Source organism: Microbacterium sp. (assembly GCF_036277215.1).
GTDB lineage: Bacteria > Actinomycetota > Actinomycetes > Actinomycetales > Microbacteriaceae > Microbacterium.
In genome coordinates, this window is the sequence record NZ_DASUNI010000166.1 from 1 (window position 1) to 53,905 (window position 53,905).

Here is a 53,905-nt window from a genome sequence, read left to right on the forward strand (position 1 = left end):
TCTCCGCGCGCAGCTGACGTCGCTTGTCACGCAGCTGTACGGTCCACGCGCCGACGAGGTGCTCGGCGGGCTCCTGGATCTGGCGGAGCGCTGGGCACCGGAGCTCGACCGTACCGAGCGGGAGCGCCCCGACGAGGGCACGGCGTATCTCATCGCCTACGGCGACGCGTTCCGCCGTGCCGGTGAGGCGCCGCTGCACACGCTCGCCTCGGTGCTGCGCGAGCACGTCCGCGACGCCGTCACCGATGTGCACCTGCTGCCGATCTACCCGTGGACCAGCGACGACGGCTTCGGCGTGGTCGACCATCGCGAGGTCAATCCGGAGCTCGGCTCGTGGGACGATGTCGCCGAGCTGCGCGCCGACCACGCCCTCGCGCTGGACTTCGTCGCGAACCACGTGTCCAGCTCCAGCCCCTGGTTCCGCGGCTGGCTGGCGCGCGACCCCGCGTTCGACGGCTACTTCCTGGAGCCCGGCGCCGATTTCGACGTCTCGCACGTGGTGCGGCCTCGCACGACTCCGCTCGTGCACGAGTACCTGCGTCCGGACGGCACGACGGCGCGCGCGTGGACGACCTTCGGACCCGACCAGGTCGACATCGACCCGAGCACGCCCGCCGTTCTGCTCGACCTCACCGATGTGCTCCTCGGCTACCTGGCCCGCGGTGCCACGACGGTGCGCCTGGATGCGATCGGCTATCTGTGGAAGGAGTCCGGCAGCACCTGCATCCATCTCCCCCAGACGCACGCGATCATCCGGATCTGGCGGGTGCTCGTGGACGCGCTCGCGCCCGGAACGCTGCTGCTGACCGAGACCAATGTCCCGCACGCCGACAACATCACGTATTTCGGCGACGGCTCGAACGAGGCGCACATGGTGTACCAGTTCGCGCTGCCGCCCCTCGTGCTCCACGCGTTCGTCACCGGGCGGGCGACCTCGCTGGCCGCATGGGCGTCGGGTATCGGCCCGGTCAGCCCGACCGCCACCTGGTTCAATTTCCTCGCGAGCCATGACGGCATCGGCATCCGGCCGACCGAAGGCCTTCTCACCGACGACGACCGCGCGCTTCTCGTCGAGCGCACGCTGGCGCGCGGCGGGCGGGTGTCGATGGCCCGTCGGCCCGACGGCTCCGAGGGGGTGTACGAGCTGAACACGAACTTCCTCGACGCACTCGTGGACCCCGACGACCCCGATCCCGATGCGGCGGCGGTGGCCCGCGGACTGGCAGCGCACGCGATCCTCCTCTCGGTGGTGGGCGTGCCCGCGATCTACTATCACTCGCTGCTCGGCTCGGGACAGGACCACGTGGGGATGGAAGAGACCGACATCGCGCGCCGCATCAACCGAGAGGTGTTGGATGCCGATCAGCTGGCGGCGGAGCTCGTCTCGTCGCCGCGCCGATCGGGTCTGCTGGAGGGTCTGCGGCGCCTCTTGGAGGTCAGGCGCACCCTTCCGGGCTTCTCACCCTTCGCCGATCAGTCGGTCGTCCCGGTGGACGACCGTGTCCTCGTCATCCGCCGCGCGGCGGGCACCGCCGACGAGATCACCGCCGTGATCAACGTGAGCGGCGAGGACGTCGAGCTGCCGACCCTGAGCGGAACGGATGCCGTCACCGGCAGTGTGCATCGAGGGCTGAAGCTGGGGCCGTACGGGTACGCCTGGCTGACCTGAGGCTCATCAGGGTGATGACGCCGGGCGGATCACGCGTCCGCCGCTTCGTCCTCCTCGGGCTCGAAGGTCGACTGCTCGCCGGTGTGCCCCGCGGCCACGCCGTCGGGGGCGGGGGGAATCGTGCCGTCCTGGCCGAGTCCGCCGGGCTTTGGCGTGCCCTCGGAGTCGTTCTCTTCGAGGCCGCCGCCGGTGGGCAGCTCCACGTCGGGCCCCTCGAGGGACCCGTCGTCGGTGTTGCCGCCGGCTGGGTTGTCCGCTCCGGTCATGGGGTGCTCCTTCGCTCACTGGTGAACCGAACCCTACGCCCCTGCCCTCCGGCGCAGCCAGGGTGGACGCAGACGCGCGCCGGGTGTACGGTCGCGCGGACCGCGCGGGGGCGGTGGACCCCCGCTCAGCCGGAATCCGGGTCGAAGGTGATGATCTGGCGAAGCTCCGAACCCGTGGCGAGCCGGTCCATCGCCTCTTCGATCTCGCCGAGTCGGACGCGCGACGAGACGAGCTTCTCGAGGGGCAGTCGACCCGCACGCCACATCTCGACGTAGCGCGGGATGTCGCGGCTCGGCACCGCAGAGCCGAGATAGCTGCCGACGATCGTCCGCGCTTCGGCGGTCAGCAGCAGCGGCGACACCGCCGCGCGGGCATCCGGCGCAGCCAGACCGACGGTGACCGTCGTCCCGCCCGGCTCCGTCAGCGCCAGCGCGGTCTCGAACGCTCGGGCTGAGCCGGCGGCCTCGATCACGACGGGGCTCCGGACGCCGAGGTCGATCGCGTCCGCAGGCAGGTGCGCGGCCGCGGCTCCCAGCGACCGTGCGAGCTCGAGCTTGGCAGGGAGGGCGTCGACTCCGACGACCTCGAGCCCGAGCGCGAGCGCGACCAGCAGCGCCGCCATCCCGACTCCGCCGAGACCGACGATGACCACCGTCGAACCTTCCGCGGGGCGTGCGGCGTTGATGACCGCACCGCCCCCGGTGAGCACGGCGCACCCGAGCAGCGCCGCGATCTCGGCGGGCACATCGGGGTCGACGGGGACGATCGAGCTCCTGCTGACCACCGCGTGCGTCGCGAAGCCGCTGACGCCCAGGTGGTGGTGGACGGCGACGCCGTCGCGGGAAAGCCGCCGGCCGCCGCCGACCAGCGTGCCCGCCGCGTTCGCCGCGGAGCCGACCGAGCACGGAAGCCGGCCATCGGTGCCGCAGGCCTCGCATCGGCCGCAGCGGGGCAGGAACGTCATGACGACCCGCTCGCCGGTCGCGACATCCGTGACCCCGGAGCCGACCTCCTCGACGATGCCGGCCGCCTCGTGACCGAGCAGCATCGGCAGCGGCCGAGGGCGGTTGCCGTCGACGACGCTGAGATCGGAGTGGCACACCCCCGCCGCCTCGATGCGGACGAGCAGCTCCCCGTGCGCGGGCCCGTCGAGCTCGAGCGCTCCCACCCGGAAGGGTCGGGACTCGGCGTACGGCGGCTCAGCGCCAGACCGTTCCAGCACAGCACCGGTGATGAGCATCCGACCACCTCATTCGCGACGCGACACCGCGTCTTCGGCCCGTATCACCGGGCGGGAGGCTCAGCGTAATCGCATCCTGACCGCGCTGCGCCCTGCTCACGGAATGGCTACGCCACCTGCCGGGCGGCCAGCACGGCGCCGGTCGTCTGCCGGACGGCTGCGGCCAGGGGTGTCTCGAGCCGTGCGCCGCTGGAGATATCGAACGCGCCCCGCTCGTAGGTGACACGATCGTCGACACTGGTGCAGAGGGTGTCCCAGTCGAATGAGCCGAGCAGGCTCCACGTGGTGACCGCACGCACATCCGCGCCGCGGTGCATCGACTCCGTGGCCGCAGCGACGGCGTGAGACCACCACGCGATGCGTTGCGCGGACTCGGCGTGGATGTGCACTTCGGTCAGTGCGACCGGTATCCGGTAGCGGTGCCAGGCCTCTTCGATGAGTGACGAGAGCGTCGGCGAGGCTGCGAACGGGAAGTCGCACGTCGCGACGTCGGCGTATTGCACCGTGGTGTTACCGCCCCTGGTCGAGACGTCGTAGAGTCCTACTCGGTGATCGAGCCAGCGGTTGCTGCGCGGGTAGTGGTTGATGCCGAGTACGTCCGGAGGGCAGCTGTTGCTCGTGAACCACTCCAGTTCGCGCGCCTCTGCACCGCCGAGCCCGGTCAGGTAGTCGTACAGGTGGTGTCCCGGCACGACGGAGCCGCACAGCAGGTCGAACGAAAGCCAGCGCCGTGCGTTCTCGAACTCGACCTGCTCGAGCACACGTCGGGTTCCGCTCGCGCGGCCCAGGTCCTCGGTCTGGATCAGTCGGGCCGCAGGATTGATGTCACGGATCGCCCTCATGGCGAGCACCGTTGCCCGCGTCTGCGTGAGCAGCATCCGCACGAATGAACGGTCGTCGAGCGCATGCGGGTACCAGTGGCCGTAAAGCCCGGAGAAGCGTGCGGTCGTCAACGGCTCGTTGATCGGCGTGTAGTCGCTGACCCAGGGGTGACGGCGGGCGACGGATGCAGCGAATCCGGCGAACCGTTCGGGCATCGCAGGATCGGCCAGCGACGTCGACAGCGGTCCGCTGCCGTGGTGGAGCAGTCCGACGATGGGCCGCATCGCCTCACCACGGAACCAGCTCATGGCGCGGTCCGCGTAGGCGAAATCGAGACCGCCTGGCTGCTCGACCTGGTCCCACAGAACCGGGTATCGCAGCGCCGACAGACCCAGCGACGCGATCTGGTCGAGGTCGCTCTCGATGCGATCCAGGTGGCCGCTCGACGCGAGCTGGCTGTGGTGCCGGTCGCCGACACGGTTCAGTGTGCACTCGATCCCGCCCCAGATCTCCGGGGCGGTGCGAGCGTCATGTATCAACGAGCGTCCGCGGCGTGCTGGACCTCGCCCGCCGCCGCCGCCAGCGTCGCGGCTCGTTCCAGGGCGGCCATCCGCGTCCAGATGGAGTCCCACGACAGCTGATCGAGTGCCGCATCGGCGGCCACCTGCCGGGCAGGGTCGTCGCGGGTCGCCAGGGCGGCGTCGATCGCGTCCGCGAAAGCGCCGACGTCGTCCGCGATGCCCACGAGCCCCGCGTCGCCGTACTGCCGGACGACGTCCCGGATGCTGGTGGAGATGACCGGCAGCCCGGCTGCGAGATACTCGGGCGTCTTCGTCGGGCTGATGTAGCGCGTCGCCGCGTTCTTCGCGAACGGCATCATCGCGGCATCCCACTCGGCCATGATCTCGGGCAGCTGGTCGTACGGACGCATGCCGAGGTAGTGGATGTTGTCGCGACGAGGCAGGGTCTCGGGATCGATCTTGACCACCGGTCCGACCATCACGAACTGGAAATCCGGGCGGGTCTGCGCGAGAGCGGCGAGCAATGCCACATCCAGGCGCTCGTCGATGACACCGGCGAAGCCGATCCGCGTTCCGGCAGGCATGTCGGGCAACCCGCCGGCGCAGGCGTCGCCGTGCCGGTGGCCGCGGGCCCGGGCGAAGTGGGATGTGTCGATTCCACTGGGGAAGCAGTGCACGTTGGTGTGCTTGGACTGCTTGGCCTCGTACAGCGCGCGACCGCCGGTGAAGACCAGGTCGGCGCGCGTCAGAAGCTGCTTCTCGTTGAAGATCAGCGAGGGAGGAGCTCCGTCGAACGCGCTCAGCTCGTCCATGCAGTCGTACACGACGACGCCCGCGAGCTCGGTCGGCGCAACGGGCAGGGCCGTCGGCGTCTGGAACCAGAAGGTCGGCGAGGCGCTGGTGGTCCGGTCGATGTGATCGGTCAGCATCGCACGCTGCAGCGCGATGGACTCGCGCGCGTCGGTGCCGTCCGCCAGCACCGGAACGACCACCTCGACGCCGCCGTCCCTGCCGGAGATCCGCAGGTGCGGTTGCGCCGCCGGCTCGAACACCGGCTCCTCGACGAACACCACTCGCCTGACCTCCGCGAACCGACTCATCAGATGTTGAGGCCGCTGATAGACGAAGTCCCACCGAAGGTGCGAGAAGCACACGAGGTCGGGCAGCTGAGCGGGTGGCGTGTCCATCGACTCAGTGTGCGGGGGCGGCGTATTCGCCCAGGTGCCCTTGACGGAACGGGTCGCGTGGGATATCCGCGCGAGCCGCGGCCGAACACGGATGCATGCGACGTGTACCTCACGCTCGTCGATAAAGAAAGACCCGGGTGCGGCGGATTTCGAGACGGTATAGATGACGTATGGACAGGATTCACTACGCGGGGAATTCGATCGTCACCGGCACGGCGATCGCGCGTGCGCTCCTGGACTACGCGCAGGCGCTCGCCCAGGTGGGATCGTCCTCCACGGTCGACGTGCCGATCCTCAATGAGGACGGCTCGCGCGGTCGCGCAGAAGTGCTGATCGGACCGGCGAGCCAGCTGATCTCGAACGAGGAGAAATCGGATTTCGACGAGGTGGCCGATGAGCGACTCGTCACATTCATGCGTGAGGAGGCGGATCGTCTGCGGCACTTCGGTTCGCCGTCGCCGACCGCCGAGATCGCGAAAACCGAGACACCACCGGACTGGGACGACTACGAGATGTGATGATCACCGGCGGGCACGTGCCGTGCTTCGCCGCTCGCCGGTTCACTCGCGCCGCGCGGCATCCTCTCGTCTCATCCGCTCGCGGACGCCGCCCTCGACGGTCGTGCCCTCATCGATCGGCGCGTGGATCGCCCCGGTCGTCGGCGGAACGGGTGATCCCTTCTGCGACTCCGCGTCGGCGGTCTTCGCCGAGAGCCGCTCGGTGAGGTGGGGGAAGAGGCGATGCGAGATGTCGGCGATGTGGGCTTTCACGCCGATGCGGTGCTCCTCCTTCGGCGACGTGCACGCCTGCACGATCGCGTCGATGGTCGCCGCGGGGTCGTCCATCGGCGCCATGCGCGGCGCCTGACCGGTGTAGTTCGCGGCGTGCGTCCACCACGGCGTGTCCACCGCCCACGGCATGATCGTGCCGACCTTGATGGTGTGCTGCTCGCCGGTGAGCCGGAGCTCTTCGTTCAGCCCTCTGCTGAGGCTCAGCACGGCGGCCTTGGACGCCGCGTAGGAGGACTGGTAGACGAGTGGGACCTCGCTTTCGACAGATCCGACATTCACGAGGATCCCCTCGCCCTGCGCCCGGAACTGTCGCAGCGCCGCGTGCGCGCCGTAGAGGAGACCCTTCAGGTTGACGTCGATGACGCGCGCGTGGTCTTCGATCGGCACCTCCCAGAACGCTCCGAGCGCTCCGATGCCGACGTTGTTGATCCACACGTCGATGCGCCCGAATCGGTCCAGGGCCGCAGCGGCGAGTCGGGCGATGTCGTCGGGTTCGCTGACGTCGGCCTCGACGGCGAGCGCGACGCCGCCCGCCGCTCGGATCTGTTCCGCCAGCTCGTCGAGAACGCGCCCTCGGCGCGCGGCGATCACGACGTTGGCGCCCTCGCCGGCGAGCTTCTCCGCGGCACCGCGGCCGAGACCGCTCGACGCGCCGGTGATGACGATGGTCTTGCCCCGCAGATCGGACTTTTCGCTCATGCCCTCATCCTGTGCCACGGGTCAGGGGGGCGCAGGGCCTTGCGGTCCTCAGTCGTCGGCGCTACCAGGAGCGGAGAGGTGAGCGCTCCTGTCGCGATCCCGCACTCCCTGCGTGCGCTGTCAAGCCCCTCATGCGGGCTCGACGGCCGCCGTACCGTCGATTCAGGCGAGTCCACCGACCAGCCCGCGCTCGACCGAGGAGGACGGAACATGAACGACAGTCGCCCGCAGACCCGAGCCAAGCATCCTCGGTCACCGCTCGCGGGGCCGTACGGGCACCCGTTCCATCCGATCATGGTCACCATCCCGATCGGCACATGGACGGCCAGCGTGATCTTCGACATCCTCGGCCTGTTCGCCGAGGACCCGACGCCATACGCGATCGGCGCGCAGATTCTGATCGCGATCGGCATCATCGGTGCCGTCGTCGCTGCGGTCTTCGGGCTCCTGGACCTCACGAGGCTTGCGTCCGGGACTCCGGCTCGCCGCACCGCACTGACTCACATGACCCTCAACCTGGCCGCGGTCGTCGTTTTCGCGATCGGCTGGGCCGTACGCGCCGCGCAGGGTCACGAGGAGATCAGCGTGGTGGGCCTGGTGCTCAGCGTGGTCGGCCTGCTTCTGGTCGGGATCTCGGGCTGGCTCGGCGGCAAGCTCGCGTACCGCTACGGCGTCCGGGTTGCGGATGAGCAGACGCAGGCTGAGGGCTTCCGCTGACGGCCGGCTCCGACCATCACGCGCCGGCGAACAGTACGTCGAGTACGCGCCGGGCGAATTCCGCCTGACGGGGCGGCTTATTGGTCAGCATGATCAGGGCCTTCCACAGCGCCCAGCCGCGGCCGCGGGCCCACGTCGCCTCGTCGACGGCGAGCTCCCGGCGGAAGATCTCCCGCGCGCGACCACGGAAGTACGTCCACAGGATGACCGTGTCGCACGCGGCGTCGCCGACTCCGGAGCATCCGAAGTCGATGACTGCGCTGAGGGCGCCGTTGCGCACGAGCAGATTGCCCGTGGCTACGTCGCCATGGAACCAGGTAGGCGGTCCGCCGAATGGCGCGGCGAGGGCGTCTCGCCAGATTCCGATCGCGGCGTCGCGCTCGCGGCCCTGCACGCGATGCAGGATGTCGCTCATCTCCGCATCCCAGTGCGCCACCGGACCGCCGCGGAATGCGCTGTGCAGACCGGGGCCGGGGGCGCCGGACGTGTCGACCGACCGCAGAGCGCGCAGGAAGCCGGCGAGATCCGCCGCGAACCGCGACGGGTCGTCGACCGAAGCGGCCGATGCCGGCTCTCCCGCCACCCACTCGTATATCGACCACGGTGCGGGAAATGCGGCGGAGGGTCGCCCGATGCCCCGGACCTGCGGAACGGGCAGGGGCAGCAGCGGCGCGAGGCGGGGCAGCCAGGTCTGCTCCTTGTCGACCTGCGGCACGTAGCCGGGGGCGCTGGGGAGGCGCACGACGAGGTCATGGCCGAGCCGGAACATCCGGTGGTCGTTTCCGCCCCGCTCGACGGATCGCACCGGCAGCCCGTCCCACTGCGGGAACTGCTCGCGGAGCAGGGCCTTCACCAGCGCGTCGTCGATGAGCGCCGCATCGATGAGATCCGAGGTCACGCGCCCACGCTATCCAGCTGCGCTTCGGCTCACCATCCGAGTTCCGGCGGGGTTCTCGACGCGCTCGGGGCCTCGTGCTCAGCCAGCCGGATGCACCCCGGAGACCCCTCGTCTGACCGTCACGCGCGCGCTATTCTGACCCTGGGAGGTGGTCGACGATGCACGCCACAGTGGGTGATCGCGTCCGTATCCACGGACGAATCGTCGGCGCCGCCGAGCGCGTGGGCGAGGTCATCGAGGTGCGCGGCAGCGAGGAGAACCCGCTGCTCGTCGTCCGGTATGACGACGGCCATCAGGCCATCCTCGCGCCCGGAGGCGACTGCGAGATCCTGCACGCAGGTTGAGGGCCGGGGCGGCCGATCGTGCCGCCGCCGGAGAAGAAGAACACGGCGCCGTGCGCCGCCCGCTCCGTGTCTCACGTCGGGCAAAATCGATCCTTGCGTCTGCACGACGGTCCCCCTACATTGGACGCAGTTGCCCCAGACCCCGGTGGACTCCACTGGTCAACCACGTGTAGAGCGCGGGACTGGGCAGAGGTAGCGGACCGTTCGGGTGCGGCATACCCGGCGAGTCGGCGCAGCTCATCCGTGCACTCCGACGCAACCCAACAGGAGGATCTCATGGCCACGTACACGATCGAATTCCCCGTCGGCTCCGTCGATTCCGTCGAACCCGCGTACGCCTCGTCCGTCGGCGCCGAGACGGCCGTTCCCGGACCTGTCGGCGACATCGTCGAAGCAGCCCGAAGTGCGTCCACGGATGCCGTCGCCCGGGTCCGCGCCGCGTACGACCACAATCCCGCCCGGACCTTCCTTCTCGTCGTCGTCTCACTGGCCGGGCTGGTCGCGATCATCACCAGCCTCTCGCGCCACGGCTGACGGAGGCTAGTCGCTCGCCTTCCGCCACTCGTGGCCGGTGATGTGGGAGCCGGCCTGCGGTCCCATCTGCAGCATCCCGCCGTCCACCGCCCAGGAGGCGCCGGTCACGTACGACGCCGCCGGCGAGGCCAGGAAGGCGACCACAGCGGCGATCTCGTCCGGATCGCCCGGCCGCCCGAGCGGGACGCCCGGCCGATCTACGGCGCGCGGGTCGACATCCTCCTGATCGGTCATCGGCGTGGCTATCTCGCCCGGAGCGACCGAGTTCGCGGTGATGCCGTGCTGGCCCAGCTCCAGCGCGATCGTCTTGATCAACCCGCCGAGTCCGTGCTTCGCCGCGTCGTACGCAGCGGAGCCCACGCGCGGCTGGTGCTCGTGCACGCTGGTGATCGCGATGAGTCGCCCCCCGCGCCCGGCTGCCACCATGTGCCGCGCCGCGCGCTGGAGGAGGACGAACGGCCCCTCGAGATCGACCGCCACGGTGTGGCGCCACTGCTCCAGGGTCAGCTCGACGAACGGCGCGGTGTCGCCGGTTCCGGCGTTGTTGACGAACACGTCGCATCCGCCGAGTTCGTCGATGAGCGCGTCGAGCACCGAACCCGCGCCGGCGGTCTCGGCCGCATCCAGCCGGGAGACGACGGCCCGCCCGCCGCGGCCGCGGACCATCCGGGCTGTCTCGGCTGCACCCTGCTCGTCGGTGTGCCAGGTGATGCCGACGTCCAATCCGGCATCGGCGAGCGCCACAGCGGTGGCGCGGCCGATGCCCGAGTCGGATCCCGTGACGATCGCGTGCCTGGGCTCGAATGTCATCCGCCCACCTCCCCTGTGGCGCTCGGCGCTGTCAGAGCCTGCCGAAGGTCGCGTCGATGTCGGCCATCTCCATCGCCGCGGTGGCTTCGATCAGCGCGATCAGGTCCTTGTCGGTGCCGGGTGAGAACTCCTCGAACCGTTCGGGCGAGATCACGGACGGGACACCCTCCGGAGCCTGCTCGCTCGCATCCAGCGTGGTTCCGTCCTTCGACGGCGACATGCCCTGGAAGATCTTGCCCGCCTCGGACTCCGCGGTCAGGTCGAACGAGAACTGCTTGCTCTGCAGCCCGAGGTCGAGCAGTCGCTTCACCTCGGGGAAGCTCTCCGCATTCGTCTTCGGGATCGGAAGCGTGTTCTTCCAGTTGACGCCGAGGGTCTCCAGAGCCTTTGCGAATGCGTTCTCGTGAGCCTGGTCGCGCACGATCAGGTAGGCGATCGTCGAGCGGGCCGTCTTGTTGGCCGTCATCTCGTAGAGGCGGCACTTCTGCAGCCGGCCGGTGGACTCCAGCATGAGGTTGTAGAGCAGGTCCAGAACGAGGTTGCCGGAGTTGTAGACGTAGGAGCCGAGCCACGGGTTGCCCGCGGCATCCACCGGCAGCGCACCCTGTGCGCCCACGAGGTAGTGGTGGATGTTCCCGGTGTCCAGCGCGATGTTCAGCGGAACGGCGCCGCCCGCGGCCGGCTTGTCGAGCGGGTCGGTCTTCTTGCCCTGGTACTGAGGCGACCCGTCGAGCAGACGCGAGATCGTCGTGCCGATGAGCTCGACGTGGCTGATCTCCTCGGTGCCGATGCCCTGGATCAGGTCGCGATAGGGCTTGGCGGCGGGACCGCGGAAGTTGATGCTCTGGAACAGGTACTGCATCATCGTCCGCATCTCGCCGAACTGGCCGCCGAGCCCTTCCTGGAGGGCGTTCGCCGCGGCCGGATCCGGCTCGTCCTGCTCGATGTCGTTGATCAGGCGCTGCACGTGGAAATACATGAATCCTCCTGGGAATCCGGATGGGGTGCTCCCACTCTTCGCCTCCCGCCACCGGAGGAGCCGGGGCTGGACATCGACGGGAGCGCGGCGTACGATCGCGCGTTCGAGGCGCGGCGGCCGTTCCGGCTATCACACCTGCTCACTTCGTCAAGCCCACCTCACGCGCACCGCTGGGGTGAGATCGTTCACTGGGGCGTGAACCCGCCGCCCCTCCCGGCCTGAGACGCACGAGGAGTATCGATGACGATCGCCGACACCGCGGGGGCACCGCGCGGCCGCGCCGCCGAGCGCGGACCGGTCAGCCGTCTGCTCCTCAGCACGCTGGATCACGCCGATCCCGCCGCGCCGGTGCCCACCGCTCTGCTGCGCGCGACGCACCAGGCGATCGCTGCCACGGACGACATCGCGACCGATGAGGATCTGCAGCTGTCGCTCTTCCTGCTGTACGCGTGCGCCTACGGCTCGCTCGACTGGATCGACCCGGAATGGGAGTGGCATCCTGCGCTGCTGCAGACCAGGGCGGCTCTCGAGAGCGGCTTCGAGGATGCGCTTCGGCGCGACACACCGATTCCTGCGCTCCCCCGAGCGGATGCCGCAGACATCGCTGCAGCCCTGTTCGAACTGACGGCGCCGACGCCGGGGCCGTCCCTCGCGCGGTATGTCGCCAAGCACGCCAGCCTCGAGCAGGCTCGTGAGTTCGTCATCCAGCGCAGCATCTACACCCTGCGCGAAGCCGACCCGCACTCGTGGGCGATTCCGCGACTGACCGGGCGAGCCAAGGTCGCGCTGGTCGAGATCCAATCCGACGAGTACGGGGCCGGGGATCCCCACCGCATGCACGCCGAGATCTTCGCCCGCACGATGCGCGGCGTCGGGCTCGATTCGTCGTACGGTGCGTACCTGGACCTGGTGCCGGCGATCGTGCTGGCCTCGCAGAACGTCATGTCGATGTTCGGCATCAACCTTCGACTGCTCGGCGCGGTCGTCGGACACCTCGCCGCGTTCGAGATGACCTCGTCGCTGCCCAACCGCATGTACGGCGACGGATTCCGCCGCCTCGGGTTCGGCGCCGAGGTGACCGCGTACTTCGACGAGCACGTCGAGGCCGACGCGGTGCACGAGCAGATCGCCGCCCACGACCTCGCGGGCTCGCTCGGCGAGGATCGGCCGGACCTGATCCCGGACATCCTCTTCGGTGCGGCGGCCTGTCTCGCCGTCGACGGCCGCGCGGCGGACGCCGTGCGCTCCGCCTTCGAGGCGGGCCGCAGCTCGCTGCGCCCCGGCGCCGATGCGGACCGGCTCAGGATGCCGCTGCGAACGGTTGCATCGAGGAGCTCAGTCCATGGATGAGCGGCGAGCGCCTCGGATCACGGCCTGCACGGACGGCCCACTGCTGATCCGCGGTGCGGTGGAGATCATCGGTGACGACGGGGAGGTGCTGCGCAACCCGCGCCGCACCGTCGCGCTCTGCCGATGCGGCTCCTCGGCGATCAAGCCGTGGTGCGACGGCACGCACAAGCTGATCAGGTTCTCGACCGCGCAGCATCCGTCCGCCGCCGACGGCTGATCTCGACGGCCGTACGGATGCTGCCGGTCCGGGGTTTTCGGCTAGACCGCCGCCCGCTGCTGCAGCAGGGGACACTCGAAGGGATCGCGCTCGCCGAGCCCGACCCGGTTGATGTAGCGGATCACGATGCCGTAGGACTGCCACAGGCCGGTCTCGGTGTAGGCCACGCCGTGGTCGCGGCAGTACGGTGCGATCATCTTCGACGCCGCCCGCAGGTGGGGCCGCGGCATCGACGGGAACAGGTGGTGCTCGATCTGGTAGTTGAGCCCGCCCATGACCGTGTCGAGCGCGCGACTGCCGCGCACGTTCCGGCTCATCAGGACCTGGCGGCGCAGGAAGTCGACCTTCACGTCGGCCGGCACCAGCGGCATCCCCTTGTGGTTCGGTGCGAACGACATGCCCATGTACACGCCGAACAGGCCGAGCTGCACGCCGAGGAACGCGAAGGCGAGCCCGGGCGACAGCACCAGGAACACCAGGACCACGTAGCCGATCAGCCGCACGGCGATGAACGCGATCTCGACGGGCCTGCGCCGCAGCGGCTCGGCTGAGAACACCCGGCGCACGCTCGACGCGTGCAGAGACAGTCCCTCGAGCAGCAGGATGGGGAAGAAGAACACCCCCTGGTGCGCCATCATCCAGCCGAGCGGCCCCCTTCGGCTCGCCCGGCGCCGGTCGGCCTGATCGGGTGTGAAGGAGATGACCGGCAGGTCGATGTCGGGGTCGGTGCCGATCTTGTTCGGATTGGCGTGGTGGCGGGTGTGCTTGTGCTGCCACCAGCCGTAGCTCATCCCGACGAACAGGTTTCCGATGATCAGCGACGTCCAGTCGTTCCACCTGCCCGAGCGGAAGATCTGCCGGTGTGCGGCATCGTGGCCGAGCATCGCGACCTGGGTGAGGAGGACGGCCAGGACCGCGGCCATCACCAGCTGCCACCAGGATTCGCCGATCCAGATGAAGACGAGGACGAACGCCGCAAGAACGAGCGGAACCGCCAGCAGCTTCGTCCAGTAGTAGCCGTACCGGCGGCGCATGAGGCCGCTCGAGGTGATCAGGTGCGACAGCTCGGTGAAATCGTTCGCTGATTTCTCACGCGTGCGTCGGATCGGCGACGAAGCCTCGATCTGGGGGGATGTGGTTGTCATGTCGGACCCCTGTCACTTTCACAGCGACGCAGTTTGCGCGCCGCGCGAATGACGGGGTCCAGGACATCCGTTCTTCACGCTACTCCCGCGATGGCCGCGGATGTCGAAATGCCGGTGTTTTCGCAGGGTCCTGTACAACGGGCAGCGGGCGGGGGTATAGTCCGTCAGCTCGAGCCTGGGGTGCCGCTATCCCGCAGGCGGTCGCCCGCCTGCTCTTCGAGCAGTCGAGCGACCAGCATCTCGCCGTCCACCGGGCCGAAGCGGTCCAGTGCATCGTGATGAAGACGTGCGATCAGCGATGACACCTCGAAGGGGGACCCGGTTTCGCGCGCCAGTTCGGTGACGATGTCCAGTTCTGCCACGCATTCACGCAGGCCGAACGTCTCCGCGTAATCTCCGGCGAGCAAGCCGTCCAGATGCCGCCGCGCGAAGGAGCTGTCGGCGGCCGAGCCGGCGATCAGCCGCCGCAGCTCAGCGGGCGCCAGGCCCAGCCGCCGTCCGAGCAGCAGCGCCTCGGAGACGGCGGCCACCTGCCCGAACCAGAGCAGGTTGACCAGCAGCTTGGCGGAATACCCGCTGCCGATGTCGTCGCCGGCGAGCCGGACGCCATCGGGCCTGGCCAGTCCGGTCAGCACAGGTGCGACGAGGTCTCGTGCCGCCGGGGCGCCGCCGACATAGAACTCGAGCGAGGCCGTCTCGGCGGCTTCGATCCCGCCCGCCATCGGCGCCCCCACCGCGAGCACACCGCGGGCCGAAGACGCGGCGTCCACCCGCCGTGCCACCCGCGGGTCGTTGCTGGTGAGGTCGAGCCAGCAGCTTCCTGCAGCGAGTCGGTCGACGATGCCCGACGGCCCCAGCATCAGGTCCTCGAACTCCGCCGCACCCGGCAGGATGGCCACGAGCACCGCGGCATCGTCGGCGATGGCCGCTGCCGAGGCGCCGAGCCGCAGCCCGGACGCGTCCGCGAGCCGCATCCGGCCCGGATCGCTGTCGTACACGGTGACGTCGTGGCCGATGCGAGCGAGGTGTCGGGCGATCGGCAGTCCCATCCGGCCGAGTCCGACGACGGCCAGCCGTGTCGGCCGGCCGGGAGCCACCTCGGGCGTCAGCGTCCGAGCCCGACGCGGTCGACCTTGCGGTGATAGCGCATGCCGGCCATGCCGCCGAGGATCGCCCCGACCAGCGTCACGACGGCGGCGCCCACGGCGGTGAGGATGCCGGTGATCGTCGCGGTCTCGGGTGTCACCGGTATGCGGGGAAAACTGTCGAGGTCGGCCAGGATGTCCCACTGGCTGCCGGCGATCGCCGTCACGACGGCCACCACGATGGCGATCACCACCGCCCAGATCCACACCGCGATCCCCTGCTTCACGCCGCTGAATCGCGCCATGCGCCCTGCGACGTACCCTCCGGCGAAGTATGCGATGAACAGCACCAGGCCAACCACGATCGCGCCCACGATGCCGACGGTGCCGGTGTTCTCCACGGCGGCGTCGGCCGCCTCGTCCGCGGTGGTGCCCGAGGTGGCGCCGATGGCCGCGCCGACCGAGGCGACGAGGGCGGTCAGCAGCACCGCCAGGCCGGTAGCGGTCAGCCAGCCGAAGAAGGCGGAGCCGAACTTGAAGCCGCCGAAGCGCGCCTGCTCGCGCTCGAGGACGTCGGAATGGAGCGTGCCGTCCCGATCGACCGCGGGGTCGTTGCCCGGCCGCGTCGAGTACGTCGGCGGGACCGGCTCTCTGGGGTCTGGAGTGTCAGGGGTCATGACCGGAAACTAGCCACCTCACGGGAAACGCCGAACGGGCTTGCCAGCGGGGATACGACGACGTACTCTCCCGCGCACGAGAGACTGCCGTCAGTACTCACCGATCGTGTCGAGGCTGACCAGGTCATCTGCGCTCAGAGGGGTGTTGCCGTGAGCGTGGAGCGAGCCCTCGCGTGCCCTCAGGTCATCGGTCAGCGCCGAGTCGGTCAGCTCCGGGTCGCCGCGGCCGTGGCTGACCGCGTCGATGTCGACCATCCAGCCGACCATCATCTTCACGCGCGCGACCTCGCCGCCGCCCGCGACGAAGGGGATGTCGACGACGTCGAGCTGACGCGCGCGGGCCAGTGCGAGCGCATAGCTCAGCACTGCGTCCGCCACCCCGTCGCCGGTGACGTACGTCCCCACGCGGTTCGTCAACGCCTTCATCCCTGACTCCCGTGATCTCGATCAGCGTTCACTGGCGCTGCCGGGGTCCGGGGCAGTTCGCCTCTACGGTATTCGCAGAAGCGTCCGGTCGTCACCCCCTGGCACGTCCAGTTTCCCCGCGCCCGCTGACCCTCCACTCCGTCGACGACTGCGTCGCCTCACTCCGATATCGCTTCGACCGCCTCGCCGGTCTGAGTGGCCGACAGCGACAGCGCGATGTCCGCCTGGCTGATGATGCCGACCAGATCGTATCCGTCGATCACCGGCAGGCGACGCACCTGGTGGGTCTCCATCGTGGTCAGGACATCGCGGACGTCGTCGTCGGCTCCAACCGTCACCGGCTTGCCCTCCGCGAGCGAGCCGGCCGTCGCCTGATTCGGATCGCCTCCCCGTGCGAGGCACTTCACGACGATGTCCCGATCCGTCAGCATCCCCTTCAGGCGGCCGTCCTCGCCGCAGATGGGGAGGGCCCCCACGTCGAGGTCGGACATCAATCGAGCGGCGTCCACCAGCGTGTCGTTCTCGCCGATGCATTTCGGGTTCGCCGACATGATGTCGCGTGCTGTCGTCATGCTGAGCTCCTTCCGCGATCCGGCCAACGTAGGTGCTCGCCACCGGAAAAACGCAGGGGGTTGACATGTCAACCCTCGAGTGTCAGAGCCCTCGCGTGGACGCCAAATGCGTGTGGCATTGTGTGGAACCCACACGCTCGGTCCTGGTTTGCGGCTCGGATCGAGCGCATACTGAGCTAAGGCCCGCACCCCGGGTTGCAGCCCCCGTTACTGTGGGGAGCCCACAGATCCAGCCCTGAGAGAGGATCGGCATGGGCAAATTCATCTACGATTCGATGGTCAAAGTCGATTTCGAAGACCGCCTGCTTGCTCATCTGCAACTCGTCATCGGGGCCAAACTGCGCCGGGGGGAATCCTTCCACTTCACCTGGAAGGACGACGCGAGCATCGGCGACGGGCGCACCGTCGTGTGGGTGCACCCGCGCGTCTCGCTCGTGTACAAGTTCTACGGCAGCCGTCGGCCGGTCATCAACCGCGCGTGGATAGACGCGCTGATCTACACCGCGAACTCCCCGACGGGGCTGTACACGGTTCCCGAACCTCCGGAGGACAGTGTGACGAACTTCTCTGACCTGCTCACACAGGACCTGCATGAAGCGCATTGATGTCCACTACGGCGGACACCTGTACAGCCTCGGCGGTCGCGAGCTCGCCGACGTGCAGGCTGAGATCGCGGCATGCCACGACACCGGTGGATGGCTCCTCGTCAACGACGGGGAAGGCGCCCGACGGGACGCCTACCTGTGGCTCACACGAGGAACGCCGATCGCCCTCGTTCCGATTCCGGAAGTGCCGCCCGAGGATGCCTGAGTTCCGCGGACGCGCCTCGCTCGAGCGGCGTCAGCCCTTCAGCCCGCTGGTGGCGACGCCCTCGATGATCTGCTTCTGACCGACGAAGAAGATGATGATCATCGGAATCGTGGCGATGACGCTGGCCGTGACGATGATCTCCCAGTGCCATTCGCCGCCGAACCCGAACGCGTCCACCATCGATTTCAGACCCCGGGGAATCGTGAAGGTGCTCGAGTCCCTCAAGTAGATCAGGGCTCTCATGAGATCGGTCCACACCGCCTGCACCTCGAACACGAGCACGACGGCGAGCGCCGGCTTGCTGAGCGGAAGGGCGATCCTCCAGAAGACCCCCCACTGAGTGGCGCCGTCTACCCTCGCGGCGTCGAACAGATCGCGCGGCAGGCCGAGCATGAACTGCCTCAGCAGGAAGACGTAGAACGCGCTCGCGAACATGTTGTGCGCCCACATCGGCACAAGTGTCCCGACCAGTCCCAGCGAGTTCCAGATCAGGAACGTCGGGATCATGGTGACCGCACCCGGCAGCATCATCGATCCCAGCACGAGGGCGAACAGGGCGGATCGGCCGCGGAACCGGAAGTAGGCGAACCCCCAGGCGACCATGGCGGACGAGATGGTCACCGTGACCGCGGCGAGCACCGTCACGATGAGCGTGTTCAGCAGCCACAGCGCGACCGGGGCCTCGGCCCAGACCTGGACGTAGTTGTCGAGGGTGAAGGTCTTCGGGATGAGGCTGTTGTCGAACACCTCGCCGCGCGGCTTGAATGACGCGCTCACCAGCCAGATGAACGGGTACGCGAAGACGACCGTCAGCAGGACGAGCGCCGTGATGGCCAGCGCCTTGCGGATCCTTCCCGGCTTCTTGCGGCCATCCCGGCCGCGGGCGCCGCGAGCGTCTCGCGTCGGCGGCGTTCGGGCGGGAGTCAGGATGGCTTCGGCCGACGGCGTTCCGTCGTCGGGCTGATCGACCGGCCGCCCCGGCACGACCTGAGTCATCGCTCCGTCCCGCCTTCGTAGTACACGAGCCTGCGCGACACGATCAGCTGGATGGCGGTCACGATCATGATGACGACGAACAGCACCCACGCCATCGCGGCGGCGTAGCCCATGTGCAAGAACTGGAATGCCTGCTGGAACAGGTAGATCACGTAGAACAGGGCGGCATCGTTCCCGTACGTCGTGTTCCCCGCTCCGAAGAACGCCGTATAGGCCTCGTCGAAGGTCTGGAATCCGGCGATCGTGTTCACGACGATGATGAAGAAGAGCGCGGGGCTGATCATAGGAATGGTGATGCTCCACGACTGGCGCCAGAAGCCTGCGCCGTCCATCCGCGCCGACTCGTAGAGTTCGGCCGGCACGTTCTGCAGCGCCGCCAGCAGGATGATCACGGACGCACCGACGGTCCACAGGCTCATGATGATGAGCCCGGGCTTGACCCAGGCGGGATCCGTGGTCCACGACGGGCCGTCGATCCCGAACCAGCCGAGCACGGTGTTGATGATGCCGTTCTGCCCGTTGAACAGCAGCAGGAACAGGATGCCGACCGCCACCGGCGGCGTCATCTTCGGCAGGAAGAACACCGTGCGGAAGAAACCCGAGCTGCGCCCCGCGCGCTGCAGCAGCAGCGCGAGCACGAGCGACACGATCACGTACAGGGGCACCTGGATGAAGGTGAAGAACGCCGTATTGGCCAGCGCCGTCGCGATCTTCGGGTCCTCCAGGAGCCGGGCGTAGTTGTCGAGCCCGACGAAGCGCGGGTCGTTGATGACGTCGTAGTCCGTGAGCGACAGGTACGCGCTGTAGATGAGCGGCCAGGCCGTGAACACCACGAATCCGATCAGCCACGGCGAGAGGAAGAGCAGCGCAGCACCGGTGTTGCGGCGTTTGGCGCGCCGGCGAGACCGCATCCGGGCCGGGTCTTCGGCGGGCGGTGCTGCTGCGCCGCCCGCCGCTGCCCCCGCTTCGAGAGCTGCGCCGGCCACCGTCAGTTCCCGGACTCCAGATTCGCCCACGCGTCATCGAGCGCGGACTGGGCGGTCTCCTGGGCGGCCGCGAGGGCCTCCTCGGGGGTCGCCTGGCCGTTGAGCACGGAGTTGACGGCATCCTGCAGGGCCGTCTTGAATTCGGCATCGGCGGGGTTCGCTGGAAGGGAGAACGTGCTGCCGTTGGCCTCGTACATCTTCGCCACGGCGGTGTCCCACGGCTCGCCGCCCGAGGTCACCATCCCCTCGATCATCTGATCGGCTTCGGAGTTCCCGGTCAGGATGCCGGTGAACGGCTTGCCCTCGCCTTCGCGGACCTCGATCCGGGCGTTGGCGGCCGCCTCCCAGGCTTCGGTCGAGGTCATGACCCGCGCCCACCGGCACGCGGCCTCCGGGTTGGCGCTGCCGGCGGGGATGGCCCAGGCCGATCCGGACGCGTACGCCAGCGTCTCCCCGCCACGAGCGTGCACGGTGTCGAACGCCATCGGCGCGTCGGGGGAGACATCGTTCAGGACGTTGACGTACCACTGCTCCATCGGCATCGCGCCGAGGACGCTGGTAGCGAACTGGTTGCCCGAGCCGAAGAAATCCGCCGAGTCGCGGTAGGCCTTGACGGCGCTGAAGCCACCCTGGTCGTCGTAGATCGACACTGCCCACTCCAGAGCCTCGACGACGGCCGGGTCGTCGAGCTGGGCGGTGCGCCCATCCTCGGAGATCAAGTCGACGCCGTTGGCTTTGGCCCACAGCGGCATGAACTCGGGCAGCTTGCTGTCGTAGCCGATCACGCTGAGGCCACCGCCGGACGCCTTGGTCATAGCGAGGTTCGCCTCGCTCATGGCCTCCCAATCCGAGCCGTTCACGTCCTCGACGGTGAGACCGGCAGCCGACAGCAGGTCGGCATTCGCCATGGTCAGCTGGACGGTGTTGAATTCGGGGATGCCGTAGACCTCGCCCTCGAGCGTGACCTGCTCCAGGGCTGCCGGCACGAACACTCCCGTGTCGATTCCCTCACCGTCGATGCAGTTGCCCAGTGGCACGATCGCCCCCCGGGCCGCGAGGGAGCCGATCTGGTCACGGTTCGCGTAGACGATCTCGGGCGGCTTGCCCGACGCCACGGCGGAGAGGAACTGCTGGAGATCGAGGTCGCCTTCGATCAGCTTGACGTCCACGTCTCCGAGCGCCTGTTCAGCGAGCTCCTGCCGCGAGGTGGCGACTTCGTCCACGCCCGAGAAGCCCATCACCGAGAGACTGCCCGACAGTTCGGCATCCGCGTCGTAATTCGCGTCGGAATCGTCGCCGCCCCCCGTTCCCACGGCGCACCCGGTGATGAGGGCGACGCAGGCGACACCCGCGAGCGTGCCGGCGAAGATACGACGTGTTCGGTGCATGGCGTTTCCTCCCGAGAAGTGACCGGTGGGGCGACGATAAGAAATGACGCGCCACGCGCACAGGGGGGTTGACGAGTCGCAAGGGTGCGAGTACTGGTCCGCCGACGCGAGCGCGCGCGATTGTGCCTGCCGGTGCCGCGCTCTGCAAGGGGGTGCGTGCGAGGCCCCGACCGGCGACCGTTGAGATGCGGCGGTGCCCATCGCACCCCCCAAGGACTGGAGACTGCAGATGAAGGCTTTGACCTGGCAGGGCAAGCGGAAGGTCAGCATCGAAGAGGTGCCCGACCCGACGATCGATTACTCGACGGATGCGATCGTGAAGATCACCTCCACGGCGATCTGCGGGTCCGACCTGCACCTGTACGAGGTGTTCGGTCCGTTCCTGGACAAGGGCGACGTGCTCGGCCACGAGCCGATGGGCGTGGTCGTCGAGGTCGGTTCGGACGTCACGCGCCTGTCGGTCGGCGACCGGGTCGTCATCCCTTTCAACATCTCCTGCGGGATCTGCTTCATGTGCACGAGAGGCCTCCAGTCGCAGTGCGAGACGACGCAGGTCAAGAAGTACGGCAGCGGCGCTGCCCTGTTCGGATACACGAAGCTGTACGGCCAGATCCCGGGCGGCCAGGCGGAGTACCTGCGCGTCCCGCTCGCCGACTACAACCACATCCGGGTCGGCGATGACCTTCCCGATGACCGCTACCTGTTCCTGAGCGACATCCTTCCGACTGCCTGGCAGGGCGTGGACTATGCGCAGGTTCCGGACGGGGGGACCGTGGCCGTGATGGGTCTGGGCCCGGTCGGCCAGTTCGTCGCACGCGTCGCCGGCCACCGCGGGTACCGCGTGCTCGCGGTGGACCCCGAGCCGGAGCGGCGCGCGATGGCCGAGCGGCACGGGATCGCGACGTTCGACCTGACCGACACGATCGTGGACGAGCTCCGCGATCTCACCGAGGGCCGCGGCGCGGATGCGGTCGTGGACGCGGTCGGCCTGGAAGCCCACGGCAATGCGGGCGTGAAGTTCATCCAGCAGGCCGTCGGCCTGCTGCCTGATGCGCTGTCCAAGCCGATGCTCGACAAGGCCGGCATGGATCGCCTCGCCGCGGTATACGCGTCGATCGACGTCGTGCGTCGCGGCGGTACGGTTTCGCTCAGCGGGGTCTACGCCGGCGAAGCCGACATCCTGCCCATGAAGACGCTGTTCGACAAGCAGATCACCCTGCGCATGGGCCAGTGCAACGTGAAGCGGTGGGTCGATGACCTGCTGCCTCTGGTCGAGGACCCTTCGGATCCGCTCGGAGTCATGGACCTGGTGACCCACCACGCGCCCCTCGAAGACGCACCGCAGCTCTACGAGACCTTCCAGAAGAAGGAGGACGGCTGCATCAAGGTGGTCCTTCGTCCCGAGCAGAGCGCGACCGCCGCCTAGAAGGACGACGCGTCGCCGGCTGAGGCGACCGCCTTACACACACGGAGCCTTTTGGCAAGGGCCCGTTGCCTGTGGAGGGGGCCGCGTAGAAATGGCCGTTACCGATCCGTCGGATCGGCTCAGCGTAGGCGGCGATGGCACCGCGGCGCCCCCCACCTCATTCAGGAGCGAGAGATGAGCACAGACACCGCCGAGAAGAACCGCAAGGACAAGGCTGCTCCCGACCCGGACCACCCGGCCAAGCCGGACTCGCCCGACGACATCGACAAGCGGTCCTGGAAGTACGTCTTCGGCAAGACGTTCCGGGAGTTCTCGTCCGACCAGTGCATCGACATCGCCGCCGCGCTCACGTACTACTCGGTGCTGTCCGTGTTCCCGGGGCTGGTCGCGATCTTCTCGCTGCTGGGCATCGTCGGCCAGGGCAGGGCGGCGAGCGACGCGGTCCTGGAGATCATCGGGCAGGTCGCGCCGGGCGACACTGCGGAGGCGATCCGCGGACCCATCGAGCAGATGGCGAGCTCGCCCGCCGCCGGTTTCGCGCTCATCACGGGCATCGTGCTGGCCATCTGGTCGGCATCGGGCTACATCGGCGCATTCAGCCGAGCGATGAACCGGATCTACGAGATCGAGGAGGGCCGGCCCTTCTGGAAGCTGAAGCCCGCACAGCTGCTCGTGACCGTCATCTCGATCGTCCTGGTCGTGGTGTGCGTCATCATCCTCGTCATCTCGGGCCCGGTCACGGAGGCGGTCGGGAACGCTCTGGGCATCGGGGATGTCGCACAGACGGTGTGGAACATCGCCAAGTGGCCCGTCCTGGCCTTCATCGTCGTCCTGATCGTCGCGATCCTTTACTACGCGACACCGAACGCGAAGCAGCCGAAATTCCGCTGGATCAGTCTGGGCGCGCTGCTGGCGATCCTCGTGCTGGCCATCGCGACCGTCGCGTTCGGGTTCTACGTCGCCAACTTCTCCAATTACGACCGGACGTACGGTTCGCTGGCCGGCATCATCGTCTTCCTCCTCTGGCTGTGGATCGCCAACCTGGCGCTCCTGTTCGGTGCGGAGTTCGACGCTGAGCTGGAGCGAGGACGTCAGCTGCAGGCCGGCATCGCGGCCGAAGAGGACATCCAGCTGCCGCCCCGCGACACCCGCAAGAGCGATAAGACCGCTGAGAAGGAGAAGAAGGACATCGAAGAGGGCCGTCGCATCCGGGAGCAGCACGACGACGACGACACCGCCGACGCAGGGGCGCCCGACCGCGCTGACACGAGCTCGGAGCGGTGACGCACGCGGGAACGACACCAGCCCTCGCGGGACCGACCCCGGAGCTGCGACGGATCAGCGTCGGCGGTCTCACCTTCGAAGTCCGGTCGTCGCTGAGTGCCGGCTCGGGCCGTCCCGCCTTCGTGCTGATCCACGGCATCGGAGTCTCGCACCGCTACCTGGCGCGACTGCACCGCGAGCTCGCCGAGACGAGCGAGGTGCACTCCCTCGACCTTCCCGGGTTCGGACGTGTGCCCAAGCCCGGCTCGGCGGTCACGGTTGCGCAGATGGCGGCGGGGATCGCCGGCGTGCTCGAGGATCTCGGTCTTTCGGACGTAGTGCTCGTGGGCCACTCGATGGGCGCGCAGTGGGTCATCGAGCTCGCGGTGCAGCGTCCCGATCTCGCGTCGTCCGTGATCGTCATCGGACCGGTCACCGACGATGAGCATCGGACGGCGACCGCGCAGTCGTTGGCGCTCGCCGTCGACACCGCCGGCGAGCCGATCGACGGCAACGTCATGGTGTTCACGGATTACCTGCGCTGCGGCCCGCGCTGGTATCTGACGCAGCTGCGGCAGATGGTCTCGTACCCCATCGAGGACCGGGTGGCCGAGCTCATCCGGCCGCTGCTGATCATCCGCGGCGGCAACGATCCGATCGCCGGGCAGGCGTGGACGCGTAGGCTGCGCGACCGGGCGAAGCTGGCCTCGCTCGTCACCGTGCCGGGCCATCGCCACCTCGTGCAGCACACCGCGCCGCGCGCGGTGGCCCTCGCCATCGGCTCGTTCCTGGGCGGCATCCGGACGTAGGGGTCGGCCGCGCGTTGCTGGTCAAGCCGGACCGGACGGCGCACAGGTGCGGCATGCTGGACCGATGCAGCAGAATGCCGACTCCTCGGGCGGGGGAGTCGTCGGCCGGTTGCGCACGTCCGACGAGACGGCGCGCGTCACCACCTTCGAGCTGTTCTTCGACCTGGTCTACGTCTTCGCGTTCACGCAGGTGACGGGGCTGATGGCCGAGACCCACACCGCCTTCGGCATCCTTCAGGCGCTCATCGTGCTCGGCCTGCTGTGGTGGACGTGGGTCTCGTACTGCTGGCTGGCGAACCAGGCGCCTGCCGACCAGTCGGTGATGCGCGTCGGGATGAGCCTCGCGATGATCGCGGTCTTCGTCATCGGACTGACCGTCCCGGAGGCCTACGACGACCTCGAGGGGGGCCTGGACGGACCGCTGGTTCTCACCGTCGCGTACACCGTCGTGCGGCTCATCCACGGCGTCCTCTATCTGGTCGCCGCCGGCGACGACCGTGCGCTGCGGCGTCAGGTGCTCATCACCGAGGCGGTCGCGATGGCGCCGGCGGCGACGGCACTCCTGGTCGGCGCTCTCATCGGCGGACCCGCGCAGACCTGGATCTGGCTGGGCGCGTTCCTGTACGACTTCGTCCTGACGTACGCGAGTTCGCGCGGCGGTGGCGCGTGGCGGATCTACTCGCCCGCGCACTGGAGCGAACGGCACGGCCTCGTGGTGATCCTCGCGCTCGGCGAGTCGATCGTGGCGATCGGCGTCGGCGTCGCCCAGGAGGCGATCGACTGGGCGATCATCGTCGGGGCGGCACTCGCGGTGACCCTTGCGATCCTCTCCTGGTCGGCGTATTTCACGCGGATCGCGATCGCCGGAGAGCACGAACTGGTACGGCGAACGGATGCCGCGCGCGTCCTGCTCGGCATGAACGCGTACACCTACCTGCACTTCGCGATCGTCGCCGGGGTGATCCTGGGAGCGCTCGGCGTCGAGGATGCGATGGCGCACATCGCGGACGCCGAGCCCTACGGGTGGTTCGGTGCCTCAGCGCTGGGCAGCGGGCTCGCTCTCTACATCGCCGCCACAGCCGTCTTCGCACGCCTGGTCGGACAGCCGTGGCCGTGGGCGCGGATCGTCGCCGCCGGGGCGATCGCGGCGGGCGTTCCCCTGCTGGCATCGATCCGGCCGATCTGGGCACTGGCCGCTGCGGTCGCCGTTCTGGCCGCCGCCCTCGCAGCCGAGGCGATGCTCGGGCGCCGCCGACGCGCCTAGTGTCAACCCCCTCCGAGCGGGATGCCGCGGCTTCTACCGTGAAGGCATGACGAAGTTCGGATACACGTTGATGTCGGAACAGAGCGGCCCACGCGAGCTGGTGCGGTACGCGGCGGCTGCGGAGGATGCGGGTTTCGACTTCGAAGTCTGCAGCGACCACTTCACGCCCTGGCTCACCAGCCAGGGACACTCGCCCTACGCGTGGACTGTCCTCGGTGCGGTCGCCCAGGCTACCTCCTCGGTGGAGTTGATGACGTACGTCACGTGTCCCACGATGCGCTACCACCCGGCCGTCGTCGCGCAGCAGTCCGCCACCCTGCAGATCCTGTCCGAGGGCAGGTTCACCCTCGGCCTCGGTTCGGGCGAGAATCTCAACGAGCACGTCATCGGCGAAGGCTGGCCGTCCGTGCAGGTGCGTCAGCTGATGCTGCAGGAGGCGATCCACCTCATCCGCGCCCTGCACACGGGCGACCTCGTCACGTGGGAAGGGGACTATTTCAGGGTCGACTCCGCCAGGATCTGGGACGTCCCCGACCAGGGCGTGCCGATCGCCGTCGCCGTCTCCGGCGACAGCTCGATCGACAAGTTCAGCGACCACGCCGACCACCTGATCGCGGTCCAGCCGGCTGCCGAACTGATCGAGCAATGGGATGACGCGCACGCCGGCGACTCGCGCAAGATCGGACAGCTGGCGATCTGCTGGGACCCCGACGAGAAGGCCGCTCTCGAGCGCGCACACGATCAGTTCCGCTGGTTCGGAGGCGGGTGGGCGGTGAACGCCGACCTGCCCACGCCGGCAGGATTCGAGGCGGCCAGCCAATTCGTGCGCCCCGAGGACGTCGCCGAGACGATCCCCTGCGGTCCCGATCTCGACAAGATCGCCGCGTCCGTGAAGGAGTACCTGGACGCGGGCTTCACCGACGTCGCGCTCGTGCAGGTGGGCGACGAGGGACAGACGCGCTTCCTCGATGAGGCGGCGGGTCCGCTGCTCGAGAAGCTGCGGGCGCTCTAGGCAACCGCCGGCGGTCTCAGTCGAGGACACCGAACCTCCGCGCCAGCTGCCGTGTCATCAGTGCGGCGATGGTCGACTCGGCGCCGCGGTTCTCGTTGCGGGACTCGCGGTGGAGCCCATCGAAGCCCCCACCCGCCGAGGCATCGAACATCGCGATGCCCGCGTCGTTGCGACCGGCGAACCACCCCCACGCGGATTCGACGCCCGCCAGCCACGCAGGATCCGCCGTGACCTCGAACGCGCGCGCACACGCTTCGCCGATCGCGGCCGGCTCGATCGGCTGCTGGTCGAAGAGAGGGCCGTCGTCCCCGGGCGCTCTCCCGTCGGTTCCGGTGACGGACAGATGGCCCCCCGCTGATTCGACGGACAGGAGGAACCTCAGCAGCTCCAGCCCCCGCGCGATGTGGTCCTGCCGCCCGAGCCCGGCGCCCGCGGCGAGCAGCGCCTCGGGCAGGATCCCGTTCGCGTAGCGAAGACTCGCCTCGGGCCAGGTCCAGCTGTCGCATCGTGCAGCGCCGATCATGGATGCCGCGTCCTCCAGCATGCTTCGCGCCTGCGCGTTCTCCGGCTCGCCCTGCAGGACGGCGGCGGCGCCGATCGCCGCGAACGCCATCGCCCGAAGATCGGCGGAGCGCTGCCCGGCTGCGCGGGCGAAGGCGCGGGCTGCCCGCGCACGGTGGTCCGCCGAGCGGCTCTGCGCCTGGACGACGCCGAAGGCCCACACGGCCCTGCCCCACCAGTCGCCGACGCCGGGCACGTCGACGAAGACCCGTTGCTCCGACATCCGGTTGTGCATCCGTCCGTCCTCGGACAGTGCCCGCTCGAGGAAGGAGAGGTAGACCTCCCCCAGCCGTTCCATCAGCGGAGTCGTATCGGGCTCTCGGGTGACCAGCACCAGGGCCCGCGCGGCGTCATCGACGCAGTAGCCGTGGGCATGCCTCGGCACGTCGTACTCGGCGTGCTCGAAGATGCTCGTCTGATCCGTCAACGCGGCGAGGTGCGCGTAGGACGGTGCCGACGTGGCGCGCGTCACTCAGGCGGCCTGGGAGTCCACGAGTCCGTCGACGAGCATCATGTACCTGCGGGCGACCGCGCTCCAGGAGGGCTGATCGGCGTGCTCGGCGCCGTCCTCTCGCGGAAGGGCGCTCGGCGCGGGGTGGGAGAGCAGCGATGCGACGGCCTCGGCGATCGCGCGCGGGTTCCGATGCGGCACCACGATGCCGGCGCCGCCGGAGAGCAGCTCGACGGCGTGCGGAAAGGCGGTGGCGATCACCGGAACGCGAGCCGCCACGGCTTCGGCCAGCACACCGGACGTGGCCTGGTCGGTCGACTCGTACGGCAGCAGGACGACGCTCGCGCCTTCCAGCAGCTCGTCCAGGTAGCCGGGGTCGAGGTAGCGGCCGAGGAACGTCACGTGATCCCGCAGGTCCAGGTCCGCCACCAGTTCGAGCAGGGACTCGCGATAGGCCTCGCCGTGCGCCGCCACGAGCTTGGGGTGCGTCTGTCCTGCGACGATGTAGTGCACGTCCGTGCCTCGGCCGCGCAGTTCGGAGACCGCGCGGATCGACCACTCCAGTCCCTTGCCGGGCGAGATCAGGCCCCAAGTGAGCAGCCGGGCGGACGACGCGCCCTGCGCCGGGCGCGTGGACTCGCTGTGTGCTCGGGCACCGTGTGGGATCACCTGAACCTTGTGGGCGGGAAGGGTCACGGCGTTCAGGAGCACCGTTCGCGCGTGCTGGGTCATGACGACGACCATCGTGGCGGAGCTGCACACTGCTTCGAGTACGGCGCGCTGATGCCGCGTCGGCGAGGCCAAGACGGTGTGCAGGACGACGATCGACGGAACCGTGAGCTGATCCATCAGACTCAGGATCTCTGCGCCGTCCGCCCCTCCGAAGATGCCGTACTCGTGCTGGATGACGGCGACCGCGCAGGCGTTCAACCGCGCTGCGGCGTCCGTCGCGGACCCCGGGTCGCCGGCCAAGAGATGCGCCGCGACCCGGTGCGACAGCATCGCGGGAGGGGCCGGCGGCTCGTCCGCGGTGATCGCGCGGACGATCACCGGCTCGAGATCGGACACGTCCGCGATCGCCGCACTCAGCGACTCCGTGAAGCTCGCCAGTCCGCATCGTGTGGGCGGGTAGGTCGACAGGAACCCGATATGTGTCATGGGTTGTACTCCGCTTGCCTCGGGGGTGGCCGGACTCGAGCGCCCGGGTGCTTGCGCTCAGTGTCTCGTCGACATATCGGCCATCAATGTAAGCCGAGTCCGCGAAGGGGCCGCAGGGCTTGACTTGAGTCCGGTGATGTGGCACCTGGCTTTCAACGCCCCCGTGCGACGCGCTCGCGCAATTATGCACGCCGGGCGCGCTTTGGCAAGGGCCCGATGATAAGAGCAGCGGGGGCGTAGACATGTGGTCAGCCCGGCGAACTCGCCGGTCACGAGAGGGGTCAGCATGTCAGACGGATATGGTGCGGCAGTGCCGAGCAACACCGCCACCAACGACGAGAGCAGCTCGCTGGAGACGGCGAAGAACGAGGCGGGCAATCTCAAGGACACGGCGGTGACCGAAGCGGGCCACGTCGCCGAGACAGCGAAGGGCGAGGCCAAGGTCGTCGCTCGAGAAGTCAAGACTCAGGCGAAGGATCTTTACGCGCAGACCCAGCGCGAGCTCAAGGATCAGGCGCAGGCGCAGCAGCAGCGAGTAGCAACCGGTCTCCGCTCGGTGAGCCAGGAACTGGACTCGATGACCGCCAACGCCGAGAATCCCGGGGTTGCGGCAGACCTCATCAGCCAGGCCTCCAGCCGGCTGTCGAGTGCCGCGAGCTGGCTGGGCGACCGCGACCCGGCGTCGCTCCTCAACGAGGTCAAGTCGTTCGCGCGTCGCAGCCCGGGCACATTCATCATCGGCGCCGCGATCCTCGGGGTCGTCGCAGGTCGCCTGACCCGCGCGCTCGCCTCCAACGTGTCCGACGAGAAGGCCGATGCGGCCGCACCCGACGGCCTGCAGGGATCGTACGCGAGTGCGGGTCTGCCCACGACGTCCGCAGAGTTGTACGCGACTCCGCCGACCGTCGAGGAGACGCCGGTCTACGCGCAGTCGTCGGCTGCAGTCGGCTCCGACGTACCGCGGGAGGATTTCGGCGATGTCCGATCCGACTCCGTCTGAAGTCAAAGCGGCCAACACCTCGCTGGGGGATCTCCTCGGTGAGGTGACCAGAGACCTGTCGACTCTTATCCGCCAGGAGATCGCTCTGGCCAAGGCGGAGCTGAAGGAGTCGGCCGGCAAGGCGGCCAAGGGGGCCGGAACCCTCGGCGGCGCGGCATATGCAGCCGGGATGACGGTTCTGTTCCTGTCGATCGCCCTGTGGTGGGCGCTCGGAACCCTGATCGGCAATGGCTGGTCCGGCGTCATCGTCGCCGTGCTGTGGGCGGTCATCGGGCTGATCCTCTATGTGATCGGCCGCAACCAGCTCAAAGAGATCGAGGGAGCTCCGCAGACCGTGGAGACCCTCAAGGAAATCCCCGAAACATTGAAGAGAAATGAGGAGAACCGATGAGCGATTCACCCGACGCGATCCGCGCCGACATCGAGCAGACACGGCGAGAACTGGGCAGCGACGTCGACGCGCTCGCCGACAAGGTCTCACCCGCCAAGATCATGGACCGCCAAGCCGACAAGGTGAAGAACGCCTTCGGGTCGGTCAAGGACCGGATCATGGGCGCCGCGGATGACGCCGGTTCCGCGGTGTCCGGCGCCGGCTCATCGGTGGCCGATGCGAAGGACCGTGTGGTCGCCAAGGCTGAGGGCAACCCTCTGGCCGTCGGCCTGATCGCCTTCGGTGCCGGCCTGCTGCTGGCATCGCTGATCCCCGCCTCCGGCAAGGAGAAGGAGATCGCCGCCGGCGTCAAGGAGCAGGCGCAGCCGCTCGTCGACACGGTCACGGATGCCGCCAAGGAGGTCGGCGAGCACCTCAAGGAGCCCGCCCAGAACGCTGCCGCCGCGGTCAAGGATGCCGCCGCCGGCGCCGTCGACTCCGTCAAGACCGACGCGCAGTACGCAGCCGCCGAGGTCAAGGACCAGGCGCAGACAGCCAAGGACAACGTCACCAGCTGACGGGTCCGGATTCGCGGGGCGGAGGCGCATTGTGCGCCTCCGCCCCGCAGTCGTTCTGACGGGGTGCGGGACGCCTCTGTCGCGCCGACGGGCCGGCGCCGCTTTCTGGGGATACAGCCGTGCGACGCCGGCCCGGCGCTGTTGCGGCAACGCCACGAAGTGACGGTCCCCGGGGTCACGGGCGCAACTGATGCTCGCGACCCCAGTGACCGCAATACCTCGCAGTATCAAGACGCCCGACCGCCACTGGCATTACGCAGGCTCCGACGACGTTGCGAATTCTATCGATAAACGATATCTTTCTCACGTATTCCGATAAAGGAGATGCGATGAGCAGACTTGTCATCCTCGCCCTGCGTGTCGTGATCATTCTCACGCTCGCAGGCACGCTGTTCGTGCAGGTCTGGATGGTCCCCGTGATCTGGCGAGACCTCGAGGGCACGCCCGACCTGTTGCGCGGCGCCCTGGCGGTGGTGCTCGTGCTCGGAGTGCTTACGCTTCAGGTCAGCGCCGTGTGCGTCTGGCAGCTGCTGACGATGGTTCGCCGGGGGTCGGTGTTCTCCGACGCCGCGTTCCGGTATGTCGACATCATCATCGGGGCGATCGCGGCAGGCTCCATCCTCACCTTCGTGCTGGCGGTGATGCTCGCACCGGGCGACGCGGCTCCCGGCATCGTCGGGCTCATCTGCGGAGCATCCCTCATCATCGCCGGTGTCGCGCTCATCGTCTTCATCCTCAAGCTTCTGCTCAAGCAGGCGGTCGCCCGCGAGGCCGAGGCCGCGCACCTGCGCTCCGAGCTCAACGAGGTGATCTGATGACGATCGTCGTCGACATCGACGTCATGCTGGCGAGAAGGAAGATGGCCGTCGGAACCCTCGCCGAGCGGGTGGGCATCTCGCCCGCCAACCTCGCCGTGCTGAAGAACGGTCGAGCCAAGGCGGTCCGGTTCACGACCCTCGAAGCGCTGTGCGAAGCTCTCGCCTGCCAGCCGGGCGACCTGCTCCGCTGGGAGCCCGACCCCGCCGCGCGGCCGGCTCAGCTCGGCGCGTCGACCGCGCCGCCGAAGTAGACCTCGACCGCCGCGACTCGGCCTCCGACGACCCGCGATGCCTCGACGTTGCGCCACCGCGTCCCGTCCACGCGGTACTCGTAGCGGTGCAGCACGGTGCCGTCGACCTCGGCGATCTGCAGCGTCTGCGACGGCCCGTCGAAGTGGTCGGCCGTCGGGCATGCTAAACCGCCGGGATTGCGGTCACAACGCCCGCCGCCGCATGCCTGACGACGAGGGGTCCGGCGGCATGGCGTGGGCCCTGGCACAGGCGCCCGGTGCCGATCCATCGACGCGGCATCCGACGCGACCACCGGCGCTGTCCACCGAAGTGAGGACAGACAGCATGCCGCCGCCATGCCTACGCTGAATCTGGAAGATGTGTCACCCGCTGACGGGCGAGCTGCCAGGTTCGGGTCCTCGCAGCCGCGAGCACTCAGCGGAAGAGAGACCCTCGGAAACCCCCAGTTCCGAGGGTCTCTTCCGTTGCCCGGCCGGGCCGGTGGGGGTGGGGGCGGGTACGGTCCCTTCCATGGCGGAGAGGGTCGAGGCGTGGTGGGCGCGCCGTCAGTTCTCGCGTGGCGCAGACGTGCCGTACCCCGTCGGCACGTACCGAGACGCCTGGGCGCCGTTCCCGATGCTGATCCGGCAGTACCACCCCGAGCTCAACGGCGGCATCACCTTGACGCAGATCCCGCCGGCGGCGGATGTGCTGCTGCTCTGGCAGTGCGAAGCGGGGCATCTGTTCGCGGCGACGCCGACCGAGCAGCGTGCCCGTCCCGGTCGAGAACGTCGCAGGTCGGCGTGGTGCCCCGAGTGCGCCACTCTCGCCAAGCCCCCTCATATCCGCCCAGCGAGTTCGACGCGCAAGTCGCCTCGCCGCCCCGAACGTGCGCTGTGCGCCAAGACGCCGGCGGTGCCGGTCGGCGAGCCGTTCGTCAGTGAATGCGCTCCCCGACCGGCATCCGCGGTCGAGGCGCGCCTGCGCGCCGACCTGTTCGAGCGACTCGGTGTGACACCGGGGTTCAACGCGGTGCGCGTCGGCAGAGCGTTCTTCGACCACGTCGAGGTGTGGCCCGACATCCTGCTCCCCGAGCTGCGCATCGCCGTCGAATACGACAGCACGGGCCGGTTCGGGCTGGAGCACGTGGGCAAGCGTGAAGACGCCGATCGGCGGAAGGACCGACTGCTGCGGTCCGCCCACTGGGAGGTGGTGCGCATCCGCACCGGGAAGCTGGAGAAGCTCGGGCCGCATGATCTCCAGCTGTCCGGACTCGGCCGCACCGCCGTCGATCGCCTGTTGGACACCCTGCGCGACATCCGCGGACCCCTGCTGATCGACGCATACCTCCGGTAGTCGGTGCTGGAGCACGTCGGATGCATCCGGTCAAGGAGGTGCGCGAAGCAGTTCCCGGCCGCAGAGTGGACAGTGAGGTGCGCGCCGGCGCACAGGGTGGAGCAGGGCGATGGGTGATGTGCGCGATGACTCGGACGACGCGGCGGTGAAGGGCTCGGTGCCGGCGGGCGGCGCCGGAGCCGATTCGGGGTCCGTCGAAGCGGTCGAGATCGAGGAGGGCGACAGCGCGCCCATCCAGAACGTGTCCTCGGGCAATGATGAGCCGGGAGTGGGCACGCGCGGTTCGGGCGATCGGATGGAGCGCGGTGACGGTGACAAGCGCTGATCCGACCGCGGCGGAGCGTTCGTTCCATCACCGGGTGCTCGTCATCGGCGGCGGGAACGCCGGGCTCTCGGTTGCGGGGCGACTCCGACGGATGGGCGTCGCCGACATCGCCGTCATCGAACCGCGTGAGAAGCACCTGTACAAGCCGCTGTTCTCGCACATCGCCGGCGGCCGGGCTCGCGGCAGCGAGGCGGTGCGCGATCAGGGTGCGGTCACGCCGAAGGGAGTCACGTGGATCAAGGACGCCGTCTCGACGATCGATCCTGAGTCCAGCAGCGTCCGCCTCACGTCCGGGAGCGCGGTCACCTACGACCACCTGATCGTCTGTCCCGGCATCCAGAAGAACTGGGACGGGATCCCCGGACTCGAGGCCGCCATGGCGTCGCCGCACGGCGCTTCCAACTACGAGCTCGACCTGGCTGTCAAGGCGTCCTCGCTGCTGCGCAACCTTCGACGCGGCACGGTCGTGTTCAGTCAGCCGCCCGGGCCGGCGTCCTGCGCCGGCGCCGGCCAGAAGCCGATGTACCTCGCCTGCGACTACTGGCGCGCAGTCGGCGTGCTTCCCGATATCCGGGTGATCATGGTGGTCCCCGACGACACCGTCTTCGGGATCCCCGAGATCGATCGCGAACTGAACCGGAAGATCGCCGAATACGGCATCGAACTGCGCACCCGCAGCGAGATCCTCGATGTGGACGCCGAGAACCGGGTGGTGCGCATCGGCCGGGCCGACGCGGAACCCGAGTCGATTCCCTACGACGCGCTGCTCGTGGAACCGCCGCAATCCGCACCCGGTTGGCTCAAGACCAGCGGCCTCGCGGCTGTCGGGGATGAGGGCGGGTTCGTCGAGGTCGATCCGGAGATGCTCCGGCATCCTCGCTATTCCAACGTGTGGGCGCTGGGCGACGCGGCGGCGACCCGCAACTCGAAGTCCGGCGGCGCGCTGCGCAAGCAGACTGTCGTGGTCGCGAAGAATCTCGGGGACGTCCTGCACGGGCGCATCCCCAGCACGAAGTACGACGGCTACTCGGTGTGCCCGTTCACCGTGTCGCGGTCCACGGTGGTGTTCGCCGAGTTCGACGACCATTACGCGCTGAAGCCCACCATCCCGTTCTGGAAGGGCCTGGCCCGCGAGCGTCGCCTCACGTGGGTCTTCGACCGCCACATCCTGCCCTGGGTGTACTGGAACATGATCCTCAAGGGCCTGGCCTGAGAGTCGAGAGGAGCCCCATGAGCGATGGCGAAGACCACGGGAGTGAGCAGACCGGCGCCGAGCGGGCCGCCGGGACCGAGATGACGGATGAGATGAAGCGGCGCGATCAGCTGCTGCGCGCAGCGGGGTCAACCGAGGCGGATGCTGCGCCGAGGATCGATGTCAGCAAGCGGGACGGCGTCACGCGGATAGACATCGCGCCGGACGCGGTCGTGCGTCCCGGTCCCGGTCCCGGCGCCTGACCGCAGTCCGGCGGAGCGGGACTCACGCGGCGTGAGCCACGTGGACCCGGCTGAGCAGTGCCTCGCTGACAGAGACCTCGTCACTGAAATCCAGGGTCAGGCCACCGGAGGAGTTCGCCGCGTTCGCGAGTTCTCGAAGCAGTGTCGGATCGATCTCGTCGGGCTCGGATCCGGCGAAGACGAATCTCAGCGGAATGGAGGAGTGAAGCCAGATCGTCGTGCGTCCGCCCGGTTCGCCGTCGCGGTGGCGCCAGCTGAGGGTGAAGCTCTCGCTGCGTCGGAGTTTCGTCGTCGCCACGACTTTCAGGTGCGCGAGAAGCCCGTCCGGTACATCGATCGGCTGGTCGGTGTTGCCATAGAAGATTTTGCCCATCTCGTGCTCCCGCGCGCTCCAGGTCCAACTGTTCGACCGCCATATTACTAGGTAGACTAGTAATCAAACAAGTGAGACAGTGAGGATTCGACCACGATGAGCGACCGGATCAGGACAGACTCGGATGCCGCCGCCCGAGGGCGCCGGATCCTCGAAGCGCTGCGGCTGTACCAGGCGGCAGACGCCGCCATGCGCAGAAGGACGCGTCAGGCGATGTCGATGAGCGAGAACGACGTGCTGGTCCTGCGCTTCCTCGTCCGCGCACGCGGCGAGGGGCGGACGGTCACCCCTACGGACATCGCCCGGTACCTCGGGATCTCCACGGCGTCCACGACCGCGCTGATGGATCGGCTGGAGCAGTCCGGCCATCTGGAGCGCACCCGCCACCCCAGCGATCGTCGCAGCGTCCTGGTCACCAATACGTCTCAGGCCGACGACGAGGTCCGGCCCACCCTCGATGACATGAACGAGCGGATGATGGCCGCCACGGCGGGCACCACTGACGCGGACGCCGACGTCATCGTCGCCTTCCTCGAACGCGTGCAGGCTGCGGCGGACGAGGTCGCCCCGGTTCTGGCGGAGGTCGACCGGTGAACTGCGCCCTCGTGGTGGAGCAGAGACGCGCGTAACGTCGGGATCATGGAGAATCAGAAATCCCCGGATGACACCCACGATGGCGCACCCACCGGCGGTGACGAGACGACCGAGGACCAGTTGGAGGCGGACAACGAGGTCGAGGCGGACACCTTGAAGACCCTCGATCCCGACGCGCCCCCCGCCTGACCTTCAGGCCGCGGGTACGCGGATCAGCAGGCTCGACGGATCGACCCAGGTCTTGAAGGCGAGAGCTTCACCGAAGCTGTCGCCGTCGAGTTGGATCTGCTCGGCGCGGCTCAGCCGCGCGACGAATTCCTTGCCCTTCAGGTAGTTGAGAGCGCGCACTTCCTTCGTCGCACCCATGAGCTTGCGACCGGCGCTCGTCCGCCGGAGGACTCCGTTCTCCCACACGATCTTCGTGGCGATCTGCACCCATCCGAAGAATCCCTCGGGGCGCAGCACCACGATGTCGAAGATGCCGTCGTCGACGGATGCCTCAGGCAGGAGCAGGATGTTCGCGGGCAGCGATCCGCAGTTTCCGACCATGACCGTGTGGGCTCGCAGCGATCGGGCGCGGCTTCCGTCCAGGCTGTAGCGCAGGCGCAGTCGGTTCTTGTCGCCGAGCGCCTTGGCGATCGCCTGGACGTAGGCCAACCAGCCTGCCTTCGCCTTCAGATCGTCGTCGGTGTTCGCGAGCATCTTCGCGTCCAGCCCCAGGCCGGCCATCACGAGGTACGCGTACCGAGTCGTCCCCTGGTCGTTGCGGATGTCGATCAGCGCCATGTCGATGGCCCGGTCCTGGCCGGCGAAAGCCGTGGCGAGCGAGTTCTCGGGATCGTCCAGGGTCAGGTCGAGGTTCCTCGCCAGGAGGTTTCCCGTGCCGGACGGGAGGAGTGCCATCGGGATGCCGCTGCCGCGCATCACTTCGGCGATCGCCCGGACGGTGCCGTCCCCACCGGCGGCGATCACGACGGTCGCCCCGGACTCGAGGGCCTCTTTCGCCTGCCCTGTGCCGGGGTCTTCCTCGGTCGTCTCCAACCACAGCGTGGGGCCCCAGCCGGCCTCATTCTCGGCCGCCTCGACCTGCGGTCGCAGGTCATCGACCTCGAGCTTGACGGGGTTGTAGATGAGGGCGGCGCGACGCTGCGAGGAGGACTGCTTCTGCGAGGGCGAGGGGTCGTTCATGGTCTCCATTCCGGCGATCAGCCGTCGAGATCGAAATTCAGGGCCGGATCGGTGCGCTCGGCCGGCGTGATCACTGCGGACGGGCGCAGCAGGCGCCCCCGGCGATCGAGCTCGGCGACCGCCTCGCCGTTTCCCTGGTCGTCCGCCCCGTCGGCGGCGGGCACCGCGTACAGCTGGCTGGCGGGTCCCACGAGGAACTCGGCGGCGACGAGCGCGCCGCCCTCGGCGATGACCGGCACCGACACGACGTCCGAACTCTGGCTGTCGGCCAGTGCCTGCGCGTAGCGGAGAAGTGCCTCGCACACGTCGTTGGGCATCAGGACGGACCTGCCCGTGTAGTTGAGCGTCATCATCACCCCATCATGGTCGTCAGCGGGCGCCGGGCGCAGGGCTTGCGCATCGGTGGCACCTGTGCAGACCGGGCGGAGTACGTTGTCAGTCATGCTGACCACACTCACCGGTCCGATCCACGGGACCGCGGACCCCCGCCTGCTCGAGACCCTCGCACCTCTGGCGGCTGCGGTGAACGGCGACCCCGAGTACTCGTTCCAGGCGGCGGCATACCGCAACGGGGCGTGCGTACTGGATATATGGGGCGGTCGGCATATGTCGGGCGACTCGATCATCGTGCCGTATTCCGTGACGAAGAACACGATCGGACTCAGCATCGCGCTGCTCGTCGAACGAGGCCGGCTCGACCTCGACGAGCGTGTGTCGTCCTACTGGCCGGAGTTCGCCGCAAAGGGAAAGAAGGACGTCACCGTCCGGATGCTGCTCTCGCACCAGGCCGGTCTGCCACAGGCGCAGCCCGTTCTGGCCTGGGAGGAGATCCTCCACCATCACGCCGCCGCAGACCGCCTCGCGGACACCCGGCCGTTCTGGCAGCCCGGGTCGGCGTTCGGTTACCACGCCATCACGATCGGAAACCTCGCCGACGAGCTCGTCCACCGCGTGAGCGGCCGGACGCTCCACGAATTCTACGAGCAGGAGATCCGCCGGCCGTACGACATCGACTTCTACCTCGGCCTGCCGGCCGGCATGGAGCAGCGGCGGGTTCCGGTCCTTCCGATGACCCCACCCGTCACGCTGCCGGCCGCGTCCTACATGCCACCGCTCCTGTTCGAAGTCATGGGCGGTGCCGGCCCGGACGTCGACCTCGCCAACGACGAGCGCAGCTGGCGCTTCGGCCACCCGGCCGGGTCGGGGATCGGATCGGCCCGGGGGCTGGCGAGGCTGTTCGCCGCAGCCGTCACCGGTGTCGACGGCGGTCCGCCGTTCCTCAGCGCTGACACCGTGAGCGTCGTCGGCCAGCAGCAGGTGCGGGGATACGACGAGGTGCTCGGGCAGGCGCACCGCTCCCATTCCATCGTGTTCCAGAAGCCCACGCCGGGGATGCCGTTCGGCGGCCCGCGTGCGTTCGGTCACGACGGCGCGCAGGGATGCTTCGCCGGTATGGAGCCCGACACCGGATTGGCCTTCGCGTATACCGTCGCGCGGGGCCCGTGGCCGGGAGGCGCCGACCCGAGAGCGTTCAGTCTCATGGCAGCGATCGGCGACTCGCTGACGGAGACTGCTGTTCGGTGAGGACGACGAGTCGTTCGGTGGCCCGGGTCATGGCGACGTAGCGATCGACCGCTCCCTCGATGCCCGAGCCGAACGCCTCGGGCTCGATCAGCACCACCAGGTCGAATTCGAGTCCTTTCGACGTCTCGGCGGTGAGTGATCGCACGCGAGGCGCACCCGGAAATGTCGGATCGCCGATCACGCAGGCAATTCCTTCCGCATGTGTGTCGAGCCAGTCGTCGAGGATCGCGTCCCGTTGCGATGTCGTTCCATGGTGAACGGGGATGCCCGAGCGGCGAACGGATACTGGAACGTTCGCGTCCGGGATCTCGGCCCGGATGACGGGCTCGGCCTCGGTCATGATCTCGATCGGAGTCCGGTAGTTGACGGTCAGGGTGGCCACCTCGATCGGGGTGAGCCCGATGCGTTCGAGCCGCTCCCGCCAGGTCTCGGCGAACCCGTGTCGCGCCTGAGCGCGGTCTCCCACCACGGTGAAGCTGCGGGACGGGCATCGCTGCAGCAGCATGTGCCACTCCGCGTCGGTCAACTCCTGCGCCTCGTCCACGACGACGTGTGCGAACGGGCCGGCGAGCAGGTCGGCGTCGGTGTCGGACAGCGTCTCATCCGCGAGACTGTTCCATGCGTCCTGCCCGCGGAGCATCGACATCACGAGCATCTCCGAGTCGTCTGCCGCGATCAGGTCGTCCACGACCCTCTCCCGGAGCTGGTGCTCGGCGGCGAGCGCGGCGTCGCGCTGTCTGCGTCGCCGCGACGCAGCCGGATCGCCGATCCGCTGCCGAGCGGCATCCAGGAAGGGAAGGTCGGACAGCGTCCATGGTGCCGCGGAATCGCGCTGAAGCGTTCCGACCTCGGAGCCGGTGAGCCACGGCGCGCACCCGCTCAAGTACGCGGGGACAGTCCACAGATCTCTCACGACGCCAGCCGGGTCGAGCACCGGCCAGGCCTTTCTGAAGCGACTGGTCAGGTCGTCGTTCTGGGCCAGCGACCGGCGAAGGAGGTGTGGCGGCACGTCGTCGTCGAACCGGTCGATCACGATGTCCAGCAGCGCCTCCCAGACCTGATCGCGGGCGTCGTTGTGCGGGACGCCGGGTTCCGCGGCATCGAACGCCTCCGCCCAGTCGTCCGCACCGAGCCAGGCGTCCGCCCACGGCGTCGCGATGAGCGTGTCCTTCGACGGCGGGACCTCATGGAATCGGACGGCCGTCTCGATCGCGCGCACCAGCTCGCCGGACGATTTCAGCCGGGCCACCTCCGGGTCGGTCTCGGCCCCCGCCCGCCCACCTTCCAGGACGAGGTCCCGCAGGGTGCAGATCTGCACGCTCTCCTCGCCGAGGCTGGGAAGCACGTCGTCGACATAGGCGAGATAAGCGGGCGTCGGCCCGACGAACAGCACGCCCCCGCCTCCGCGGGCGAGCCTCGGGTCGGAGTACAGCAGGTAGGCGGCGCGGTGCAGGGCGACCGCGGTCTTGCCGGTGCCGGGTCCCCCGTCCACGACGAGAGCCCCGCGTGACCCGGCGCGGATGACGGCGTCCTGGTCGGCCTGGATGGTCGCGAGCACGTCGCGCATCCGGCTCGATCGACTCGTGCCGAGACTGGCGATGAAGGCGGATTGATCGTCGAGAGCTGCGCGTCCTTGGAGGGCGTCGAGCGTGAACACCTCGTCCCAGTAGTCGCGGATGCGCCCGCCGGTCCAGCGATACCGGCGCCGGCTGACCAGACCCATCGGCTTCGCGTGCGTCGCGGCGAAGAACGGCTCGGCGGCCGGCGAGCGCCAGTCGATCAGCAGCCGGTGGCCTGCTCTGTCGGTCAGCCCGAGGCGGCCGATGTACACGGTCTCGCCGCCGTCCGCGACGACCATGTGTCCGAGGCACAGGTCGAGGCCGAAGCGTCGCAGCGTGCCCAGACGCGAAGTGAGGCGGTGGATGTCCAGGTCTCGATCCAGCGCCTGCTGTCCGGCGCCGGCGGGCTGTCTGAGTGCGGCATCCAGGCGGTCGGACAGCTCGGCGACGGCGTCGTCGAGGCTGCTCGCGAGAGCCGCGAAGTGGCGCTCGTCTGCGGCGATCAGCGCGGAGTCGGATTTGCGGGCGAGTCGGTCGGGAAGGTCGAACACGCTGGTGGTCAGGGATTCCACGTCTTCAGCTCCGATCTGGACGCGTGAGCCGGGACGCGGCTCACGGCCGACCAGTATGCGCCCGGGACGGGGCCTTGCGGCAAGCCCCGGTCGGGCCGATATCCTGAGAGTGGAAAGACGTCCGGCCGGTCAGCCGAGTTCGACGTTGTACGAGCGGATCCTGGCGATTCTGCCGCCCTCGAACTCGTACAGGTCGCACGATGAGACGAGGGAGCGATCTCCGTCCGGCGCGAGATAGTCGGCCACGGAATCGACGACGACGGCGTCGCCCCCCGCCACGACGACGAACCGCGTGAACTCGGTGCGGACGTCGGCGAGCCCGGCCTGGGTCTCGCGCAGTGCGTCGACGACCGCCGCGCGACCCTCCAGGGTGACCTCCCCGACCAGGTCCCACTCGACACCGTCTGCGAGGTATGGGATCACTTCGTCGAAGCGGTGGCTCGAGAGCGCCTCAGCGAGGCGTTCCGGCGGAGGGATCGGTGCGTCATCCGGGCTCATAGGGCCGAGTATGCGGTGGGGGTGTCCGGGTGGCAAAGGGCTTGACTCGGCGCGCACGGGCGCGATGTCCGCCGCCAGGCCGAATCGATGAACGAACCCGGATCCTGGGTTGATGGAGCCGGGTGCGGTGCGCGCCGACCAGGAGTGATCCCGGCCGGCGGCACACCGAAGGGTCGGGGCTACGCCTCGACGTCGCCGCGCCAAGCGCCGGTCTCGGCGCCGCGGCCCTCGATGAACTCCTTGAAGTTCTTCAGGTCCTTCTTCACAGCGTGCGAGCCGGCACCGACCAGGGATCCGACCTTCTCGAGCAGACCCTCGGGCTCCCAGTCCAGCTGCACCGTCACCCGCGACGACGTGTCGCTGAGCTTGTGGAACGTGACGACGCCCGCGTGCTCGGTCTCTCCGCCGGTGCTGTTCCACGCGACGCGCTCGTCGGGGTGCTGCTCGGTGATCTCGGCGTCGAACTCGCGCTCCACCGGGCCGACCTTGACCTTCCAGTGGGTGTGGGTCTCATCGAGTTGCGTGATCGACTCCACCTCGTCGAGGAACTTCGGGAAGCTCGCGAACTGGGTCCACTGGTTGTAGGCGACTCGGACGGGAACGTCGACGTCGATGGTCTCGATGATCTGCACCATGGGGTGTTTCCTCACTTCGTTTTCGGGATTCTTGGGACCGTTCCATTCAGCAGGCTGGAACCGGCTTCGCGGAAGGGGTTGACACATCGTCGGCGAAAAGACATGGCCGGCGGCGGCCCGCGGGTCCCGCTCAAGTGCGCGTCGCCCGGGTCTATCGTGAGCGCATGAAACAGACCGAGCAGGACACAGCCGGGATGCGCGTCGTGTTCTGGACGTGGACTGTGCTGATCGCGGGCGGGCTGGCGGTCATGATCATCCTCCCGCTGCTGGGGCGCTGACGTGCGGCGCTTCCTCCGCGACAACGGGCTCAGCCTCTTCTTCCTCGGGCTGTTCCTCGCGGCGCTCATCGGTCAGTCGCTGGTCGGACATGCGAACAACAACGAGGAGCTCGTGCGCCACGGACAGTCGGCGATCTCCTACGGCGAGTTCGTGACGTCCTCAGCGTTCCTCGTGGACGTCGCCGAGAACTGGCAGTCGGAGTTCCTGCAGTTCTTCCTCTTCATCTTCGCGACGGTCTGGCTCGTACAGCGCGGGTCACCCGAGTCGAAGCAGCCCGGCGACGCGGGCACCGGCTCCGATGAGGAGCAGCTGGTCGGAGCCGCCGCGCGCCCCGACTCGCCCAGCTGGGCGCAGGCGGGCGGATGGCGTCAGGCGGTGTACTCAAACTCGCTGCTGCTGGTGATGGGAACGATCTTCCTGCTCTCCTGGTTCGCGCAGTCCCTCGGCGGCGTCATGGTCGCCAACGAGGAGAACGCCCAGCACGGGATGCCGGCCCAGACGTGGCTGGAGTACGTCGTGTCGCCCGAGTTCTGGAACCGGACGCTGCAGAACTGGCAGTCCGAGTTCCTCGCGGTCGGCGCGATGGTCGCGTTCGCGATCTATCTGCGACAGCGCGGCTCCAGCGAATCCAAGCCGGTCGGCACGCCGCACCACGCGACGTCGGTGGAATCCGAGTAGCCGGGGGCTCACTGCCCCAGCGCCGCTCGCAGGCCGATGGCATCCCGCACGGCATTGCCCCCGCCGTCGTTGTTGAAGTACGCGTAAACCTGCCGCCCTTGCGCCTCCCATTCGCGGATGCGATCCGCCCACCAGCCGAGATCCTCCGCCGAGTACGAACCGGCGTACAGGGCGCCCTGGTCCGGCCCGTGCAGCCGGATGTACACGAGGTCGGACGTTGCTCGCAGGATGCAGGGCAGCTCGGCGCCGCTCATCACGCAATACCCGGTGCGGTGCCGTTCGAGCAGGGAGAACACGGCGTCGTCGACCCATGACGGATGCCGGAACTCGACGACCGGCCGCATCCAGGCGGGCACTCGCGCGAGGAACCAGTCCAGCCGCTCGTCGTCGCGCTGCATCGTCGGAGGCAGCTGCACGAGGAGCGGCCCCCGTCGCCCGGCCAGCTCGTGCAGGCCCGTCGTCATCCGCTCGATCCACTGCTCGGGTGCGTACAGGCGGCGAGCGTGGGTGAGCCCGCGGGGCGCCTTGACGGTCAGCTCGAAGCCCTCCGGGAGTCTTCGGCGCCACGATACGAAGGTCGAAGCGGGCGGCCAGCGGTAGAAGCTCGCATTCAGCTCCACGGTGTCGAAGACCTCGACGTACCGGGCGAGGCGGTCGCGAGGCGGCATGCCGTGCGGGTACAGCACTCCGGCCCAGTGGTCGTAACTCCACCCCGACGTGCCGATCCGTGCCATGAGCGACGAGTCTTCAGCCCGCACCCACCTGCGGCAAGGCCCTTGCGCGCACCGGCGCATCCCCGTATGCAGGCCGCTAGACCGACGGCGTCGTGGTTGTCAAGGTCGGGCAGTCCTGACGCCCGGCGTTCTAGCCTCCTGAGAGGAGGTCGCACCCCACATGGCAACCGCGCAGATGCCGGCGTTTCCGAGCCCGATGCACGCCGGGAACGTCGTTCTCGAGTACCGGTCACCCGGCGCGGCGCGGCGTTGATGCCGCGCACCGTGCTGATTCCCGGGTCCTCCGAAGACGCACGGGTCGTGGCAGCCGTGGATGCCGCGCGAAACGTCGCCGGACTGGGCACGGACGTGCGCGCGACGTTGGCGTGGTGCGTCGAGGTGGGCCGGGAGGCTCCCCCCGTCGGCGGGGGCGGAACCCGCGAGCTATGGGAGCTATTGGCGTCGACCGCAGCGCTCGACGTGTCCGCTGCGCGCATGCTCGAGCCGCACCTCGACGCACTGAGCATCCTGGACCAGGCGAGCACCGAGAAGGCCGATGATCGGCCGGACCTCGAGCGGGTACATGTGCGCCCCGGATCGACGTGGGGGGTGTTCGCCGCGGAAGCGGCGGGCAAGCGCCTGCAGGCGGTCCGCGACGGACACGACTGGCGGCTGCGCGGCACCAAGCCGTGGTGCTCGCTGGCCCAGCACCTCACGCATGCCCTGGTGACGGCATCCGTCGACGACGAGCGCCGCGGGCTGTTCGCGGTCGACCTGCAGAGTGCGGGCGTGCGCCCGCACGGCGGGCCCTGGTTCGCCCGCGGCCTTCCCGACGTCGTGAGTTCGGATGTCGACTTCGACGATGTTCCGGCGGTCGCGGTCGGCGACGGCGGCTGGTACCTCACGCGTCCCGGCTTCGCGTGGGGAGGGATGTCGGTCGCGGCCTGCTGGTGGGGTGCGGCAGTCGGTCTCGCCGACGCCCTCATCGCCGCGGCGAGCTCGGAACGCGCGGATCAACTCGCTCTCGCGCACCTCGGCCGAGTGGATGCGGCGCTATGGGCCGCCCGCGCGGCGCTCGCCGAAGCCGCCGACCTCATCGATGAGGGCCGATCCGCATCCGTGGGCGACCGGCTGCTTGCGGAGCGGGTGCGCAGCGTCGTGGTCACCGCGGCGACGCTGACGCTCGCGGAAGCCGATGCCGCCCTCGGGCCGGCGCCCCTGGTCGCGGACGAGTCCCATGCCCGTCGGGTGGCAGACCTCCATCTGTATCTTCGCCAGCACCACGGTCCGCGCGACTCCGCGCGGATCGGGCGCGACGTCGTCGCTGCGGCGGGTGGCTGATGGTCGCCTTCAGCCATCTCGACGACGGGACCACTGAGGATGTCTGGCGCGACGACGGCCGCATCCGGACCGCTCGTCCTCTCGATGACGACTTCGACGAACTGCTCGTCGTCGCGGCGCACCCGGACGACGAGACCCTCGGCGCCGGGGGTCTCATCCGACGCGTGCACGAGGCTCGGGGGAACGTGACCGTGGTCGTGGCGACGGACGGCGAGGCCTCTCACCCGAATTCGCCGTCGCACTCACGCACCGATCTGAGCGCATTGCGGCGCGAAGAAGTGGTCCGTGCGATCCATATCCTCGCCCCCGAAGCCCGCGTGCTCTTCCTCGGTCTGCCGGACGGCCGGCTGCGTGAGCACACCGCCTCCCTGAAGGATGGGCTGACCGAGGCCGTGCAGGCGCTCGCCGCGCCGGCGGACCGCGTGCTGATCGTCGCGCCGTGGTCGGGCGACGGACATCGGGACCACCGGGTCGCCGCCGAAGCCGTTGCGCGCGTCGCGAATCGGTGCGGATTGCGGCATCTCGGATACCCGATCTGGCTCTGGCACTGGGGTCGCCCGGAGAACGTGGCGTGGGACGACGCCGTCGTGCTCGCGCTCACACCGGGTGAGCGTTCGATCAAGGCGCAGGCGCTGCGAACCCATGCGTCGCAGATGCAGCCGCTGTCGGATTCGCCCGGCGACGAACCGGTCGTCTCGGAGGCGATGCAGGCCCACTTCGACCGCGACACCGAGCTGTTCTTTCTCGAGGAGCGCGACGCGTCCGAGTCGCTTCCGGCGGCGTGGTTCGAAGACTTCTATGCCCGCCACGACGACCCGTGGGGATTCGAGACCCGCTGGTACGAACAGCGCAAGCGCGCGCTGCTGCTGGCCAGTCTGCCGTCGCAGCGGCTCGGCCGTGTGCTGGAGATCGGCTGCTCGACCGGTCACGTCACCGTCGAGCTCGCGCCGCGCGCGGACCTCGTCCTCGGGCTGGATCCGTCCGCCGCGGCGGTGGCGGCAGCCCGCGCTCGGCTCGGCCCAGTGGAGCACGTGACGTTCGAGCAGAGCGCGGTGCCCGGCGACTGGCCGCCCGGGACGTTCGACACCATCGTCCTGTCGGAGGTGGGCTACTACCTGTCCGAAGCCGATCTGCACCGCACGATCGAACTCATCGAAGGGGCTCTGGACGCGAGCGGCTGCGTCGTCGCCTGCCACTGGCGGCACCCGGTCGCGGAGTACCCGCTGACCGGCGACGAGGTTCATCGAGCGCTGAGATCGGTTCACGCCTGGGAGACGCTCGCCTCCCATGAGGAGGAGGACTTCGTGCTCGAGGTGTTCTGTCGCCGCCCCGCGATTTCGGTTGCTCACCGGGAGGGGCTGAGTTGAGCGCCCCGTCGATCGAGGCCGTGATCATCGTCGTTCCGGTGCACGATGAGCAGACGCTGCTGCACCGCTGCCTCGTCTCCCTGACGGCGGCGATCGCGCGGGCGGGCGTACCGTGCGAAGTACGGGTGGTGCTGGACGCGTGCACGGACGGGTCGGGCGAGATCGCGGCGACGCACCCGTTCGAGGTGGTGGTCGCCGAGGCGAACGCCGTCGGCGCAGCGCGGAGCCTCGGCATCCGATCGGGATTGCGATCGCTCACGGCGACGCCGTCGGATCGAGTCTGGATCGCCAACACGGATGCCGACTCGAGCGTGCCCGCGAACTGGCTCAGCGTCCAGCTGGACCTCGCCGCAGCGGGCGCCGACGTGGTGGTCGGCACCGTCCGTCCCGACTTCGATGACCTCCGTCCGCCTCATCAGCGGCTCTGGCTCGACACCCACACGCCGGGCATGCCGAACGGGCACACGCACGGCGCCAATCTCGGCCTGCGGGCCAGCACCTACCTCGGTGTCGGGGGTTTCAGCGATGTTGACGAGCACGAGGACGTGCTGCTGGTCGACGCGTGCCGCCGTGCCGGTGCCGCGGTATGCGCCACCGACGCCGCCGAGGTGCTCACGTCCGGGCGGTTCATCGGCCGCACACCCGGCGGATACGCGGGCTACCTGCGCGACCAGGACAGAGTGCTCCAGATGGAGCGCCTGCTGCGGGCCTCGCAGCGGGACGCCTCATGACCGCGGGCATGCCGGTAACCGTCGCGGACGACATCGTCCTGGCGCGGATTTCGCCGGACGACGCGGGTGAGGTGCTGACGATCCAGCGCGCCGCGTTCGTCTCGGAGGCGCTCATCTACGGCTCGGTCGACATGCCCCCGCTGGTGCAGACCCTCGACGAGCTCGCGGCGGAACTTCGCCACGCGGACGGGTGGGTCGCGCGTCTGTCCGGAAGGCTGGTGGGGGCGATCCGCACACGGGAAGCGGACGGACTGCTGCTGATCGGACGCATCGCCATCGCGCCGGACATGCAGGGCTTCGGCATCGGGCGAGCACTCCTGGAGGCCGCCGAGGCCGACTCCGACGCCGAGCAGGCCGAGCTGTTCACGGGAAGTCTCAGCGAGGCGAACATCCGGCTCTACGAGCACTGCGGGTACGTGGAGACCGAACGGGTCGAGAAGGGTGACGGCATCCAAGAGGTGTTCCTGCGCAAGGATCTCAGGCGCCGAACCCGTACCGACGACGGAGATCCGCCGCGATCTGCCGACGGGAACCCTGACTAGGGTGGCGGGTATGGACCAGCAAGAGGCGCGCGTACCGACATCCACCTCGCTGTCGGCGTGGCTGGACAAGCTCGCGGAGGCTGACGGAGCGCCCGGGGGCGGAGCCGCGTGCGGTGTGATGCTGGGGCTCTCGGCCGCGCTGCTGCGCATGGTCGCCGAGTACACCCCGGACGACGAGCGGGCCACCGAGAGCGCGGAGCGCCTCGTGGCACGGCGCGCCGATGCGCTCGCGGGTGCAGAGGCCGATGGGGTGCGTTCGGCCGAGCTGGGCGCTGCCCTCGCCTTGTCGACCGGGGATCCGGCTCGCGACGAGCGGGTGCGGGCGACCGCCGTCGGCGCCGCCCGGTCGTCGGTGACCCTCGGCGACGTCGGCGTCGAACTCGTCGATGAACTTCGCCTGCTGGTCGAGATCGGCAACCCGCACCTGGCTGCGGATCTCGCCGTCGCCGGTGAAGCGCTCGCCGCAGGCATCGCCGGTGCCGGCATCAATCTGCGCGCGAACCTGCAGCTCGCCCACGCCCACGGCGGCGACGAGGGTCTCGGTGCGCTGTACGCCGACGCGGAGCGACTGCAGACGGCTCGGGATGCCGCGGCCCGGCTCGCCGCGGACGAATCGCGCCGCTTCGATCGCCGCTGAGTAGACACTCCGACGCTGTCACCCTCGCGTCGGTCCGGTGAAGACCGCATCCGGATCGGCCATCCGCGCGACCAGGTCGTCGCCCACGAGGAACAGCTCTCGCGCGTGCTCATTGACGGTGACCGGACCGTAGCCGACGCGCAGCCCGAACATCGCGCGCACCTCGGGCCAGCCTTCCGAAGCGCGGATCAGGCGGGCGCGTTCGCCGAACGGAAAGCCGCGCTCCGCGCCGTAGCGGCGCATCCGCTGCGGCGAGTCGTAGTCGGGGTCGTAGGTCATCGCGACGATCGTGCGACCGTCCGGGTCGGAGCGCGCCAGTCCGGCAAGTCGAGTGATCGTGAGTGAGCACCGTGCCGGGTTCATGCAGCGGGTGTAGAAGAACGCCATGATGCTGTCGTGACCGGCGAGCAGGTCGGCCATCGTCGCCGTCGCGCCGGCCTGATCCTCGACCCGCACGCGGCGCAGCGTTCGCAGGTCCAGCTCGAGCGCCGGCGCCTCGGTGCCCACGCCGATCCGCCTCGCGGTGGTCTCACGGATCTCGCCGAGCACGTCGAGCAGCTCGCCGCGCACAGTCCGCATCCACGTCGGCGCGACGACGCCGGGCTGCCACCGGACGTAGACATCCGCGGTCGCGACGCGGTCAGCCGCCTCCCGCAGCAGTCGGGCCCACTCCGCTCCGGCATCCGCACCCATGCCGCGCACCGCGCGCGCCGCACCGGCGAGCACGACGGGGCTGGCACTCGTGCGCAGCTCCTCCGCGACGATGTCGATCGCGTCGTCGGGGATCCCGCGCGACTCGAACGATGCGAGGAGGTGTGCGCGCACGCGCTCGGCATCCGCCGTCGACAGTCCCGCGCTGTGTGGAGCTCCCTCGCGCAGCTGCGCGGCGGTCACCGGCTGGGCGAGCAGCTCGGTGATCAGGGCCTCGACGTCGCGCGGCATAGGTTCACTCCGGAACCTTCGGCTCTCGCGCCTCGGTGAATCGATCGATCGAGGTCTTCAGCGACCGCGAGCCCGTCTCGCCCTTGATCCGTTCGAGATCCTCGCGGAACCGGTCGTCGTCGACCACGTCGCCCGCGCCGGGCGTGAACGCCATCGCGGACAGGGCGGTGGTCCGCAAGTGCTCGTCCTCGGCCTCATCGAGCACCATGTCGCGCGCGACGTCCGCGAACCGCTCGGGCGATGCCGCCTTGAGACTCATGGCGGCAAGCTCGCGCACCGCTGTCCGCTCCGTCTTGTCCGCCGAGATGGATGCCAGCAGCTCGACCGATCCGGGGTCGCTCGCGAGCGCGCGCAGCGCCTGCTCCCGCACGCGGGCGCCTCCGCTGCGGGCGAGGTCGCGGAAAAGAGGGGCTGAATCGCCGTGCTCGTCGCGCGCGAGGAACCGCGCCGCCGTCGCGGCCGGCAGGAGCGGCTTGCGGGTTCCTTCGAGGCTCTCCTTCAGCAGTCGCTGGCCGACTTCGTCGTTGTCGAGGCTGAGGCGGTCGAGTGCCATGTGACGCAGTTCCTTGTGCTCCGACTCCGCCAGCTCCCGCAGCCGCTCGACGAATTCGGCATGGAACGGCGCGAATCGCACCGGCTGGAAGGCGGCGCCTCCGAGGCGTTCGAGCGCGATCAGGCGCAGCGACAGTGCGGCGGACTCGTCGCCCAGGATGTCCAGCAGCAGGCGGGCCGTGCTCTCGAACGTCTCGGCATCCAGAAGCACCTGCTCCAGGTCCTGCTCCGTCATCTCCGCAGATCGGGCCGCCTCCACTTGACGGGCGGTGCGTGCTTTGGGCCGGGCTCGGCGCTCTTCGGTCAACTCGGCCACGAATGCTTTGCGCAGCGCTTCGATATCGGTCTCGTCGCTCACGGCGTGCCTCCGGTCATCTGGAACGGAACGTCGTCGTAGGCGTATCCGAGATGCGCACCCGACACGGTGCCGAGGTAGTCGATCGTGTCTCTCACGCGCGGACTCACCCCAGGAGCGTCCGTCATCGGCGAGGCCGCAAGGCCGCCGCCCGGGGCGGTCGTCGGTCGCGGCGACTGCAGTGGGCCGCTCCACGGCCACAGCCGGTCGCCCAGGCGATGGCCCGCGTTCGCGGATCCGGGCACGAACGCGCGCGCGACCGCGGGATCGTGCCGGCGGAACGCCCACTGCCACTTCGCCCAGAGCCGATCGACATTGCAGTGCAGCAGGAAGAAGAGCGGATCCTGCGGTGCGGTGCCCGGGTCGGTGATGACTCCGCGCAGGTGCGACATGTGCGCCCGTCCGTGCGGGTTGCCCTGCATGATCGCGAACGGGCCGAAGTCCGCGGCGGGCGAGCCGCCCAGCGCGAGGGTCTGCTGCTCGGACCGCACACCGGCAACGGTCAGCGGTCCGACGCCCGGCCCGCGTTCCACTCCGGGCAGATTTCCGCCGACCCATCCGGTGAGGGGGTTCGACGGCGTGAACTGGACGCGGTCCTGGGGGCCGGAGACGCCCATGAAGGCGCGAGTGAACACGTTGGGCGCGGCCGCGTCGAACCGCCAGTACGGCAGTGAGACCTCGCCGTCGATCGCCTGGAGCTCACGTTCGAGATCGAGCAGGTAGATGCGGTGCCAGGGCAGGAAGCCGGGCCCGCCGTGCGCCTCCCGGTCGGGCGCACCGGCGACGTGCATGTCGCGGAAGTCGGCGAAGCGGCCGTTGGCAGACCCGTTGAGCGTGGCGAGCGCGCGCAGGAAGCGACCCCGTTCGGCGGAGGTGAGTGCGTTCGCGTTCTTGCGCACGCGGACCATCGTCGGGCGAGAGCCCAGCAGAGCGCCCGTCACCCGATCGCGCACCTCGATGACGACGTCACCGAACCGCGTGCTCGCGTTCGGAAAGGCCCCGCCGACCCACACGGTGCGTGCGCTTCCGTCAGCGGGGATGCTGAGCTCGAATGTCGGCGAACCGGCGTGGGTGAGGCGGTCCGAGAACAGCAGTCGTCCGCCGCCGGCGAGCGTGCGGGCGGAAACGGTCACCCCCAGCGGATCGCCGCCCGGGACGGGCGGCGCCGAGGCGAACCGGACCTCGGTCGGCCGCCACGTCACGAAGGCGCGACCACGGTCGTCGTTGCGCGGAAACGTGACGCTGACGCTCATTGGCTCCCCGATGCCGCTGGCTTGCCCCCGGCATCAGGGTAGCGCCGCGGGCGGCGTCGGTCGAGAGCGGCGTGCGCGGCACGCGGAGGAGTCCGTTTCCGGTGCCCCCGCGTGCCGCGTCAGCGACAGCCGTCGTTCAGAGCGTGCGGGCGAACGGGTCGAAGTCGACCGGAACCGCCTCGATCGGCGCGACAGTGCTCTCGACGGGTACGAACTGGCCGATCGCCGCGGATTCCTGCGCCGACACCATGGTGTCGAGCACGTGGTAGCCGAGCTCGCCGGTGGCGCGGTGCGGCCGACCGGTGCGGATCGCGCGGGCCATGTCGAGCACGCCGAGGCCTCGCCCGACCACCACGCCCTCCTCCGGCACGTCGGTCCACGGCTGCTCGGCTACGGCGGCGGTGCCCGGGTCCGATCCGCGATGGCTGAACGGGCGTGTGATCGCCGTGCGCCCGGTGAACATGTTCGGGTCGGGGAGCACGATGGTGCCCTCGGTGCCCGAGATCTCGACGACCCCCTGCCGACGCAGCGGCGAGTCGAAGCTGAGGAACGACTGCGACTGCGCGCCCTGTTCGAAGCTCGCGAGCACGTTGATCGTCGACGGGACCTCGACCCGGAACTTCTTGCCCGCATCCGGTCCGACGAGGATCTCGCGCTCTTCGGTGGCCTTCAGACCGAGCGCCGCCACGGCGGCGACCGGTCCGAGAATGCTCACGAGGGTGGTGAAGTAGTACGGGCCCATGTCGAACAGCGGGCCGGCGCCGTGGTCGAACAGGAACGCCGGGTTCGGGTGGAATACCTCGGGCCCCTGGTACTGCATGCTCGTCTGCGCGAACAGCGGGCGGCCGATCTCGCCGCGCTCGATCGCGCGCTTCGCCGACTGGATGCCGGGGCCCAGGACCGTGTCGGGTGCGATGCCGAGGCGCAGGCCCGCGGCATCCGCCTGCGCGAGAAGCGCCCGCGCGCTGTCACGATCGATGCCGATCGGCTTCTCACTCCACACGTGCTTTCCGGCGGCGATCGCCTGCGACGAGATCTCGACGTGCACGGCCGGAACGGTCAGGTTCACGACGAGCTCGACACCCGGGTGGGCCAGGACGTCGGCAGTGGTGCCGGATGCCGGAATCCCGTGCTTCTCGGCCTGGGACGCGGCGCGGTCGGTGAGGAGGTCGCCGAGGATCAGCACCTCGATGTCGGGGAAGCTGTTCAGGTTCTCGAGGTAGGTGTCGCTGATGACGCCGACTCCGACGAAACCGACGCCGACGGGGCCGGAACCGACCGGTGCGAATGCGGCCATCAGACGAGTCCTCGAGCCGACAGGAACTCGTAGCCCGTGGTGACGCCCTGCCAGATGTCTCCGGGGTACGCATCGAACTCGATGATCGCGTACTCCGCGAACCGTGCAGCGTCGAGCGCGTCGGTGAGCGCGACGACGCCCTCACCTGCCGGCACCTGGTCGGTCGGGATCTCTCCGAGGCTGGGCAGCGGCTCGAGCGTCCCGTCCTTCACGTGCAGCGCGACCACCCGGTCGCCGAGACCGTCCAGAAGAGCGACGACGTCGGCGCCGCCCGCGGACGCCCAGTAGAGATCGAGTTCCAGGCCGACGGCAGGGTCGAGCAGCTCGGCGAAGACCTCGAGCGGGAAGCGGCCGTCGATCTTCTTCAGGAACTCCTGGTTGTGGTTGTGGTAGCCCACCTTGACGCCGTAGGTGGCTCCGATCGCGGCGGCGGCGTTCAGCGCATCGGCGGTCTTGGTGATCTCCTCGAGCGTCTCCCAGCGGTCCGGTGCCACGAACGGGTCGAAGACCGTGGTCATGCCGAGCTTGTTCGCCGCGGCGAAGACTTCCTCGGGCGTCGGGACGGCGATCGACGAATCGAAGGGGTTCTCCGTGCCGGAGGCGAGCGACGCGTGGCCGGTCGGGGACGAGATGCCGTGCCGGGCGAAGGCCTCGGCGAGCTCGTCAGCCCGGGAGACGAAGCCGAAGGCCTCGACGTTGCGGAACCCGATGGCACTCAGCTTGGCGAGAGTGCCGTCCAGATCGGCGGTCAGTTCGTCTCTCACGGTCCAGAGCTGGATGGAGATAGCCGGGTTGGTCATTGCGTTGTCCTGCTTTCTGCGTGGGCGTCGTTGCGCTGTTCCGACGGTAGCAGAAAAAACCACCACATGGAGGTTTTAGTTGCTAGTCTGACGGTCATGGCCGCGACACCCCCGACGCCGAGCGGCGCCCCGAAGCGCGCGACGGCGCCGCGCTCATATGCGAAGGGGATCGCCCGCCGGCAGGAGATCCTCGACCACGCCATCGAGG

General features: G+C 69.0%; 64 protein-coding genes (1 of these 64 cut by a window edge). 33 read left to right on the forward strand and 31 right to left on the reverse strand.

All coding sequences use genetic code 11. The features are described 5' to 3' along the window. Positions 1-1,669 (forward strand): alpha-amylase family glycosyl hydrolase (locus tag VFX99_RS08365; RefSeq protein WP_329665835.1); only part of this gene is annotated, 1,669 nt, incomplete at its 5' end. A gap of 29 nt (positions 1,670-1,698) precedes the next feature. Here VFX99_RS08365 and VFX99_RS08370 read toward each other — a convergent pair. From VFX99_RS08370 to VFX99_RS08385, 4 genes are all read right to left on the reverse strand, one after another. Then, positions 1,699-1,935, reverse strand: a complete 237-nt coding sequence (locus VFX99_RS08370; RefSeq protein ID WP_329665836.1) for a hypothetical protein — start codon at positions 1,933-1,935, stop codon at positions 1,699-1,701. Positions 1,936-2,060: 125 nt separating this feature from the next. Beyond that, positions 2,061-3,176, reverse strand: coding sequence for an alcohol dehydrogenase catalytic domain-containing protein (locus VFX99_RS08375; RefSeq protein ID WP_329665837.1), 1,116 nt, complete (start codon positions 3,174-3,176; stop codon positions 2,061-2,063). Between the two features lie 107 nt (positions 3,177-3,283). Then, complete coding sequence (locus tag VFX99_RS08380) at positions 3,284-4,537, reverse strand: family 1 glycosylhydrolase (protein WP_329665838.1); 1,254 nt, start codon at positions 4,535-4,537, stop codon at positions 3,284-3,286. Continuing rightward, a complete protein-coding gene (locus tag VFX99_RS08385; RefSeq protein WP_329665839.1) occupies positions 4,534-5,706 on the reverse strand; it encodes a glycosyltransferase in 1,173 nt (390 codons plus the stop codon). Before VFX99_RS08385 ends, VFX99_RS08380 begins: the two co-directional genes overlap by 4 nt. Positions 5,707-5,876: 170 nt before the next feature. Here VFX99_RS08385 and VFX99_RS08390 point away from each other — a divergent pair, with 170 nt between their 5' ends. Continuing rightward, positions 5,877-6,224: a hypothetical protein gene (locus VFX99_RS08390; protein WP_329665840.1), complete on the forward strand. Its 348-nt coding sequence runs from the start codon at positions 5,877-5,879 to the stop codon at positions 6,222-6,224. Positions 6,225-6,266: 42 nt separating this feature from the next. Here the strand turns inward: VFX99_RS08390 and VFX99_RS08395 are convergent, their stop codons facing one another. Further along, positions 6,267-7,196, reverse strand: coding sequence for an SDR family NAD(P)-dependent oxidoreductase (locus VFX99_RS08395; protein ID WP_329665841.1), 930 nt, complete (start codon positions 7,194-7,196; stop codon positions 6,267-6,269). Positions 7,197-7,406: 210 nt separating this feature from the next. Between VFX99_RS08395 and VFX99_RS08400 the strand changes: the two genes are divergently transcribed. Further along, positions 7,407-7,913, forward strand: a complete 507-nt coding sequence (locus tag VFX99_RS08400) for a DUF2231 domain-containing protein (protein WP_329665842.1) — start codon at positions 7,407-7,409, stop codon at positions 7,911-7,913. Between the two features lie 16 nt (positions 7,914-7,929). On the opposite strand, the gene VFX99_RS08405 is transcribed toward VFX99_RS08400, so the two are convergent. Further along, a complete protein-coding gene (locus tag VFX99_RS08405; RefSeq protein ID WP_329665843.1) occupies positions 7,930-8,811 on the reverse strand; it encodes an aminoglycoside phosphotransferase family protein in 882 nt (293 codons plus the stop codon). Positions 8,812-8,969: 158 nt separating this feature from the next. On the opposite strand from VFX99_RS08405, the gene VFX99_RS08410 reads away from it, so the two are divergent. Further along, positions 8,970-9,155, forward strand: a complete 186-nt coding sequence (locus VFX99_RS08410) for a DUF1918 domain-containing protein (RefSeq protein ID WP_329665844.1) — start codon at positions 8,970-8,972, stop codon at positions 9,153-9,155. 276 nt (positions 9,156-9,431) lie between these two features. Continuing rightward, complete coding sequence (locus tag VFX99_RS08415; protein WP_329665845.1) at positions 9,432-9,689, forward strand: hypothetical protein; 258 nt, start codon at positions 9,432-9,434, stop codon at positions 9,687-9,689. 6 nt (positions 9,690-9,695) lie between these two features. On the opposite strand, the gene VFX99_RS08420 is transcribed toward VFX99_RS08415, so the two are convergent. Both VFX99_RS08420 and VFX99_RS08425 read right to left on the reverse strand, forming a co-directional pair. Further along, positions 9,696-10,499 carry an SDR family oxidoreductase gene (locus tag VFX99_RS08420; RefSeq protein WP_329665846.1) on the reverse strand — a complete coding sequence of 268 codons (804 nt, stop codon included), beginning with the start codon at positions 10,497-10,499 and terminating at the stop codon, positions 9,696-9,698. Between the two features lie 31 nt (positions 10,500-10,530). Then, positions 10,531-11,478, reverse strand: a complete 948-nt coding sequence (locus tag VFX99_RS08425; RefSeq protein ID WP_329665847.1) for a manganese catalase family protein — start codon at positions 11,476-11,478, stop codon at positions 10,531-10,533. Positions 11,479-11,718: 240 nt separating this feature from the next. On the opposite strand from VFX99_RS08425, the gene VFX99_RS08430 reads away from it, so the two are divergent. Together VFX99_RS08430 and VFX99_RS08435 are read left to right on the forward strand one after the other, a co-directional pair. Continuing rightward, entirely contained in the window at positions 11,719-12,828 is a 1,110-nt protein-coding gene (locus tag VFX99_RS08430; protein WP_329665848.1) for an iron-containing redox enzyme family protein, read from the forward strand. After that, positions 12,821-13,045: a CDGSH iron-sulfur domain-containing protein gene (locus tag VFX99_RS08435; RefSeq protein ID WP_329665849.1), complete on the forward strand. Its 225-nt coding sequence runs from the start codon at positions 12,821-12,823 to the stop codon at positions 13,043-13,045. The genes VFX99_RS08430 and VFX99_RS08435 overlap by 8 nt, the downstream gene beginning before the upstream one ends. A gap of 41 nt (positions 13,046-13,086) precedes the next feature. On the opposite strand, the gene VFX99_RS08440 is transcribed toward VFX99_RS08435, so the two are convergent. The 5 genes from VFX99_RS08440 to VFX99_RS08460 all read right to left on the reverse strand — a co-directional run bounded on the left by VFX99_RS08440 (position 13,087) and on the right by VFX99_RS08460 (position 16,950). After that, positions 13,087-14,190, reverse strand: a complete 1,104-nt coding sequence (locus VFX99_RS08440) for an acyl-CoA desaturase (protein WP_329665850.1) — start codon at positions 14,188-14,190, stop codon at positions 13,087-13,089. A 164-nt stretch (positions 14,191-14,354) separates the two neighbouring features. Next, a complete protein-coding gene (locus VFX99_RS08445; RefSeq protein WP_329665851.1) occupies positions 14,355-15,287 on the reverse strand; it encodes an NAD(P)-dependent oxidoreductase in 933 nt (310 codons plus the stop codon). An 8-nt stretch (positions 15,288-15,295) separates the two neighbouring features. After that, positions 15,296-15,952, reverse strand: a complete 657-nt coding sequence (locus VFX99_RS08450; RefSeq protein ID WP_329665852.1) for a hypothetical protein — start codon at positions 15,950-15,952, stop codon at positions 15,296-15,298. A 90-nt stretch (positions 15,953-16,042) separates the two neighbouring features. Further along, positions 16,043-16,378, reverse strand: coding sequence for a hypothetical protein (locus VFX99_RS08455; RefSeq protein WP_329665853.1), 336 nt, complete (start codon positions 16,376-16,378; stop codon positions 16,043-16,045). 158 nt (positions 16,379-16,536) lie between these two features. After that, complete coding sequence (locus tag VFX99_RS08460) at positions 16,537-16,950, reverse strand: CBS domain-containing protein (RefSeq protein WP_329665854.1); 414 nt, start codon at positions 16,948-16,950, stop codon at positions 16,537-16,539. Between the two features lie 251 nt (positions 16,951-17,201). Between VFX99_RS08460 and VFX99_RS08465 the strand changes: the two genes are divergently transcribed. Continuing rightward, positions 17,202-17,555 (forward strand): ATP-dependent DNA ligase, encoded by a 354-nt coding sequence (locus tag VFX99_RS08465; protein ID WP_329665855.1) that lies wholly within the window; start codon positions 17,202-17,204, stop codon positions 17,553-17,555. Beyond that, the gene (locus tag VFX99_RS08470) at positions 17,542-17,760 is read left to right on the forward strand and encodes a hypothetical protein (protein WP_329665856.1); all 219 of its coding nucleotides are present in this window, start codon (positions 17,542-17,544) and stop codon (positions 17,758-17,760) included. Before VFX99_RS08465 ends, VFX99_RS08470 begins: the two co-directional genes overlap by 14 nt. Before the next feature lie 30 nt (positions 17,761-17,790). On the opposite strand, the gene VFX99_RS08475 is transcribed toward VFX99_RS08470, so the two are convergent. From VFX99_RS08475 to VFX99_RS08485, 3 genes are all read right to left on the reverse strand, one after another. Beyond that, positions 17,791-18,756: a carbohydrate ABC transporter permease gene (locus tag VFX99_RS08475; RefSeq protein ID WP_329665857.1), complete on the reverse strand. Its 966-nt coding sequence runs from the start codon at positions 18,754-18,756 to the stop codon at positions 17,791-17,793. Beyond that, complete coding sequence (locus VFX99_RS08480; RefSeq protein WP_329665900.1) at positions 18,753-19,667, reverse strand: sugar ABC transporter permease; 915 nt, start codon at positions 19,665-19,667, stop codon at positions 18,753-18,755. The genes VFX99_RS08475 and VFX99_RS08480 overlap by 4 nt, the downstream gene beginning before the upstream one ends. Positions 19,668-19,744: 77 nt before the next feature. Beyond that, entirely contained in the window at positions 19,745-21,130 is a 1,386-nt protein-coding gene (locus tag VFX99_RS08485) for an ABC transporter substrate-binding protein (protein WP_329665858.1), read from the reverse strand. 229 nt (positions 21,131-21,359) lie between these two features. On the opposite strand from VFX99_RS08485, the gene VFX99_RS08490 reads away from it, so the two are divergent. From VFX99_RS08490 to VFX99_RS08510, 5 genes are all read left to right on the forward strand, one after another. Beyond that, positions 21,360-22,556, forward strand: a complete 1,197-nt coding sequence (locus VFX99_RS08490) for a zinc-dependent alcohol dehydrogenase (protein ID WP_329665901.1) — start codon at positions 21,360-21,362, stop codon at positions 22,554-22,556. A gap of 174 nt (positions 22,557-22,730) precedes the next feature. Continuing rightward, on the forward strand, positions 22,731-23,840 hold the full coding sequence (locus tag VFX99_RS08495) for a YihY/virulence factor BrkB family protein (protein WP_329665859.1): 1,110 nt from the start codon (positions 22,731-22,733) through the stop codon (positions 23,838-23,840). Beyond that, complete coding sequence (locus VFX99_RS08500; protein WP_329665860.1) at positions 23,837-24,628, forward strand: alpha/beta hydrolase; 792 nt, start codon at positions 23,837-23,839, stop codon at positions 24,626-24,628. Before VFX99_RS08495 ends, VFX99_RS08500 begins: the two co-directional genes overlap by 4 nt. Positions 24,629-24,692: 64 nt before the next feature. Continuing rightward, a complete protein-coding gene (locus tag VFX99_RS08505) occupies positions 24,693-25,892 on the forward strand; it encodes a low temperature requirement protein A (RefSeq protein ID WP_329665861.1) in 1,200 nt (399 codons plus the stop codon). Between the two features lie 46 nt (positions 25,893-25,938). Then, entirely contained in the window at positions 25,939-26,904 is a 966-nt protein-coding gene (locus VFX99_RS08510) for an LLM class F420-dependent oxidoreductase (RefSeq protein ID WP_329665862.1), read from the forward strand. 16 nt (positions 26,905-26,920) lie between these two features. Here VFX99_RS08510 and VFX99_RS08515 read toward each other — a convergent pair whose 3' ends face one another. Beyond that, positions 26,921-27,937, reverse strand: a complete 1,017-nt coding sequence (locus VFX99_RS08515; RefSeq protein ID WP_329665863.1) for a glycosyltransferase — start codon at positions 27,935-27,937, stop codon at positions 26,921-26,923. Next, a complete protein-coding gene (locus VFX99_RS08520) occupies positions 27,938-29,074 on the reverse strand; it encodes a glycosyltransferase (protein WP_329665864.1) in 1,137 nt (378 codons plus the stop codon). Between the two features lie 310 nt (positions 29,075-29,384). On the opposite strand from VFX99_RS08520, the gene VFX99_RS08525 reads away from it, so the two are divergent. The 5 genes from VFX99_RS08525 to VFX99_RS08545 all read left to right on the forward strand — a co-directional run bounded on the left by VFX99_RS08525 (position 29,385) and on the right by VFX99_RS08545 (position 32,091). Further along, complete coding sequence (locus tag VFX99_RS08525) at positions 29,385-30,074, forward strand: hypothetical protein (protein ID WP_329665865.1); 690 nt, start codon at positions 29,385-29,387, stop codon at positions 30,072-30,074. Then, complete coding sequence (locus VFX99_RS08530; protein ID WP_329665866.1) at positions 30,052-30,465, forward strand: phage holin family protein; 414 nt, start codon at positions 30,052-30,054, stop codon at positions 30,463-30,465. Before VFX99_RS08525 ends, VFX99_RS08530 begins: the two co-directional genes overlap by 23 nt. Further along, on the forward strand, positions 30,462-31,022 hold the full coding sequence (locus tag VFX99_RS08535) for a DUF3618 domain-containing protein (RefSeq protein ID WP_329665867.1): 561 nt from the start codon (positions 30,462-30,464) through the stop codon (positions 31,020-31,022). Before VFX99_RS08530 ends, VFX99_RS08535 begins: the two co-directional genes overlap by 4 nt. A gap of 329 nt (positions 31,023-31,351) precedes the next feature. Further along, a complete protein-coding gene (locus VFX99_RS08540) occupies positions 31,352-31,837 on the forward strand; it encodes a DUF2975 domain-containing protein (protein ID WP_329665868.1) in 486 nt (161 codons plus the stop codon). Then, positions 31,837-32,091, forward strand: a complete 255-nt coding sequence (locus tag VFX99_RS08545) for a helix-turn-helix transcriptional regulator (RefSeq protein WP_329665869.1) — start codon at positions 31,837-31,839, stop codon at positions 32,089-32,091. Before VFX99_RS08540 ends, VFX99_RS08545 begins: the two co-directional genes overlap by 1 nt. On the opposite strand, the gene VFX99_RS08550 is transcribed toward VFX99_RS08545, so the two are convergent. After that, the gene (locus VFX99_RS08550) at positions 32,058-32,339 is read right to left on the reverse strand and encodes a hypothetical protein (protein WP_329665870.1); all 282 of its coding nucleotides are present in this window, start codon (positions 32,337-32,339) and stop codon (positions 32,058-32,060) included. The genes VFX99_RS08545 and VFX99_RS08550 overlap by 34 nt on opposite strands. A 263-nt stretch (positions 32,340-32,602) precedes the next feature. Here VFX99_RS08550 and VFX99_RS08555 point away from each other — a divergent pair, with 263 nt between their 5' ends. The 4 genes from VFX99_RS08555 (at position 32,603) to VFX99_RS08570 (ending at position 35,207) form a co-directional block, all read left to right on the forward strand. Then, a complete protein-coding gene (locus VFX99_RS08555; protein WP_329665871.1) occupies positions 32,603-33,427 on the forward strand; it encodes a zinc-ribbon domain-containing protein in 825 nt (274 codons plus the stop codon). Positions 33,428-33,536: 109 nt separating this feature from the next. Further along, on the forward strand, positions 33,537-33,752 hold the full coding sequence (locus VFX99_RS08560; RefSeq protein WP_329665872.1) for a hypothetical protein: 216 nt from the start codon (positions 33,537-33,539) through the stop codon (positions 33,750-33,752). Then, positions 33,733-34,965, forward strand: a complete 1,233-nt coding sequence (locus VFX99_RS08565; RefSeq protein WP_329665873.1) for an FAD/NAD(P)-binding oxidoreductase — start codon at positions 33,733-33,735, stop codon at positions 34,963-34,965. The genes VFX99_RS08560 and VFX99_RS08565 overlap by 20 nt, the downstream gene beginning before the upstream one ends. A 17-nt stretch (positions 34,966-34,982) precedes the next feature. Continuing rightward, the gene (locus VFX99_RS08570; protein WP_329665874.1) at positions 34,983-35,207 is read left to right on the forward strand and encodes a multidrug transporter; all 225 of its coding nucleotides are present in this window, start codon (positions 34,983-34,985) and stop codon (positions 35,205-35,207) included. A gap of 22 nt (positions 35,208-35,229) precedes the next feature. Here the strand turns inward: VFX99_RS08570 and VFX99_RS08575 are convergent, their stop codons facing one another. Continuing rightward, positions 35,230-35,580, reverse strand: a complete 351-nt coding sequence (locus tag VFX99_RS08575; protein ID WP_329665875.1) for a hypothetical protein — start codon at positions 35,578-35,580, stop codon at positions 35,230-35,232. 96 nt (positions 35,581-35,676) lie between these two features. On the opposite strand from VFX99_RS08575, the gene VFX99_RS08580 reads away from it, so the two are divergent. Both VFX99_RS08580 and VFX99_RS08585 read left to right on the forward strand, forming a co-directional pair. Next, on the forward strand, positions 35,677-36,174 hold the full coding sequence (locus tag VFX99_RS08580) for a MarR family winged helix-turn-helix transcriptional regulator (protein ID WP_329665876.1): 498 nt from the start codon (positions 35,677-35,679) through the stop codon (positions 36,172-36,174). Positions 36,175-36,219: 45 nt separating this feature from the next. Continuing rightward, positions 36,220-36,363, forward strand: a complete 144-nt coding sequence (locus VFX99_RS08585; RefSeq protein WP_329665877.1) for a hypothetical protein — start codon at positions 36,220-36,222, stop codon at positions 36,361-36,363. Between the two features lie 3 nt (positions 36,364-36,366). Here the strand turns inward: VFX99_RS08585 and VFX99_RS08590 are convergent, their stop codons facing one another. Both VFX99_RS08590 and VFX99_RS08595 read right to left on the reverse strand, forming a co-directional pair. Then, positions 36,367-37,371 carry a diacylglycerol/lipid kinase family protein gene (locus VFX99_RS08590; RefSeq protein WP_329665878.1) on the reverse strand — a complete coding sequence of 335 codons (1,005 nt, stop codon included), beginning with the start codon at positions 37,369-37,371 and terminating at the stop codon, positions 36,367-36,369. 8 nt (positions 37,372-37,379) lie between these two features. Then, positions 37,380-37,805, reverse strand: coding sequence for a hypothetical protein (locus tag VFX99_RS08595; RefSeq protein WP_329665879.1), 426 nt, complete (start codon positions 37,803-37,805; stop codon positions 37,380-37,382). Here VFX99_RS08595 and VFX99_RS08600 point away from each other — a divergent pair. Beyond that, positions 37,804-38,946 (forward strand): serine hydrolase domain-containing protein, encoded by a 1,143-nt coding sequence (locus VFX99_RS08600; RefSeq protein ID WP_329665880.1) that lies wholly within the window; start codon positions 37,804-37,806, stop codon positions 38,944-38,946. The two genes, VFX99_RS08595 and VFX99_RS08600, sit on opposite strands and share 2 nt — an antisense overlap. On the opposite strand, the gene helR is transcribed toward VFX99_RS08600, so the two are convergent. The 3 genes from helR to VFX99_RS08615 form a co-directional block, all read right to left on the reverse strand. Beyond that, on the reverse strand, positions 38,900-41,077 hold the full coding sequence (gene helR / locus VFX99_RS08605; protein ID WP_329665881.1) for an RNA polymerase recycling motor ATPase HelR: 2,178 nt from the start codon (positions 41,075-41,077) through the stop codon (positions 38,900-38,902). The two genes, VFX99_RS08600 and helR, sit on opposite strands and share 47 nt — an antisense overlap. Before the next feature lie 129 nt (positions 41,078-41,206). Next, positions 41,207-41,575 (reverse strand): nuclear transport factor 2 family protein, encoded by a 369-nt coding sequence (locus VFX99_RS08610; RefSeq protein WP_329665882.1) that lies wholly within the window; start codon positions 41,573-41,575, stop codon positions 41,207-41,209. Positions 41,576-41,754: 179 nt separating this feature from the next. Further along, complete coding sequence (locus tag VFX99_RS08615) at positions 41,755-42,210, reverse strand: SRPBCC family protein (protein ID WP_329665883.1); 456 nt, start codon at positions 42,208-42,210, stop codon at positions 41,755-41,757. Positions 42,211-42,489: 279 nt separating this feature from the next. Here VFX99_RS08615 and VFX99_RS08620 point away from each other — a divergent pair, with 279 nt between their 5' ends. Beyond that, positions 42,490-43,167: a DUF6766 family protein gene (locus VFX99_RS08620; RefSeq protein WP_329665884.1), complete on the forward strand. Its 678-nt coding sequence runs from the start codon at positions 42,490-42,492 to the stop codon at positions 43,165-43,167. An 8-nt stretch (positions 43,168-43,175) separates the two neighbouring features. Here the strand turns inward: VFX99_RS08620 and VFX99_RS08625 are convergent, their stop codons facing one another. Then, the gene (locus VFX99_RS08625; protein ID WP_329665885.1) at positions 43,176-43,901 is read right to left on the reverse strand and encodes a DUF72 domain-containing protein; all 726 of its coding nucleotides are present in this window, start codon (positions 43,899-43,901) and stop codon (positions 43,176-43,178) included. Positions 43,902-44,153: 252 nt separating this feature from the next. Between VFX99_RS08625 and VFX99_RS08630 the strand changes: the two genes are divergently transcribed. The 5 genes from VFX99_RS08630 to VFX99_RS08650 are packed head-to-tail and all read left to right on the forward strand — an operon-like array spanning position 44,154 to position 48,498. Then, positions 44,154-45,221 (forward strand): acyl-CoA dehydrogenase, encoded by a 1,068-nt coding sequence (locus VFX99_RS08630; RefSeq protein WP_329665886.1) that lies wholly within the window; start codon positions 44,154-44,156, stop codon positions 45,219-45,221. After that, positions 45,221-46,588 (forward strand): bifunctional PIG-L family deacetylase/class I SAM-dependent methyltransferase, encoded by a 1,368-nt coding sequence (locus VFX99_RS08635; protein WP_329665887.1) that lies wholly within the window; start codon positions 45,221-45,223, stop codon positions 46,586-46,588. The genes VFX99_RS08630 and VFX99_RS08635 overlap by 1 nt, the downstream gene beginning before the upstream one ends. Continuing rightward, entirely contained in the window at positions 46,585-47,319 is a 735-nt protein-coding gene (locus VFX99_RS08640; RefSeq protein WP_329665888.1) for a glycosyltransferase, read from the forward strand. The genes VFX99_RS08635 and VFX99_RS08640 overlap by 4 nt, the downstream gene beginning before the upstream one ends. Before the next feature lie 8 nt (positions 47,320-47,327). Further along, positions 47,328-47,861: a GNAT family N-acetyltransferase gene (locus tag VFX99_RS08645; RefSeq protein WP_329665889.1), complete on the forward strand. Its 534-nt coding sequence runs from the start codon at positions 47,328-47,330 to the stop codon at positions 47,859-47,861. Positions 47,862-47,871: 10 nt separating this feature from the next. Beyond that, positions 47,872-48,498, forward strand: coding sequence for a cyclodeaminase/cyclohydrolase family protein (locus tag VFX99_RS08650; RefSeq protein ID WP_329665890.1), 627 nt, complete (start codon positions 47,872-47,874; stop codon positions 48,496-48,498). Between the two features lie 18 nt (positions 48,499-48,516). Here VFX99_RS08650 and VFX99_RS08655 read toward each other — a convergent pair whose 3' ends face one another. From VFX99_RS08655 to VFX99_RS08675, 5 genes are all read right to left on the reverse strand, one after another. Continuing rightward, entirely contained in the window at positions 48,517-49,440 is a 924-nt protein-coding gene (locus VFX99_RS08655) for an SCO family protein (RefSeq protein ID WP_329665891.1), read from the reverse strand. A 4-nt stretch (positions 49,441-49,444) separates the two neighbouring features. Further along, a complete protein-coding gene (locus tag VFX99_RS08660) occupies positions 49,445-50,350 on the reverse strand; it encodes a hypothetical protein (protein ID WP_329665892.1) in 906 nt (301 codons plus the stop codon). After that, a complete protein-coding gene (locus VFX99_RS08665) occupies positions 50,347-51,600 on the reverse strand; it encodes a tyrosinase family protein (RefSeq protein WP_329665893.1) in 1,254 nt (417 codons plus the stop codon). The genes VFX99_RS08660 and VFX99_RS08665 overlap by 4 nt, the downstream gene beginning before the upstream one ends. Positions 51,601-51,736: 136 nt before the next feature. Next, positions 51,737-52,897 (reverse strand): Gfo/Idh/MocA family oxidoreductase, encoded by a 1,161-nt coding sequence (locus VFX99_RS08670; RefSeq protein ID WP_329665894.1) that lies wholly within the window; start codon positions 52,895-52,897, stop codon positions 51,737-51,739. Then, complete coding sequence (locus tag VFX99_RS08675) at positions 52,897-53,697, reverse strand: sugar phosphate isomerase/epimerase (RefSeq protein WP_329665895.1); 801 nt, start codon at positions 53,695-53,697, stop codon at positions 52,897-52,899. Before VFX99_RS08675 ends, VFX99_RS08670 begins: the two co-directional genes overlap by 1 nt. Positions 53,698-53,793: 96 nt before the next feature. Between VFX99_RS08675 and VFX99_RS08680 the strand changes: the two genes are divergently transcribed. Next, positions 53,794-53,905, forward strand: partial view of a TetR/AcrR family transcriptional regulator gene (locus tag VFX99_RS08680; protein WP_329665896.1) — the 5' end (the start) only. 500 nt of this gene lie beyond the right edge of the window; the window shows 112 of its 612 coding nt (coding positions 1-112); its start codon is at positions 53,794-53,796; the stop codon falls past the right edge of the window.

Bases quoted from the DNA above. Each gene is read 5' to 3' on its own strand.
- VFX99_RS08370 (WP_329665836.1), bottom strand. From the start codon at position 1,935: ATGACCGGAGCGGACAACCCAGCCGGCGGCAACACCGACGACGGGTCC.
- VFX99_RS08375 (WP_329665837.1), bottom strand. From the start codon at position 3,176: ATGCTCATCACCGGTGCTGTGCTGGAACGGTCTGGCGCTGAGCCGCCG.
- VFX99_RS08385 (WP_329665839.1), bottom strand. From the start codon at position 5,706: ATGGACACGCCACCCGCTCAGCTGCCCGACCTCGTGTGCTTCTCGCAC.
- VFX99_RS08390 (WP_329665840.1), top strand. From the start codon at position 5,877: ATGGACAGGATTCACTACGCGGGGAATTCGATCGTCACCGGCACGGCG.
- VFX99_RS08395 (WP_329665841.1), bottom strand. From the start codon at position 7,196: ATGAGCGAAAAGTCCGATCTGCGGGGCAAGACCATCGTCATCACCGGC.
- VFX99_RS08400 (WP_329665842.1), top strand. From the start codon at position 7,407: ATGAACGACAGTCGCCCGCAGACCCGAGCCAAGCATCCTCGGTCACCG.
- VFX99_RS08410 (WP_329665844.1), top strand. From the start codon at position 8,970: ATGCACGCCACAGTGGGTGATCGCGTCCGTATCCACGGACGAATCGTC.
- VFX99_RS08415 (WP_329665845.1), top strand. From the start codon at position 9,432: ATGGCCACGTACACGATCGAATTCCCCGTCGGCTCCGTCGATTCCGTC.
- VFX99_RS08420 (WP_329665846.1), bottom strand. From the start codon at position 10,499: ATGACATTCGAGCCCAGGCACGCGATCGTCACGGGATCCGACTCGGGC.
- VFX99_RS08425 (WP_329665847.1), bottom strand. From the start codon at position 11,478: ATGTATTTCCACGTGCAGCGCCTGATCAACGACATCGAGCAGGACGAG.
- VFX99_RS08430 (WP_329665848.1), top strand. From the start codon at position 11,719: ATGACGATCGCCGACACCGCGGGGGCACCGCGCGGCCGCGCCGCCGAG.
- VFX99_RS08435 (WP_329665849.1), top strand. From the start codon at position 12,821: ATGGATGAGCGGCGAGCGCCTCGGATCACGGCCTGCACGGACGGCCCA.
- VFX99_RS08440 (WP_329665850.1), bottom strand. From the start codon at position 14,190: ATGACAACCACATCCCCCCAGATCGAGGCTTCGTCGCCGATCCGACGC.
- VFX99_RS08450 (WP_329665852.1), bottom strand. From the start codon at position 15,952: ATGACCCCTGACACTCCAGACCCCAGAGAGCCGGTCCCGCCGACGTAC.
- VFX99_RS08455 (WP_329665853.1), bottom strand. From the start codon at position 16,378: ATGAAGGCGTTGACGAACCGCGTGGGGACGTACGTCACCGGCGACGGG.
- VFX99_RS08460 (WP_329665854.1), bottom strand. From the start codon at position 16,950: ATGACGACAGCACGCGACATCATGTCGGCGAACCCGAAATGCATCGGC.
- VFX99_RS08465 (WP_329665855.1), top strand. From the start codon at position 17,202: ATGGGCAAATTCATCTACGATTCGATGGTCAAAGTCGATTTCGAAGAC.
- VFX99_RS08470 (WP_329665856.1), top strand. From the start codon at position 17,542: ATGAAGCGCATTGATGTCCACTACGGCGGACACCTGTACAGCCTCGGC.
- VFX99_RS08475 (WP_329665857.1), bottom strand. From the start codon at position 18,756: ATGACTCAGGTCGTGCCGGGGCGGCCGGTCGATCAGCCCGACGACGGA.
- VFX99_RS08480 (WP_329665900.1), bottom strand. From the start codon at position 19,667: ATGCGGTCTCGCCGGCGCGCCAAACGCCGCAACACCGGTGCTGCGCTG.
- VFX99_RS08485 (WP_329665858.1), bottom strand. From the start codon at position 21,130: ATGCACCGAACACGTCGTATCTTCGCCGGCACGCTCGCGGGTGTCGCC.
- VFX99_RS08490 (WP_329665901.1), top strand. From the start codon at position 21,360: ATGAAGGCTTTGACCTGGCAGGGCAAGCGGAAGGTCAGCATCGAAGAG.
- VFX99_RS08495 (WP_329665859.1), top strand. From the start codon at position 22,731: ATGAGCACAGACACCGCCGAGAAGAACCGCAAGGACAAGGCTGCTCCC.
- VFX99_RS08505 (WP_329665861.1), top strand. From the start codon at position 24,693: ATGCAGCAGAATGCCGACTCCTCGGGCGGGGGAGTCGTCGGCCGGTTG.
- VFX99_RS08510 (WP_329665862.1), top strand. From the start codon at position 25,939: ATGACGAAGTTCGGATACACGTTGATGTCGGAACAGAGCGGCCCACGC.
- VFX99_RS08520 (WP_329665864.1), bottom strand. From the start codon at position 29,074: ATGACACATATCGGGTTCCTGTCGACCTACCCGCCCACACGATGCGGA.
- VFX99_RS08530 (WP_329665866.1), top strand. From the start codon at position 30,052: ATGTCCGATCCGACTCCGTCTGAAGTCAAAGCGGCCAACACCTCGCTG.
- VFX99_RS08535 (WP_329665867.1), top strand. From the start codon at position 30,462: ATGAGCGATTCACCCGACGCGATCCGCGCCGACATCGAGCAGACACGG.
- VFX99_RS08540 (WP_329665868.1), top strand. From the start codon at position 31,352: ATGAGCAGACTTGTCATCCTCGCCCTGCGTGTCGTGATCATTCTCACG.
- VFX99_RS08545 (WP_329665869.1), top strand. From the start codon at position 31,837: ATGACGATCGTCGTCGACATCGACGTCATGCTGGCGAGAAGGAAGATG.
- VFX99_RS08555 (WP_329665871.1), top strand. From the start codon at position 32,603: ATGGCGGAGAGGGTCGAGGCGTGGTGGGCGCGCCGTCAGTTCTCGCGT.
- VFX99_RS08560 (WP_329665872.1), top strand. From the start codon at position 33,537: ATGGGTGATGTGCGCGATGACTCGGACGACGCGGCGGTGAAGGGCTCG.
- VFX99_RS08570 (WP_329665874.1), top strand. From the start codon at position 34,983: ATGAGCGATGGCGAAGACCACGGGAGTGAGCAGACCGGCGCCGAGCGG.
- VFX99_RS08575 (WP_329665875.1), bottom strand. From the start codon at position 35,580: ATGGGCAAAATCTTCTATGGCAACACCGACCAGCCGATCGATGTACCG.
- VFX99_RS08580 (WP_329665876.1), top strand. From the start codon at position 35,677: ATGAGCGACCGGATCAGGACAGACTCGGATGCCGCCGCCCGAGGGCGC.
- VFX99_RS08585 (WP_329665877.1), top strand. From the start codon at position 36,220: ATGGAGAATCAGAAATCCCCGGATGACACCCACGATGGCGCACCCACC.
- VFX99_RS08590 (WP_329665878.1), bottom strand. From the start codon at position 37,371: ATGGAGACCATGAACGACCCCTCGCCCTCGCAGAAGCAGTCCTCCTCG.
- VFX99_RS08600 (WP_329665880.1), top strand. From the start codon at position 37,804: ATGCTGACCACACTCACCGGTCCGATCCACGGGACCGCGGACCCCCGC.
- VFX99_RS08595 (WP_329665879.1), bottom strand. From the start codon at position 37,805: ATGACTGACAACGTACTCCGCCCGGTCTGCACAGGTGCCACCGATGCG.
- VFX99_RS08610 (WP_329665882.1), bottom strand. From the start codon at position 41,575: ATGAGCCCGGATGACGCACCGATCCCTCCGCCGGAACGCCTCGCTGAG.
- VFX99_RS08615 (WP_329665883.1), bottom strand. From the start codon at position 42,210: ATGGTGCAGATCATCGAGACCATCGACGTCGACGTTCCCGTCCGAGTC.
- VFX99_RS08625 (WP_329665885.1), bottom strand. From the start codon at position 43,901: ATGGCACGGATCGGCACGTCGGGGTGGAGTTACGACCACTGGGCCGGA.
- VFX99_RS08630 (WP_329665886.1), top strand. From the start codon at position 44,154: ATGCCGCGCACCGTGCTGATTCCCGGGTCCTCCGAAGACGCACGGGTC.
- VFX99_RS08635 (WP_329665887.1), top strand. From the start codon at position 45,221: ATGGTCGCCTTCAGCCATCTCGACGACGGGACCACTGAGGATGTCTGG.
- VFX99_RS08645 (WP_329665889.1), top strand. From the start codon at position 47,328: ATGCCGGTAACCGTCGCGGACGACATCGTCCTGGCGCGGATTTCGCCG.
- VFX99_RS08650 (WP_329665890.1), top strand. From the start codon at position 47,872: ATGGACCAGCAAGAGGCGCGCGTACCGACATCCACCTCGCTGTCGGCG.
- VFX99_RS08655 (WP_329665891.1), bottom strand. From the start codon at position 49,440: ATGCCGCGCGACGTCGAGGCCCTGATCACCGAGCTGCTCGCCCAGCCG.
- VFX99_RS08665 (WP_329665893.1), bottom strand. From the start codon at position 51,600: ATGAGCGTCAGCGTCACGTTTCCGCGCAACGACGACCGTGGTCGCGCC.
- VFX99_RS08670 (WP_329665894.1), bottom strand. From the start codon at position 52,897: ATGGCCGCATTCGCACCGGTCGGTTCCGGCCCCGTCGGCGTCGGTTTC.
- VFX99_RS08675 (WP_329665895.1), bottom strand. From the start codon at position 53,697: ATGACCAACCCGGCTATCTCCATCCAGCTCTGGACCGTGAGAGACGAA.